Annotated in this window: 52 protein-coding genes (1 of these 52 running past the window's edge); 32 read left to right on the forward strand and 20 right to left on the reverse strand. The window is 61.3% G+C overall.

What is annotated here, in order from left to right:
* The 3 genes in view from ASD83_RS07070 to ASD83_RS07080 are tightly spaced (at most 21 nt apart) and all read left to right on the forward strand, a layout consistent with a single transcriptional unit that may run on beyond the window.
* Positions 1–704, forward strand: the 3' portion of a protein-coding gene (locus tag ASD83_RS07070; protein WP_056309178.1) for an FAD-dependent oxidoreductase. 544 nt of this gene lie to the left of the window's left edge; 704 of the gene's 1,248 nt are visible here — the last part of the coding sequence; the start codon falls outside the window, past its left edge; the stop codon is at positions 702–704.
* Between the two features lie 21 nt (positions 705–725).
* On the forward strand, positions 726–1,376 hold the full coding sequence (locus ASD83_RS07075; protein WP_056309180.1) for an NAD(P)-dependent oxidoreductase: 651 nt from the start codon (positions 726–728) through the stop codon (positions 1,374–1,376).
* Between the two features lie 21 nt (positions 1,377–1,397).
* The gene (locus ASD83_RS07080) at positions 1,398–2,705 is read left to right on the forward strand and encodes an NtaA/DmoA family FMN-dependent monooxygenase (RefSeq protein WP_056309181.1); all 1,308 of its coding nucleotides are present in this window, start codon (positions 1,398–1,400) and stop codon (positions 2,703–2,705) included.
* Here the strand turns inward: ASD83_RS07080 and ASD83_RS07085 are convergent.
* From ASD83_RS07085 to ASD83_RS07115, 7 genes are all read right to left on the reverse strand, one after another.
* Positions 2,702–3,148: an RrF2 family transcriptional regulator gene (locus ASD83_RS07085; protein WP_056309183.1), complete on the reverse strand. Its 447-nt coding sequence runs from the start codon at positions 3,146–3,148 to the stop codon at positions 2,702–2,704. The two genes, ASD83_RS07080 and ASD83_RS07085, sit on opposite strands and share 4 nt — an antisense overlap.
* 228 nt (positions 3,149–3,376) lie before the next feature.
* Positions 3,377–4,435: an ABC transporter ATP-binding protein gene (locus ASD83_RS07090; protein WP_056309185.1), complete on the reverse strand. Its 1,059-nt coding sequence runs from the start codon at positions 4,433–4,435 to the stop codon at positions 3,377–3,379.
* A 12-nt stretch (positions 4,436–4,447) separates the two neighbouring features.
* Positions 4,448–6,649, reverse strand: a complete 2,202-nt coding sequence (locus tag ASD83_RS07095) for a glycoside hydrolase family 2 protein (protein ID WP_056309187.1) — start codon at positions 6,647–6,649, stop codon at positions 4,448–4,450.
* Positions 6,650–6,657: 8 nt separating this feature from the next.
* Complete coding sequence (locus ASD83_RS07100) at positions 6,658–7,470, reverse strand: carbohydrate ABC transporter permease (RefSeq protein WP_056309189.1); 813 nt, start codon at positions 7,468–7,470, stop codon at positions 6,658–6,660.
* Positions 7,467–8,360, reverse strand: a complete 894-nt coding sequence (locus ASD83_RS07105; protein WP_056309191.1) for a carbohydrate ABC transporter permease — start codon at positions 8,358–8,360, stop codon at positions 7,467–7,469. Before ASD83_RS07105 ends, ASD83_RS07100 begins: the two co-directional genes overlap by 4 nt.
* A gap of 104 nt (positions 8,361–8,464) precedes the next feature.
* Positions 8,465–9,745 carry an ABC transporter substrate-binding protein gene (locus tag ASD83_RS07110; RefSeq protein ID WP_056309193.1) on the reverse strand — a complete coding sequence of 427 codons (1,281 nt, stop codon included), beginning with the start codon at positions 9,743–9,745 and terminating at the stop codon, positions 8,465–8,467.
* 98 nt (positions 9,746–9,843) lie between these two features.
* Positions 9,844–10,827, reverse strand: a complete 984-nt coding sequence (locus tag ASD83_RS07115) for a LacI family DNA-binding transcriptional regulator (protein WP_056309195.1) — start codon at positions 10,825–10,827, stop codon at positions 9,844–9,846.
* A 550-nt stretch (positions 10,828–11,377) separates the two neighbouring features.
* On the opposite strand from ASD83_RS07115, the gene ASD83_RS07120 reads away from it, so the two are divergent.
* From ASD83_RS07120 to ASD83_RS07185, 14 genes are all read left to right on the forward strand, one after another.
* Positions 11,378–13,048, forward strand: a complete 1,671-nt coding sequence (locus ASD83_RS07120; RefSeq protein ID WP_082560997.1) for an MGH1-like glycoside hydrolase domain-containing protein — start codon at positions 11,378–11,380, stop codon at positions 13,046–13,048.
* Between the two features lie 91 nt (positions 13,049–13,139).
* A complete protein-coding gene (locus ASD83_RS07125) occupies positions 13,140–14,441 on the forward strand; it encodes an ABC transporter substrate-binding protein (RefSeq protein ID WP_056309196.1) in 1,302 nt (433 codons plus the stop codon).
* A gap of 157 nt (positions 14,442–14,598) precedes the next feature.
* On the forward strand, positions 14,599–15,492 hold the full coding sequence (locus tag ASD83_RS07130; protein ID WP_056309198.1) for a carbohydrate ABC transporter permease: 894 nt from the start codon (positions 14,599–14,601) through the stop codon (positions 15,490–15,492).
* Between the two features lie 30 nt (positions 15,493–15,522).
* Complete coding sequence (locus ASD83_RS07135) at positions 15,523–16,401, forward strand: carbohydrate ABC transporter permease (RefSeq protein ID WP_056309969.1); 879 nt, start codon at positions 15,523–15,525, stop codon at positions 16,399–16,401.
* Between the two features lie 10 nt (positions 16,402–16,411).
* Complete coding sequence (locus ASD83_RS07140; protein ID WP_056309200.1) at positions 16,412–17,470, forward strand: ABC transporter ATP-binding protein; 1,059 nt, start codon at positions 16,412–16,414, stop codon at positions 17,468–17,470.
* A 230-nt stretch (positions 17,471–17,700) separates the two neighbouring features.
* A complete protein-coding gene (locus ASD83_RS07145) occupies positions 17,701–18,630 on the forward strand; it encodes an ArsR/SmtB family transcription factor (RefSeq protein WP_056309201.1) in 930 nt (309 codons plus the stop codon).
* Between the two features lie 321 nt (positions 18,631–18,951).
* The gene (locus ASD83_RS07150; RefSeq protein WP_056309204.1) at positions 18,952–20,463 is read left to right on the forward strand and encodes an alpha-N-arabinofuranosidase; all 1,512 of its coding nucleotides are present in this window, start codon (positions 18,952–18,954) and stop codon (positions 20,461–20,463) included.
* Between the two features lie 442 nt (positions 20,464–20,905).
* Positions 20,906–22,786, forward strand: a complete 1,881-nt coding sequence (locus ASD83_RS07155) for an ABC transporter substrate-binding protein (RefSeq protein ID WP_056309971.1) — start codon at positions 20,906–20,908, stop codon at positions 22,784–22,786.
* 377 nt (positions 22,787–23,163) lie between these two features.
* Positions 23,164–24,168, forward strand: coding sequence for an ABC transporter permease (locus ASD83_RS07160; RefSeq protein WP_056309206.1), 1,005 nt, complete (start codon positions 23,164–23,166; stop codon positions 24,166–24,168).
* A gap of 4 nt (positions 24,169–24,172) precedes the next feature.
* The gene (locus ASD83_RS07165) at positions 24,173–25,030 is read left to right on the forward strand and encodes an ABC transporter permease (RefSeq protein ID WP_056309209.1); all 858 of its coding nucleotides are present in this window, start codon (positions 24,173–24,175) and stop codon (positions 25,028–25,030) included.
* Positions 25,031–25,034: 4 nt separating this feature from the next.
* Positions 25,035–26,063, forward strand: a complete 1,029-nt coding sequence (locus ASD83_RS07170; RefSeq protein WP_056309210.1) for an ABC transporter ATP-binding protein — start codon at positions 25,035–25,037, stop codon at positions 26,061–26,063.
* Entirely contained in the window at positions 26,060–26,974 is a 915-nt protein-coding gene (locus tag ASD83_RS07175) for an ABC transporter ATP-binding protein (protein WP_056309212.1), read from the forward strand. Before ASD83_RS07170 ends, ASD83_RS07175 begins: the two co-directional genes overlap by 4 nt.
* A 144-nt stretch (positions 26,975–27,118) precedes the next feature.
* Complete coding sequence (locus ASD83_RS07180; protein WP_056309214.1) at positions 27,119–28,060, forward strand: family 43 glycosylhydrolase; 942 nt, start codon at positions 27,119–27,121, stop codon at positions 28,058–28,060.
* 69 nt (positions 28,061–28,129) lie between these two features.
* On the forward strand, positions 28,130–28,936 hold the full coding sequence (locus tag ASD83_RS07185; protein WP_056309216.1) for an alpha/beta fold hydrolase: 807 nt from the start codon (positions 28,130–28,132) through the stop codon (positions 28,934–28,936).
* Positions 28,937–29,129: 193 nt separating this feature from the next.
* Here ASD83_RS07185 and ASD83_RS07190 read toward each other — a convergent pair whose 3' ends face one another.
* The 3 genes from ASD83_RS07190 to ASD83_RS07200 form a co-directional block, all read right to left on the reverse strand.
* On the reverse strand, positions 29,130–29,351 hold the full coding sequence (locus tag ASD83_RS07190) for a hypothetical protein (protein WP_156385802.1): 222 nt from the start codon (positions 29,349–29,351) through the stop codon (positions 29,130–29,132).
* Positions 29,352–29,514: 163 nt separating this feature from the next.
* Positions 29,515–30,006 (reverse strand): group III truncated hemoglobin, encoded by a 492-nt coding sequence (locus ASD83_RS07195; RefSeq protein ID WP_056309220.1) that lies wholly within the window; start codon positions 30,004–30,006, stop codon positions 29,515–29,517.
* A complete protein-coding gene (locus ASD83_RS07200) occupies positions 30,003–30,671 on the reverse strand; it encodes a helix-turn-helix transcriptional regulator (RefSeq protein ID WP_056309222.1) in 669 nt (222 codons plus the stop codon). Before ASD83_RS07200 ends, ASD83_RS07195 begins: the two co-directional genes overlap by 4 nt.
* An 88-nt stretch (positions 30,672–30,759) precedes the next feature.
* Between ASD83_RS07200 and ASD83_RS07205 the strand changes: the two genes are divergently transcribed.
* From ASD83_RS07205 to ASD83_RS07275, 15 genes are all read left to right on the forward strand, one after another.
* Entirely contained in the window at positions 30,760–31,362 is a 603-nt protein-coding gene (locus ASD83_RS07205; RefSeq protein WP_056309224.1) for a superoxide dismutase, read from the forward strand.
* 236 nt (positions 31,363–31,598) lie between these two features.
* Positions 31,599–32,138: a flavin reductase family protein gene (locus tag ASD83_RS07210; RefSeq protein ID WP_162249130.1), complete on the forward strand. Its 540-nt coding sequence runs from the start codon at positions 31,599–31,601 to the stop codon at positions 32,136–32,138.
* A gap of 101 nt (positions 32,139–32,239) precedes the next feature.
* Positions 32,240–32,518: a DUF6894 family protein gene (locus tag ASD83_RS07215; RefSeq protein WP_056309226.1), complete on the forward strand. Its 279-nt coding sequence runs from the start codon at positions 32,240–32,242 to the stop codon at positions 32,516–32,518.
* Between the two features lie 467 nt (positions 32,519–32,985).
* The gene (locus tag ASD83_RS07220; protein ID WP_082560999.1) at positions 32,986–37,665 is read left to right on the forward strand and encodes an NAD-glutamate dehydrogenase; all 4,680 of its coding nucleotides are present in this window, start codon (positions 32,986–32,988) and stop codon (positions 37,663–37,665) included.
* 39 nt (positions 37,666–37,704) lie between these two features.
* Positions 37,705–37,941, forward strand: a complete 237-nt coding sequence (locus ASD83_RS07225) for a hypothetical protein (RefSeq protein WP_056309230.1) — start codon at positions 37,705–37,707, stop codon at positions 37,939–37,941.
* Entirely contained in the window at positions 37,941–38,228 is a 288-nt protein-coding gene (locus ASD83_RS07230; RefSeq protein WP_056309232.1) for a type II toxin-antitoxin system RelE/ParE family toxin, read from the forward strand. The genes ASD83_RS07225 and ASD83_RS07230 overlap by 1 nt, the downstream gene beginning before the upstream one ends.
* Before the next feature lie 76 nt (positions 38,229–38,304).
* The gene (locus ASD83_RS07235) at positions 38,305–39,252 is read left to right on the forward strand and encodes a class 1 fructose-bisphosphatase (RefSeq protein ID WP_056309975.1); all 948 of its coding nucleotides are present in this window, start codon (positions 38,305–38,307) and stop codon (positions 39,250–39,252) included.
* A 139-nt stretch (positions 39,253–39,391) separates the two neighbouring features.
* Positions 39,392–40,651 (forward strand): AGE family epimerase/isomerase, encoded by a 1,260-nt coding sequence (locus ASD83_RS07240; protein ID WP_056309978.1) that lies wholly within the window; start codon positions 39,392–39,394, stop codon positions 40,649–40,651.
* 145 nt (positions 40,652–40,796) lie between these two features.
* Positions 40,797–41,582, forward strand: coding sequence for an SDR family oxidoreductase (locus ASD83_RS07245; protein ID WP_056309234.1), 786 nt, complete (start codon positions 40,797–40,799; stop codon positions 41,580–41,582).
* A 150-nt stretch (positions 41,583–41,732) separates the two neighbouring features.
* Positions 41,733–42,563, forward strand: a complete 831-nt coding sequence (cysQ, locus tag ASD83_RS07250) for a 3'(2'),5'-bisphosphate nucleotidase CysQ (RefSeq protein ID WP_056309235.1) — start codon at positions 41,733–41,735, stop codon at positions 42,561–42,563.
* Positions 42,564–42,739: 176 nt separating this feature from the next.
* Positions 42,740–43,288, forward strand: coding sequence for a PadR family transcriptional regulator (locus ASD83_RS07255; RefSeq protein WP_056309237.1), 549 nt, complete (start codon positions 42,740–42,742; stop codon positions 43,286–43,288).
* Positions 43,289–43,304: 16 nt separating this feature from the next.
* On the forward strand, positions 43,305–44,570 hold the full coding sequence (locus ASD83_RS07260) for an efflux RND transporter periplasmic adaptor subunit (RefSeq protein ID WP_056309239.1): 1,266 nt from the start codon (positions 43,305–43,307) through the stop codon (positions 44,568–44,570).
* Positions 44,571–44,581: 11 nt separating this feature from the next.
* Complete coding sequence (locus ASD83_RS07265) at positions 44,582–47,896, forward strand: efflux RND transporter permease subunit (protein WP_056309241.1); 3,315 nt, start codon at positions 44,582–44,584, stop codon at positions 47,894–47,896.
* 125 nt (positions 47,897–48,021) lie between these two features.
* Positions 48,022–48,261, forward strand: a complete 240-nt coding sequence (locus ASD83_RS07270) for a type II toxin-antitoxin system Phd/YefM family antitoxin (protein WP_056309243.1) — start codon at positions 48,022–48,024, stop codon at positions 48,259–48,261.
* Between the two features lie 3 nt (positions 48,262–48,264).
* Positions 48,265–48,648: a type II toxin-antitoxin system death-on-curing family toxin gene (locus ASD83_RS07275; protein WP_056309245.1), complete on the forward strand. Its 384-nt coding sequence runs from the start codon at positions 48,265–48,267 to the stop codon at positions 48,646–48,648.
* Between the two features lie 27 nt (positions 48,649–48,675).
* Here the strand turns inward: ASD83_RS07275 and ASD83_RS07280 are convergent, their stop codons facing one another.
* The 10 genes from ASD83_RS07280 to ASD83_RS07325 all read right to left on the reverse strand — a co-directional run bounded on the left by ASD83_RS07280 (position 48,676) and on the right by ASD83_RS07325 (position 57,520).
* Positions 48,676–49,152, reverse strand: coding sequence for a GNAT family N-acetyltransferase (locus tag ASD83_RS07280; protein WP_056309247.1), 477 nt, complete (start codon positions 49,150–49,152; stop codon positions 48,676–48,678).
* Positions 49,153–49,287: 135 nt separating this feature from the next.
* Positions 49,288–51,183: an ABCB family ABC transporter ATP-binding protein/permease gene (locus ASD83_RS07285; RefSeq protein WP_056309249.1), complete on the reverse strand. Its 1,896-nt coding sequence runs from the start codon at positions 51,181–51,183 to the stop codon at positions 49,288–49,290.
* Positions 51,183–51,503 carry an ArsR/SmtB family transcription factor gene (locus ASD83_RS07290; protein WP_056309250.1) on the reverse strand — a complete coding sequence of 107 codons (321 nt, stop codon included), beginning with the start codon at positions 51,501–51,503 and terminating at the stop codon, positions 51,183–51,185. Before ASD83_RS07290 ends, ASD83_RS07285 begins: the two co-directional genes overlap by 1 nt.
* Before the next feature lie 218 nt (positions 51,504–51,721).
* Positions 51,722–53,500, reverse strand: coding sequence for a LysM peptidoglycan-binding domain-containing protein (locus tag ASD83_RS07295; RefSeq protein WP_056309252.1), 1,779 nt, complete (start codon positions 53,498–53,500; stop codon positions 51,722–51,724).
* Between the two features lie 80 nt (positions 53,501–53,580).
* Positions 53,581–55,224 carry a citramalate synthase gene (gene cimA, locus ASD83_RS07300; RefSeq protein ID WP_056309254.1) on the reverse strand — a complete coding sequence of 548 codons (1,644 nt, stop codon included), beginning with the start codon at positions 55,222–55,224 and terminating at the stop codon, positions 53,581–53,583.
* Between the two features lie 27 nt (positions 55,225–55,251).
* Positions 55,252–55,740: a GFA family protein gene (locus tag ASD83_RS07305; protein WP_056309256.1), complete on the reverse strand. Its 489-nt coding sequence runs from the start codon at positions 55,738–55,740 to the stop codon at positions 55,252–55,254.
* Positions 55,740–56,273 (reverse strand): GFA family protein, encoded by a 534-nt coding sequence (locus ASD83_RS07310; RefSeq protein ID WP_056309258.1) that lies wholly within the window; start codon positions 56,271–56,273, stop codon positions 55,740–55,742. Before ASD83_RS07310 ends, ASD83_RS07305 begins: the two co-directional genes overlap by 1 nt.
* A 1-nt stretch (position 56,274) precedes the next feature.
* Positions 56,275–56,745, reverse strand: a complete 471-nt coding sequence (locus ASD83_RS07315; protein ID WP_056309260.1) for a GFA family protein — start codon at positions 56,743–56,745, stop codon at positions 56,275–56,277.
* On the reverse strand, positions 56,732–57,115 hold the full coding sequence (locus tag ASD83_RS07320) for a VOC family protein (RefSeq protein ID WP_056309262.1): 384 nt from the start codon (positions 57,113–57,115) through the stop codon (positions 56,732–56,734). The genes ASD83_RS07315 and ASD83_RS07320 overlap by 14 nt, the downstream gene beginning before the upstream one ends.
* A gap of 72 nt (positions 57,116–57,187) precedes the next feature.
* A complete protein-coding gene (locus tag ASD83_RS07325) occupies positions 57,188–57,520 on the reverse strand; it encodes an endonuclease domain-containing protein (protein ID WP_056309264.1) in 333 nt (110 codons plus the stop codon).
* Between the last annotated feature and the right edge of the window lie 22 nt (positions 57,521–57,542).

Genomic DNA, 57,542 nt, shown 5'->3' on the forward strand with positions numbered 1-57,542 from the left:
CGGGCGTGCGCCGGCTTGCCGGCAAGATGACGCTTGATGCCGCCGCGACGCACAACATCGAATCCGTCCTCCTCGATACCAATGCCAATATTCGCCCCAGCGAGGGTCATAACCTGATGATCACCAGTCATCGGGTTGATCCTTCGGCCTTCGACCGCCACGGCGTCATCGGCGCCGATGACCCGACGCACAAGGATATTGCCGGTTTCCACTTCAACAACACCACCAGCTATGTGTGGTGGAACACGGCCTATGAGGTGGGCGAACTGGCACCGGACGATGTGCTCGACACCCTTAATGGTGCCGAGCTGCTGCAGGTGCTGCTGGCAAAGATCGGCCATTGGGACGAGCGCATTCTCAAGCTGATCCGGCATACCGATCCGTCGACTGTTGCCCTTTTGAAAGTGCGGTCGTCGCAGCCGGGCGCGGTCTGGGACACTGGGCCGGTGACGCTGTTGGGCGATGCCATCCATGCCATGACCTATTTTCGGGCGCTTGGCGGCAATACGGCCCTCTACGACACCGGTCTCCTGGTGCCTCAGCTCGTGGCCGCCCGCCAGCGCGGTAAACCGATCCTGGCCGCGGTCCGTGACTACGAAAATGCCATGCGCGAGCATGGCTACGAGGCGGTGCGCTCATCGCTCATCGCCATGCAGAACAATGTCGCTGCCGGACGCGCCCTCAAGGGCGTGGCTGCCGAATAGAACCATAGAAAGCCCCATTCCATGTCCATCGTCGTCTTTGGCGCCTCCGGCAATATCGGCAGCAATATCCGCAAGGAAGCGCTGGCTCGCGGCCTTCGCGTGACTGCCGTGACCAATTCCAGCCCGCTTGATGCGGAGCCTAATCTTACCACGCTGACGGCCGATCTGGCCGATACCGAGGCGGTCGCGAGGATCGTCTCCGGCCACGATGCGGTGATCTCTGCCTATAGCCCCGGCCTCCGGAAGTACTCGGCAGAGGAAGCGGCCGAGATCATCCGCCGCGCTCATGAATCGCTCTTTGAAGGCATCAAGCGCGGTGGGGTGAAGCGGCTGATCCTTGTCGGAGGCGTTGGCAGCCTTGAGGCTAGCCCTGGCGTCGATGTGGTCGACAGCGATTTTTATCCCGCCGGCCACAAGGCGCATACGCTGCGCAATCGCGAGATTCTGCGCTCCCTCAAGCGGGGCGAATATGACCTCGACTGGACCTATGTGTCGCCGCCGCTCGACATCAAGGCGGGCGAGCGCACCGGAAAATTCCGCCTCGGCGAGGACCAGCTGCTCCGCGATGCCGAAGGCAATAGCCGGATTTCGGAGGCGGATTTTGCGGTCGCCATTCTCGATGAACTCGAACAGGGCCGCTTCATCCGTCGCCGCTTCACAGCGGCCTATTGAGCCGGTTTCCAGGACTTTGACATGACCAATTACAAGCGCCGGCTCAATCTCAATGTCGGCATCAACACGACCGGATATCTCGGTACAGCCTGGAAATATCGCACGGGGACGCGCGAGGAAATTACTGATCCCGCCTACTATTTGCGCCTCACCCAGCTTGCTCATCGCGGGCGCTTCGACTCCGTCTTCTTTTCGGATCATCCCGCGCTGATGACGGACCCGAACGGCCGGCCGTTTCATACGATCGACCCGCTGATCCTCGTGACCGCGCTGGCCGCGCAGGTGCCCGATATCGGCTTCGTCGCGACCATGTCATCGACCTATAATTCGCCCTACAATCTGGCGCGGCGGACGCAATCGACCGATATCATTTCGGCTGGGCGACTGATCATCAATATCGTCTCCTCGTTCAATCCGGCCGTTGCCGCCAATTTTGGGAGCGAGCCGCTGCCGCCGCGCGACGTGCGCTATGCCAAGGCGACCGAGTTTCTCGATGTCGCCAAGAAACTTTGGGCGAGTTGGGATCCGCGGCGCGGGGGTGAGGTGCCGCCGGAGCGTTTCTGGGACGCAAGCGAGGCGCAAGCCATTGATCATGTTGGAGATTATTTCTCGGTCAAAGGCCCGCTCAATGTGCCGCGAGGGCCGCAGGGTCATCCGGTGATTGCCCAGGCCGGGGCCTCGGAGGGCGGGATAGACCTGGCGGCGCGACATGGCGAGATCATTTACTGCAACATTCTCTCGCGACCCGCCGGGCAGGCTTTTCGCAAGAAAGTCTTCGATCGCGCTAAGGAAGTCGGGCGCGACACTTCGGAAATCCGCATCGTTCCGGGTCTTGTCGCCATTGTCGGGGAGACGCGCGAGGAGGCTTTGCGCAAGCATGAACTGTTCAGTGGCGCGGGGTCGGAAGACGGTCTACTCAGGCGCTTCATTCGGGAAAACGGGTTCGATCCCGACACGTTCGATCCCGATGAAGTGCTTGATGCGGAAAGGTTTATTCCTGATCCGAACCGCGTGATGGCCGTGGGCATGGGGCTCGGACTTTCGGACCTTCTGGCCCACGAAAAGCTGACGGCTCGGGAAGCGGTGCGGCGCTCTGAAGGGCATCACCGGTTGGTGCTGGGTACGGCGGAAGAGGTGGCGGACCAGATCATCGACCTTTGGGCCGATGGGACGGTGGATGGCTATACGCTTCAACCGCCGCGGGCGCCGGATGATATCGAGGAATTCGTCGATCAGGTCGTGCCGATCCTGCAGGATCGCGGTGTCTATCCCACTGAATATGAAGGAAAAACCATCCGCGACCGTTATGGTCTGCCGTACCCCGACTAGGCGACGAGATCGTTGCTGATGGTCTCGATGCCGCCGGCGGCCTGCATGTCGGCGAGGCTGGTATTGTCCAAAACTTCGGCAATGGCATTGCGGACGTTGAACATCAGCTTGCGGACGCGGCAGGTTTCGATGTCGCAATCGGCGCAGGGCTGGTAGCGGGTTTTGCTGGCGCAGGGGATCGGTGCCAGCGGTCCGTCGAGCACGCGGACGACGTGGCCGATCATGATTTCTTCAGGCGGGCGAGCAAGATAGTAGCCGCCATACTTGCCTTTGCGCGAGTAGACGAAGCCGGCATTGCGCAGCTCGGAGAGGATGGCGTCGAGGAATTTTTTGGGGATGTTATTGGTCGCGGCGATGTCGCCGACCATGGCCAGATCGCCGGGCTTTACGCCGGACAGGTGACCCAGGGCTTTCAGACCATATTTGCCCTTGTTGGTGAGCATAGCGAACCGACCATTCTTCAAGCTGCGCGAAATTTTCGCGCAGTTGGTAGATAAAGTCGATCAATCTTCTTAACAAGAGGCACAATGGCCCGAAATTGGGTAGTTTCCGCCCCTAATCGGTTAGCAGACTGTTGCCGTTGAGCGTGGCGTTGACGGGGTTAATGCGAAAACGGTGCTGAAACCGTGCGCGCCCCATGAAACATCTCTCGACCCTGGCTTGCCGAGCGATCAGCGCAGGCGCTTGCCGTCCTGCCCGAAGACGAGGAGCGAGGCGGGGTTGAACCTTGCCTGGTAGCGTTCGCCGGTTTTGAGGGTGCGGTTGTTGTCGGTGGCGAGCGTGAGAAGGCTGGAGCCGGCGCCGCGGGCATAGGCGTAGGTTTCGCCGCCGAGGTGTTCGATGATTTCGACTGTGGTTTCGAGGGCGGCGGAGCCGGTGGGATCGAAATGCTCGGGGCGAATGCCGACGGTGACCGCAGTGCCGGCGGGCACGGCGACGGGCGAGGGAACGAGCTGCTCGGGGAAATCGGCAAGACGAATGCCGCCGGCTTCGGCGGTGCCGGCGAGGAGGTTCATTTTGGGCGAGCCGATGAAGCCGGCGACGAAGAGATTGTCCGGGTCATCATAGAGGTCCAACGGCGAGCCGGCCTGTTCGATGACGCCATCGCGCAGCACCACGATCTTGTCGGCGAGGGTCATGGCTTCGACCTGATCGTGGGTGACGTAGATGATGGTGGTGTTGAGCTCCTTATGGAGCCGCGCGATTTCGATGCGCATATGGACGCGGAGTTCCGCGTCGAGGTTGGACAGCGGTTCGTCAAAGAGGAACACATCGGGGTGGCGGACAATGGCCCGACCGATGGCGACACGCTGGCGCTGGCCGCCGGAGAGTTGGCCGGGCTTGCGGTCGAGCAAGGCGCCGAGTTCGAGAATGCGAGCGGCTTCGGCGACGCGCGTGGCGATTTCTTCCTTGGGCGCACCGGCAAAGCGCAGCGCAAAGCCCATGTTTTCGCGGACGGTCATATGCGGGTAGAGCGCGTAGGACTGGAAGACCATGGCGATGCCGCGCTGGGCGGGATCGACATCGTTCATGCGTTTGTCGCCGATGAAGAGATCACCCGAGGAAATCTGTTCGAGCCCGGCAATCATGCGCAGAAGAGTGGACTTGCCGCAGCCCGAGGGGCCGACAAAGACCACGAACTGCTTATCTTCGATGTCGAGATCGACACCCTTGATCACGTGCACCGAGCCGAAGGACTTCTTCACATTGCGTAGTTTCAAGCCGGACATGCTGACTGTTCCTCAGAGCGCGGTGAGAGTGGTGACGGTGCGGCCAAGCCGCTCATTGGTGACGGTGACAGTGATCGGGCCTTTGCCGGTGGTGCGCAGCCAGAAGCCGGTGGCGCCACCGCGCAGCGGCACGAGGCCGGGACCGAGGCGCTCGGCGGCGCCCGAGACTTCGATGGAGACCGGCTCGGGGAAGAAGGGCAGCTTCTTGCCCGACTGATCGAGCGCCCGGACCATGACGCGAACGGTATCGGCTTCGCCCGAGAGTTCGGTGTGATCGGGGGTGACCTGAAGTTCGGTGGCGATGGGGTCGGAGATGAACTTTACGGTTTTGACGACCGCGCCCTTCACATAGCCGGTAATCGTGGCGTCTTCCCAGGACATGCCCCAGAGGCCGAGTTCTTCATCGGTCAGGTCTTCGCGCTTGATGATGACCGGGGCGTGGGGGAGATGGGGATAGGCGTCGCGATCGGGGCGGAAACGCTTGGGGGCGTTCTGGCCATAGGCCAGTTCGACCTCGTCGCAATTGGTGAGGATAATGAGCGGCAGGACGCCGCCGATATTGCGCTCGCCGCGGGCCCAGAAGGTGACGGGTTTCAGGATGACTTCATCCTCGGGCTCGCACTGGCTGGCATAGGCGAAGGCGGCGAATTTGGGCTCGCGGAACATGTCCATGACGCCGTGGTGGCAGAGGCGGTCGCCAGAGCCAAAGTCCTTGTGGGTATTGTAGTCGAAGGCGCACCAGCCGATGCAGCCGGCGATCTGCGGATCGCCATAGGCGGCGTTCATCACGTCGAGATGGCGACGAACGTGCTCGGCCTGGCGCTGTTCCTGATCATAGATCTTGGTGGGGTACATGTGCCCACCATATTCGGTGATCATATAGGGCACGACGCGATCAAGGCCCGTCACTTCCTGCTGCGGGCGGAGCGGCGTGCGCGGGCGATTGCCGCCCCATTCCTCGTTGCCGAGGATGAAGTCGTTCATGGTGTAAACGTCTTCGAGCAGCTCGCTATCGGTGATGTAGCGGACGCCGCCGGTCTGGCGGGTGGGGTCGAGTTCGCGGGCGAGCTTGTTGGTGCGCAGGTAGAAATCGTGGTCGTCCTGGCTTTCGTTGATGCGGACGCCCCAGATGACGATGGAGGGGTGGTTCCAGTCGCGGGTGATCATGCGGCGGACGTTTTCGACGGATTCGTCCTTCCACGCGGCGGGACCGATATGCTGCCAGCCAGGGATTTCTTCGAACACGAGCAGGCCGAGTTCGTCGCAGCGGTCGAGGAAATAGTGGCTCTGGGGATAGTGCGAGGTGCGCACCATGTTGAGCTTGAGCTGGTGTTTCAGGATTTCGGCATCCTGCACCTGGGCGGATTTTCCGAGGGCGTAGCCGACATAGGGGAAGGACTGGTGGCGGTTAAGACCACGGAGTTTGAGCAATTTGCCGTTGAGCTTGAAGCCATCGGCGGTGAATTCGGCGCTGCGGAAGCCAAAGCGGAAGCTTGCAGTGTCCTGACCGGCTGATGTGTCGATGGTGACGTCGAGCGTATAGAGCGCGGGGGTTTTGAGGTCCCAGAGGGTGATGCCAGTGAGATTGTCGAAGGCAATGTCCACCGAGGCCCCTGATATGGCGGCGTCGGTGGTGGCGATCACCTTGCCCGAAGCGTCCTTAAGGGTCGCGATCAGCGTGCCGGAGAGCGGCTGGTTTTGCGGATTGCTGAGATCGATGCGGGCGCGGACGGACTTTTTGTCGGCGAGGACATTGGGCGTCTCGATCTTGCCGTTGCCGACGAAAATGCTGGAGGTGACGCGCAGCCAGGCTTCGCGATAGAGGCCGGCATAGGTGAGATAATCGATCTGGCCGCCGAAGGGCGGGATGGCGGGGTTTTCGCTGCCGTCGATGATGACTTTGAGGACGTTTTCGCCTTGCTTGAGGAGACCCGTCAGGCGGCCTTCGAAGGGAGTGTAGCCATCCTTATGGGCGGCGATTTCCTCGCCGTTGAGATAGACGCGGGAATTGGCCATGGCGCCGTCGAAGACAACGGAGACCTCCCTGCCCTGCCAGCTTGGATCGGCGTTAAAGCGCTTTTCGTAGGTGAATTCGCGCTGATAGGCCTTTTCGTCGAAATAGGAGAAGGGCAGCTCCACCGCATTGTGGGGCAGACGAACGCTGTCCTTGCCTTCGAAGAGCCAGTCGGAATTGAAATCGATCAGAGGGCGCATAATGGGTTCTACTTAACGGCGCCCAGCATGCCTTCGACGAAGCGGCGCTGGAGCAGGAAGAAAATGAGAATAGTGGGCAGCGTGGCGAGGACCGTGCCGAAGAGGATGAGACCGTAATCGGGGGTGTATGCTGCGGTCAGACCCGAAAGGATCAGCGTGATGGTCTTGTTCTCGGCGGTCTGTAGGACCACCAGCGGCCAGAGATAATTGTTCCAGTTAGCCATGAAGACGATGATCGTTGCCGCGGCATAGGTCGAGCGCATGACCGGCAGATAGACGAAGAGGAAGATCTGCCATTCCTTGAGGCCATCGATCTTGGCGGCGTCGCGCAGCTCGGTGGGGAAGGCCTTGGTGGTCTGGCGGAAATAGAAAATGATGAAGATCGAGGCGACCGTTGGCAGGATGACGGCCGCGAAGGTGTTGACGAGCTTGGCCTGGCTGAACATCACAAAGAGCGGCACCATCATGGCCGCGAAGGGCACGGACAGCAGCAGCAGCAGGAAGCCGAAAATGCGCTCGCGGACGCGCGAGCGGAACATTTCGAAGCCGTAGCCGGCCAGCGAGGAAATCGCCAGCGTCAGCACGGTGGCGACCACGGCGATGACGCCCGAATTCCAGAAAATGCGCACGGCATCGACTTGGGTGAAAAAGGCCGTGGCATTGGTGAGAAGCGCCGAGCCGAGCGAGGTCTTGCCGCGGATGATGTCCGCAGAGGTGTTACTGGCACCGACCACCATCCAGTAAAACGGAAAGATCGAGACGAAGGCGGCGATGGAGAGCAGCAGATAGACAATGCCGCGGCGAACCAGAGCGAGGGTCATGAGGGCTTCCGATCGCGGGCGACGAGGAACTGCAGGAAGCTCAGGATGCCGACCAGCACCACGATCACCCAGGACACGGTTGCCGAATAGCCGAAGCTGGGCATGAACTTGAAGGTGAGGTTGTAAATGTAGAGCGAGAGGGTCAGCGTCGAATCCGAGGGGCCACCGGTGCCGGCGGTCAGGTTGGCCACTTCATCGAAGAGTTGCAGCGTGCCGATGGTTGAAATCACGGTGGTGAAAAGGATCACCGGCTTGAGCATGGGGATGGTGATGTACCAGAACCGGGCCCAGGCGGGGACGCCATCGATACGCGCCGCCTCGTAGATCGAGCGGTCGATATTTTGCAGGGCCGCCAGATAGAAGATCATATTGTACCCGGTCCAGCGCCAGGTGATCGCCATGATGATCAGGACCTTGGCCCAGAAGGGGTCGCCAAGCCAGGAAATGGGGCCGCCGATGATGTGGAGCGCCATCAGGGTCTGATTGACCACGCCATCGATGGCGAACATCGACTTGAAGACGGTGGAATAGGCAATGAGCGAGGTGGCGCAGGGCAGGAAAATGGCGGTGCGGAAAAAGCCGCGGAATTTCAATGTGGCGTCGTTGAGGGCGACTGCGAAAAGCAGCGCCAGCACGATCATGATCGGCACCTGGAAGATGAAGAAGGTGAAGGTGTTGCCGAGCGCGCGGAGGAAGACCGGGTCCTTGGTGAGCCGCACGATATTGGCAAAGCCGCCAAAGCTGAGGTTCATGCCCTTGCCGACCTGAAAGCTCATCCAGAGCGACCAGACGATCGGGTAGATCATGAACAATCCCAGAAGGATCAGGGCGGGGGCGATGAAAGCCCAACCCGTAATATGCTCCCTGCGAGCCAGTCGCGCCTGTGCCATTCACCTCTCCCCGGTGCCGTCGCGTCAATAGTGCAGACATGCCCCGGTGCCAGAGACCGGCGCCGGAGCGGAAAGGCGGGCCGGAGCCCGCCTCTCCCTATGCATTACTGCATCTGCTGGGTGGCCTGATCGTTGATCGCCTGGAGGGCCGCGTCAATGTCGCCACCCTGGATGATCGTGGGGAGCTGGGCCTGCACGGCGGAATCGACTTCGGCGGTGAAGGTGCCGTAATCGACGCTTGGGATCTGGCCGAGCCAGGTGGAGAAATTCTGCCACACCGGAGCGCCGCCGAAGAACTCGTCGGAGGCCTTGTAGGCATCGCCTTCACGGGCAGAGAGGAGCGAGCCGACGGCACCGCGCTTGATCAGGATGTCCTGGTAGAAATCCTTGTCGCCAGCCCAAACGGTCTTGAAGAAGTCGATGGCTTCTTCCTTGTTGTCCGAGGAGGACAGGAGGAACCAGCTGGAACCGCCCTGGTTGGAGGCGTTGACCGAGCCTTCCATATCGAGGCGCGGAATGGGGGCGACGCCCCACTTGCCGGACTGATCGGCATTGGCCTTGATGGTGGCGGTGATCCAGACGCCGACAGGAACCACGGCAACTTCGCCGCCAGTGAACGCGCCGGTATATTCGGCCCAGCCGGACACCGGCTTGACGAGGTCAGCCTGGTAGAATTTGGCGTAGGTTTCGAGCGCCTTCTTGAGGGCGGCGTTGTCGGTGATATGGAGGCTGCCGTCGGCGTTGAAGTACCAGTCGCCGGCAGACTGCATCATCATGCGGATGACGCCGGTATCGTTGAGGTCGAGATCGAGCAACTGCTTGCCGGTCTTGGCCTTCACTTCGGTACCGATCTCGACGAGACGGTCCCAGGTGATGTTTTCGAGATCGGCGGCCTTGAAGCCGGCCTCTTCGAGGTAGTCCGAGCGATAGAAGAGACCGGTCACGCCGGAATCGAAGGGCACGGAGTAGGATTTGCCATCGTGCGTGGCGGCCGCGACCTTGTAGGGCGCGAAAACCGACATATCGATCGAGTCCGACAGCGGCTCGAAAGCGCCGGGGAAGGACTGGAGATATTTTTGGGCGATATCGTCCTGGATCAGCACGATATCGGGCAGACCTTCGGTGCTGCCGGCGAGAAGCTGGGTCTGTAGCTTGGCGCGGATATCGTCCTGGCTGGCGGTATCGTCGACGTTGAACGTCGTTTCAGGATGCGCGGCGGTGTAAATGGCACCAGCCTCGCGCATGGTGTCGCCGTTGAAGGCCTTATCCCACACCCAGACCGAGATTTCACCTGCAGATGCCGAAGCGGCGGCAACGCTGAACAGGCTGACGCTGGCGAGCGCCACAGCGGTCGCGCGCTTCCAGCCCATGGACAAACGGGTCATTGCAATTCCTCCCTAGCGGGTGTTTCCTCCACACCCATAGGCAAGACAGTAACCGCATAAATCGCGGTACGCAATAATTTCAGTAAATTTTTACTGCGTTATTTTTCAAGGGGTTGGCGCGTACTGCCACGCCAGACCAGCTTGGACGCCAGGGTAATCTGCTTGGCGATTTCCCGGCCACCGACGCGTTCAAGCAGCAATTCCACCGCCCCTTCGCCGATTTCTTCGGCCGGAAGACGCACCGTGGTGAGCGGCGGATTGAGGAATTGGGCGACCGAAATGTCGTTAAAACTGGCGACCCCGATATCGTTGGGAATGGAGAGGCCCATTTCGTGAATGGCGCGATAGGCGCCGATGGCCATGGAGTCGTTGAAGGTTATGATGGCGTCGGGCGGGCGTTTTTCGCTGAAAATTTCCTTGGTCAGGCGATAGCCGCCCTGCTCGGTATTGTCGCCCGAGCGGAACATGCGGTCGTCGAACCAGCCGTTTTTGGTCATCCACTGCACGAAAGCCTGGGCGCGACGATCGCCCCAGCCGATATAGGCGATGCGCCGATAGCCGAGATTGGCGAGGGATTGCAGCAGCTTTTCCATCGCGTAGCGGAGGTCGGCCTGCACCGAGTCGATCTGATCGTCGGGCGGGGCGTGATCGGCAAAGACCAGCTGGCGCGCATGGCGCTGGAGCCATTCGACCTCGTCTTCGTCGTGCCGGCCGATGGCGATGACGCCGGAGGCGCTTTGCAGGAGGCCGGCATCGGGCTTGGCGTCGGTGTGGTAAACTTTTACCGTTTCGATTTTCAGCGCGGCGCAGCGGCTTTCGATGCCGAGGCGCAGGGCGACGTAATAGGGATCGACCAGTTCCTGCTCGGGGCGCAGGAAATGCACGAGGGCGAGCTTGGTGAGGCCCTGGACATTGGCGCGGTTGCGATTGCGCGGCGTCGCATAGTTGAGCTTTTCGGCCGTTTCGATGATGGCCTGGCGCTTGCGGTTGGAGATCGACAGCGTGGTGTCGTAATTGAGCACGCGCGAAACCGTAGCGCTCGAAACGCCCACTGCCGCTGCGATTTCCTTGAGAGTGACCATGGGGGCGGAAGCTATATGGGCAAAAGCCCGGCGGTCAACGGGCTGCGTGCGGGGGAAGGCAAACTACGCCACCGTCATCGCCGGCCCTGCCCCGCCAATCCGCCTCGCCTTTGCATGGATTACGGGCAGGCCCGATCAAGGCCGCACGATTCTTGTATGGTAGACGAAAAGTCTTAAGTCGCTGATATAAAACATAGAAATCGACAATTCCTGGCGCTTCGCGAAATCGAGTTGACAGAATGTGTCGCTCGTCTGCACAGTGTCGGCATCTTTGTGGGACCAATCCCCCAGGATCGGCCGGAGACGCGTCATGGGCCCAAGGGCCCAGCCAGGGTATGTGGTGAAGCGCGCGCTACGCGGTACGTCGTCTGTCTGACCGAACCAAACACGGACAGATGCTCGTATCGGCCTTCTGGATGTCCCATCAGGATCTCAACCGTGCGGTCGCGGTTGGCGGGACGGTCATTTTCTCCCCCAACCTCCGATCTCATTGCGATCCCGGCATACCGGGACAGTTTGCTGCCTTTGCGCAGTGGGGAGGATTGTCGAAATGGCCGAAGCGCTTGGCGTAAGCGGGGGAGTGCCGGTGGCGGAAACGCTGCTGGCGCGGCTGCGCGCACCCAAGGTCGTGGCCCCGGCGACATCGGACCATGCGCAATCGGCGCTCGATGAATTTGCCGGCTCAGGCGTCGCGTTCGTTGCCAGTTCATCCGCCATGGAGCAGCGCTTTGGCGATGCGGTGCGGGAGTTGGTGTCGTGTATCAAGCCGACGGCTGGCGCGGCGCCGATCCTCAATGAGGGTGGCATTTATTATGGCTGCTGGCTCGAAAGCACGGGCACGATCAATGCCGAACTGTTGTCGCGGTTTATTCCCAAGGTGGCCGGCGACACCTTTGCAGGCTTTGCGCGGCACCAGCGCGAGGATGGGCTTTTTCCCTATAAGCTGACGCAGAACGGGCCGGTCTTTTCGCAGATCCAGACGGTGACGCCGCTGGCGCGGTCGGTCTGGAACCATTTTTTGCTCAATGGGCGGGATCGGGATTATCTCGCAAAGCTCTATGTGGCGATGGGGCGGAACGATGCTTGGCTGGCGCGTTGGCGCGACACGCGACGGACGGGTGCCGTCGAGGCGTTTTGTGCTTTCGACACGGGGCACGATCTTTCGGCGCGGTTCTGGCATGTACCGGATTCGCCGGAGGGGAATGACCCCAAGCGGTATCGGACTGACAATCCGGTGCTGCCGTTCATTGCGCCTGACCTGACGGCCAATGTCGCCTGCCAGCGGGACTATCTGGCGCTGATGGCCGAGGAGTTGGGCGAAGATGGCGGCGCCTGGCGCGCCAAGGCGGAAGCGAGCCGGACGGCGCTATTTGAGCAATGCTTTGATGCCGAAGATGGATTTTTCTACGATCGGGACCGCAACGACCAGTTCATTCGCGTGCAATCGGACGTGCTGCTGCGGGTATTGGCCTGCGAGGTTGGCGACGAGTCGTTTTTCGCCGAGGCCCTCAGCCGGTATCTGCTCAATACGCGGAAATTCTTTGCGAAATATCCGTTCACCTCGATTGCTCTCGACGATCCGCGGTTCGATCCGGCGTTTGACTACAATAGCTGGTGTGGGCCGACGAACTTTTTGACGCTGATCCGGGCGGCGCACGCTTTTGAGCATCATGGGCGGCATGTGGAGCTGACCTGGATGATGCAGCCGGTGCTCTCGGCGCTGTTCCGGGGCGAGCGGTTTGCGCAGACGATCAACCCGTTCAACGGCGCGATGGGTTTTACCGAGGTCTATTCGCCCAGCATCCTGTGTCTGCTTGATTTTATCGAGCGGCTGACGGGGATTTTGCCGCGGCCGGAGGGGGTGCTGTGGTTCACCGGGCTCACCCCCTATCAGATCGAGCATCGGGATATCAGCCACGCCACCGCCTATGCGCGGGTGGTGGATGGGCAGAGGTTTGAGATGGTCAATGACGGCGTGACCCTGCGCGTTTTCCGCGATGGGCAGCCGCTGTTTTCGGCGCCGAAGGGTGTGCGCGTGGTGACGGACCGGGCGGGCAAGGTCGAAGCGCTGATCGGGATGAGTGTGCCCACGATTACCGGGGCGCTGGAGATCGACGGGGCGCGGCTCGATTTTTCCATTGGACCTAATGAAGTGCTGGCGCTGGAGCACGGCGCCTTCACACGACAAAAACCTTCGCGGCTGACCCACCCCACCTATTGATTGGAGGCAATTGGCGGGGATTGGCTTCGAGGATGCAGAAACAAAAAATGCATTCAGTTCTGACGTACGTCGCTCATACCGGGAGGAAACCATGAGCAAATTCAACCGCAGGCAGTTCCTGCACACATCGGCCGGCTTTGCCGGCTCAGTCGCCGTCTTCAGCGCCTTTGGGCAGCCTGCCTTTGCGCAGGACACCGCCGTGCGCCACTTCTGGTGGGGCAATCCGGAGCGCGACAAGCGCACCTTTGCCGTGATCGACATCTATAACGGCAAGACGCCGGGCGTGAAGGTTTCGGGCGAAACGCTGGGCTTTGCCGACTATTTCACCAAGCTGACAACGCAGATTGCCGGCGGCAATATGCCCGACGTGATCCAGCAGGGTTATGGCGTGCTGTTTGAATATATCGCCAATGGCGCCGTGGTGCCGCTCGACGATTTTGTCGGGAAAAGCCTCGATATTTCGAAGATGGACCAGAGCGCCATCGATGCCGGTACGGTGGACGGCAAGTTCTATGCGCTCTCGATCGGCGCGAATTCGCATATGGCGGTTTTCAATACCCGGCTCTTTGAAGAAGCAGGAATCAAGGTCGGCGAGACGTTCGATCCCTATGCCTACACCTATGATGAGCTGAAAGAATTCGCGGCGGCAATCAAGGAAGCGACCGGGGTTGCCGGCACCGACGACAACACCGCCGACTATCAGAATTTTTCGGATTTCACCGTGCAGAAGGGTGCCAACCTCTACAATGAGGACGGCTCCTATGGTCCGACGCAGGACATCGTCGAGGAATATTGGAGCACCTGGGCCGCGATCCGCGATGCGGGTGGTACGCCTCCGGGGCCGGAATCGGCGGCGCTGGCGGGCGTTTCGGAACTGAGCCAGCTTGGCGTCGTCACCGGCAAATCGGCGATGTCTTATCTCTGGAGCAACCAACTCGTTGGCGTGCAGGGGCTGATGCAGGATGCGCTGGGGGCGGCGGTTTACCCCAATACGCCCGAGATGATCCCCGGCTCGGTGATCCAGCCCAGCCAGTTCGTGTGTTTGACGCGCGACAGCAAAAATCCTGAGGCGGCGACGGCCTATATGAGCGCGTTTGTGAACGACCTTGAGATGACGACGGTGCTGGGACTTGAGCGCGGCATTCCGTCGAATTCGGACGTGCGCGCGGCGCTGGAGCCGAACCTGTCGGCGGCCGAAAAGGTGTCGGTGGAGTTCTTCGATCGGATTCAGGGCAAGACGGCGCCGCTGACTGCGCCGCCGCCGAGCGGGTCAGCCGAAGTGGAGCAGACTTTTGAGCGTCTGGCTGTGTCGGTTCTCCTCGGGGAGCGGAGCATTCCGGAAGTGGCGACGGACTTCCTCAATCAGGCCAAGGCGATCCTGGCGCGCGCTTAGGCTGAACAGGCCCGCCGCTTCTTCCCCGGGGCGGCGGGTGTTCTTTTTGGCGCTGTGCCACGCCCTCGTGGTTCGAGGCCTTGCTCCGCAAAGCACCTCACCATGAGGTCTACTGGAGATGTGGTGTGCTGGACCTGGGGCTTACTGGGATACGCGAATGCATAAATTCCTGAGACGCAATTTCGCTGGCTATGCCTTTTTGTTGCCCTGGCTGATCGGGTTTTTCCTGCTCGCTATCGGGCCGATCCTGGCGTCGCTCTATCTCAGTTTTACCAAATATAATGTGGTCCGGCCGCCGCAGTGGATCGGCTTGGACAACTACGCCTACATGTTCCAGATGGACCAGCGCTTCTGGAAAGCGCTGCAGGTGACGTTTCAGTTCGTGGTCATTTCGGTGCCGCTGAAGCTGATCTTCGCGCTGGGTGTGGCCATGGCGCTCGATAAGGGTATTCGGGCCATCGGATGGTATCGGGCGCTGTTTTATCTGCCGTCGATCCTCGGCGGATCGATTGCGGTCGCGATCCTCTGGCGGCAGCTTTTCAACTATGACGGGGTGATCAATTCGGTGCTGCGGCTCTTTGGGGGCGATGGGCCCTATTGGCTGAGCGATCCGCGCTATTCGCTATGGACGCTGATCGTGCTGGCGATCTGGCAGTTTGGCTCGCCCATGCTGATTTTTCTGGCGGGGCTGCGGGCCATTCCGCAGGAGCTTTATGAGGCAGCGGAGATCGACGCGGCGGGGCCAGTGCGGAAGTTTTTCGCCATTACCGTTCCGCTCCTGGCGCCGGTGATTTTCTTCAATCTCGTCTTGCAGATGATCGAGGCATTCAAGAGCTTTTCGGGGGCCTTTATTATTTCCGGCGGGACCGGGGCGCCGCTCGATAGCCTCTTGTTTTTCACGGTCTATCTCTACAACGAGGCGTTTGCGTTCCTCCGTATGGGCTATGCCTCGGCGCTGGCCTGGGTGCTGCTGCTGATCATCGCTCTGTTCACCGCTATCGCCTTCTGGACCTCGAAATATTGGGTCCACTATGAAAACGAGAGGGGCTGAGCCATGAGTGAGGCGACCATTACCCCTGCCATGCTCAGTACCGCCGAGGTGGCCCGCGCCTATCGCGAGGCCAAGGCGAAGCGCGCCAAGCGGGCGGGGCTGCTGAAGCATGTGTTTTTGATCGTGACCTCGCTGATCATGATCTATCCGCTCCTGTGGATGCTCGCGAGTTCGCTCAAGCCCGATAACCAGATTTTTGGCGATCTGGGGCTGTGGCCGCGGGAGTTCCAATGGCAGAACTATTGGGCGGGGTGGAACGCCCTGCCCGTCAGTTTCACGCGGTTTTTCTGGAATTCGACTGTTGTCACCGTCTTGTCGGTGATCGGCAATGTCATCTCGTGCTCGTTTGCCGCCTATGCCTTTGCGCGGCTTGAGTTTTCAGGGAAAACCATCTGGTTTGCGTTGATGATGATGACGTTGATGATCCCCTATCACGTCGTGCTTATTCCCCAATATCTGCTGTTTTTGAACCTTGGCTGGGTGGACACCTATCTGCCGCTGATCGTGCCGCGATTTCTGGCGGGCGATGCCTTCTTCATCTTTCTGATGATCCAGTTTTTCCGGCAATTGCCGCGCGAACTGGATGAAGCGGCGATGATCGACGGGTGTTCGCCGTTCAAGATCTATTGGGCCATCATCATGCCGCTGAGCCTGCCGGCGATGGCGACGGCGGCGATCTTCTCGTTCATCTGGACCTGGGAGGATTTTCTCGGGCCGCTGGTCTATCTCAACAATATCGAGGACTACACAGTGCCGCTGGCGCTGCGGAGTTTCATCAGCTCGGACGGGGTCAGCCAATATGGTCCGATGTTCGCCATGTCGATCCTCTCGATCCTGCCGATCCTGCTGTTCTTCATTATTTTCCAGAGACTTATCATCCGCGGCATTGCCATGAGCGGGCTAAAGTAGGAGTTTTGCCATGGCTGCAGTTACCCTTTCGGAAGTGCGCAAAAGCTACGGGCAGGTGCCGATCATTCACGGCATCGACCTGGCGGTAAATTCGGGCGAATTTCTCGTGCTGGTCGGGCCTTCGGGCTGCGGAAAATCGACGCTATTGCGGATGATTGCGGGGCTCGAAGAGATCACCGACGGGACGATCGCCATTGGCGACCGGATCGTCAATGACCTGCCGGCGAGCCAGCGTAATCTGTCGATGGTGTTTCAGAGCTATGCGCTCTATCCGCATATGAGCGTGCGGAAGAACCTGGCTTTTGGGCTCCTCAATCTCAAGATGCCGCGCCAAGAGATCGAGCGGCGCGTGGCCGAGGCGGCGCGAATTCTGCGGATCGAGGAGTTGTTGGAGCGCAAGCCGCGGCAGCTTTCGGGTGGGCAGAAGCAGCGCGTGGCTATCGGGCGGGCGATTGTGCGGGAGCCGCAATTGTTCCTGTTCGACGAGCCGCTGTCAAACCTCGATGCCGAGCTGCGGGTGCAGATGCGGGTTGAATTGGCTGGTCTTTACAATCGTTTGGGCACGACGATGATCTATGTGACGCATGATCAGGTCGAGGCCATGACCATGGCGACGCGGATCGTGGTGCTCAACCGCGGAAGGATCGAGCAGGTCGGCACGCCCTATGAGCTTTATAATGCGCCGGCGAACCTGTTTGTCGCGACGTTTATTGGCTCGCCGAAGATGAATGTGCTGGCGGGCACGGCAGCGGGAGGCAAGGCGGAGATCAAGGGCCTGGGCACCCTGCCCTTGCCGGACGCCATTCGAAGTGATGGAGCGATCAGTATTGGGGTGCGGCCGGAGCAGGTTGTCATCGGCGGCGCGGGCGATTTGCGCATTGAGGGGACGATTTCGCTGGTCGAATATCTGGGAAGCGAGGTGTTTCTCTATGTGCGCGTCGCTTCGGGCGAGACGCTGCTGGTGCAGGCGCCGGGGCAGTCGCAGTACAAGATACACGACCCCATCACGCTGGGGGTAAGTTCGAAAGAAGCTCATTATTTCGATGGGGATGGGCTGCGGCTGGGGTGAACTTCCCGATCCCAGACGCCGCGTCATCCCCGCGAAAGCGGGAATCTCCGTTTCGGTTGTCAGACAGGGATTCCCGCTTTCGCGGGAATGACGCCGTTATAAATCAAGTATCACGATTGCTCCGGGAGCCCCGTTTCTCGGCCTTTGTGACGAAAATATTGCATCGCGCTTGATTGGTTCAGACTTTTTGATAGACAATTATAGTCCATCATCTGAAAGCCTAGTCGCTCATGAGCCGTAATTTTCTGGTCGTTGACCCCGAAGAGGATATTGAGGTTCTGAAGGGTTTGGCTTCGCCGATCCGGGTGCGTATTCTCAAATTATTGCATGTGGAGGGGCCGCTTAACGGCAATGATATTGCCGACAGGCTGGACCTGCCGCAGTCGACTGTATCGACCAATCTGCAAATTCTTGAGACAGCCGGGCTGATCCGCACCGAGACGCAGAAGGCGCGGAAGGGCAATCAGAAGATTTGCCACTCGACGTTTGACGAAGTGCTGGTGATGTTCAAGGAGGACATTCGCCCGCTTAAGTCCAATTCCATCGAAGTGGCGATGCCGCTGGGGCTTTATACCAGCTGCGAAGTTTCGGCGCCGTGCGGGCTGTGTTCGACCGAGGGGATCATCGGGCTGCTCGACGTGCCCGAGACGTATCTTGAGCCGGACCGGATGAAGGCAGGACTGATCTGGTTTACGCGCGGGTTCCTCGAATATCAGTTTCCCAACAATGCCAAGCTGGCGCAGAACACGATTGAAGTGCTTGAATTTGCGCTGGAATTAAGCTCGGAAGTGCCGGGCACTTCGGCGGATTGGCCGAGCGATATTACGCTTTCGGTCAATGGCACCGAGATCGGGACGTGGACCTCGCCGGGGGATTTTGGCGACAAGCGGGGCGTCTATACGCCGGACTGGTGGAAGCTCAAAGGCAGCCAATATGGCAAGCTCAAGAGCTGGCGCGTGACCGACGAAGGCACCTATGTCGATGGGATGAAGATTTCGCCGGTGTCGCTGGTGGACCTGGATTTGAGCAATCATCACTCGATCCGATTGCGGATTGCGGTGAAGCCGGATGCCCGGCACCCCGGCGGGATCAATATTTTTGGGCGTGGTTTTGGGAACTATGACCAGGATATAATCATGCGCTTACAAACGGCGCGGTAGTTCTGTGAAGACCTCATGGTGAGGTGGGAGGCGTAGCCGACCCTCGAACCACGGGGTCGGGCGAGTGGAGACTTGGGTGCCACGCCCTCGTGGTTCGAGGCTGCGCTTCGCTGCGCACCTCACCATGAGGACTACTGGGCGCCGGGATGGATTGCCGAGGCAAGCCCGGCAATGACGAAGGAGGGTTAGGGTGCGCCCCTCCAGCCCCTTGGCCAAAAATCATACAAAAGTGCGCTGGGCGGCTTGCATCGGCCCCTCTCCGTCCTGTACAACCGATTAACTGATACAAATCAGAAAAACAGATTGTATGGGAGGACGAGGGTGAAGGCGTCTGTTGTTGCGAATAAGGATTACACGATCTCCAAAATTGACGATCGTGTCTATGGGGCATTTCTGGAGCACCTCGGCCGCGCCATTTATGAGGGCATTTATGAGCCGGACCATCCGACGGCCGACAAGGACGGGATGCGGGGCGACGTTGCCAAGCTCGTAAAAGACCTCAATGTACCCGTGGTGCGCTACCCCGGGGGTAACTTTGTTTCGGCCTATAATTGGGAAGACGGTATCGGCCCGCGCGAGCAGCGCCCGACGCGGTTGGACCTCGCCTGGCACACCTCGGACAGCAATGCTGTCGGCGTGCATGAATTTGCCGATTGGTGCGCCACTGTTGGCACCGAAATGATGCTGGCGGTGAACCTTGGTTCGCGCGGCGTCGACGAGGCGCGTAATTTCCTTGAATATGTCAATCATCCCGGCGGTTCCTACTGGAGCGACCTGCGCATCAAGAACGGGCGCAAGGAGCCGTGGAACGTCAAAATGTGGTGTCTCGGCAACGAGATGGACGGCCCCTGGCAGGTCGGCCACAAAGACGCGGACGAATATGGCAAGCTTGCTGCCAACACGGCGCGGGCCATGCGCATGTTCGACAAGAGCCTTGAACTGATCGTTTGCGGGTCGTCGAATTCGGATATGGCGAGCTATCCCGACTGGGAGCGCATCGTGCTGGAGCACACTTATGATCATGTCGATCATATTTCGCTCCACATGTATTTCGCCAATCGCGACGACAATACACCGAACTATCTTGGCCTCAGCGAAAAGCTCGATACCTATATCGAGACCGTTGCTTCGACCATCAAGCAGGTCAAGGCCAAGAAGAAGAGCAAGCGCGACGTCTATATTTCCTTCGACGAATGGAACGTCTGGTACCATTCGAACAAGAAGGATCGCGAAATTCTTGACGGCAATAGCGGCTGGCCGCATGCGCCGGGTCTGCTTGAAGACATCTACAACTTTGAAGACGTGCTGATGGTGGGGTTGATCCTCAACACCTTCATCCGCCGCTCGGATGTGGTGAAGATCGCCTGTATCGCCCAGCTCGTAAATGTCATTGCCCCGATCATGACGGAAAAGGGCGGGCCCGCCTGGGCGCAGACGATTTACTATCCGTATTTCTTCGCTTCGGTTTTCGGTCGCGGCACGGCGCTGCAGCTGGTGACCAACTCGCCGGGCTATGAAACGACCCATGCCAAGGACACGGCCTATGTCGACGTTTCGGGCGTGCACAATGAAGAAGAGGGCACACTGAGCTTCTTCCTCGTCAATCGCCATACGAGCGAAAGCGTGGAGACGGAAGTGAGCCTGCAAGGCTTTGCGGGCGGCACGGTCATCGACCATCAGGTGATGACGCATCCGGATCTGAAGGCAGTCAATACCGCCAAGAAGCAGGATGAAGTGAAGCCGAAGAAGGGCGAAGGCGCTGTGGTTGCCAATGGCAAGCTGAGCGTGAAGCTGCCGCCGTATTCGTATCAGATGGTGCGGGTGAAGCTGTAAGATTTGGGGCCGGCGTTTGCGGCCCCACCCCCTCCCGGTCTCCCCCATCAAGGGGGAGGTGGCAGATCGAGTAGGTGGCACCATCCAGTCAAACCCACCAGCCCGACACCTCCCCCCTTGATGGGGGAGGATGGGAGGGGGTGACCGCGCTATCGAGCGGGCAACTGCGACCCGACTTGGTTAGCAGACTGTTAACATTCACCGACTCCCAACGGTGAAAGAAGAGGGCACATCGGCAACGGTGTGCCCTTTCATACTTTATATCATACTTTCCGATTTATATCACGCAAGTGATTGACAACCCCTACCCCCTAGTTAAGTATGACTTATAACGGCGCTGGAGGGTGCCGGGAAGCGGAGTGCGGGAGGCATTTCGCACTTGGGAGGATACAGAATGGATAGACGCAGTTTCCTGATTGGAACGACGGCGGTTGGCGCGCTGATGGTCGCGGGCAAGGGCCTCGCCTTTGCGCAGGACGCCGAAGGTTCGGCGCCGGACCTGGCGCAGTTTCCCCGCAACGAAACCGTCATCGTGCACAACCCCGAAGGGATCATCCGTAATCCGGCATGGTTCAACCTTTGGGCGGTTGGCGCGGGCAATGGCACCAGCAACGGCTTGCACAACCTGACCACCGATACGCTGTGGTTCATCGACCCCGATGCGGGTGTCGAAGGCGCGAGCGAGAACGCGGTGTACAATTCGCTGGCCGACGATCTCTGGCAATATAATGAAGACTTCTCGGAAATGACCGTGAAGCTCAAACAGGGCATCTACTGGAGCGACGACGTCGAATTTACCGCCGACGACGTGGTGTTCACGGTGCAAAAGCAGGCGGCAACGCCCGGCACGCCCTATAATGGCGCGTTCTCCGTGCAGGTGGCCGAAGTCACCGCACCCGACAAATACACGGTGCACTTCAAGCTCAACAAGCCGAACTCGCGCTTCCACACGCTGTTCTCGGTGCGCTGGACCGCCGCCTGGATCATGCCCAAGCACGTCTATGAAGGCGTGGAAGATATTCTGAGCTACGACGCCAATCCGCCGGTTTCCATCGGGCCGTACACGCTGCACTCGTTCGATCCGAACGGCACCTGGTATATCTGGCAGAAGCGCGAAGACTGGCAGCGTACGGCGATGGGCATGATTTCCGAGCCCAAGCCGAAATATGTCATCTACCGCAACAATATTTCGACCGATAACCGCCTGATCGAGATCCGCAACGGCAATCTCGACATGGTGCACGATCTGACGCCGGAAGGCACGTTCTCGGTGGTGCAGCAGGATCCGCAGATCCAGGGCTGGTTCCCGGGCTTCCCCTATGCGCATCCCGATCCGACGCTAGTGATGGCGATCTTCAACCATCAGAACCCGAAATTCCAGGACAAGCGCGTCCGCTGGGCTCTGGCGCTGATGCTCGATGCGCGCGCCATGTCGATGGCTTCGTATCGTGGCGCGGCAACGCTCTCGGCCATCTCGGTGCCGCCGACCGGCACGCATCCGCGCGACTATCATGCGCCGCTGCAGGAATTCCTCACCAATTACGAGATCGATACGGGCACCAGCAAGGTAAAGCCATACGATCCCAATATCGGCGTGCAGATTGCCGATATGGTGCGTCCGCAATTCGGCGACGCGGTGCCGACCGACGAAGCGGCGATCCGCAACGCCTTCGGCTATGGCTGGTGGAAGCAGAATATCGAGGCGGCAGGCGAACTTCTTACGGCCGCCGGCTATACCAAGAACGGCAACCAGTGGATGCAGCCTGACGGCACGCCCTTCACCTTCTCGGTGATGGTGCCGCAGGAAGGCGTGGTCAATCGTCTCGGCGTGATCATTGCCCAGACCTGGGCCCAGAACGGCATCGGCGCCCAGCCCGAAGTGGCTGCGGACACCTGGGACCGCCAGCGCGTCGGCAATTACGAGTGCAATATCGCCTGGGCCGTGGAAACCTGGGGCGGCCACCCCGACCTCTCGTTCTTCATGGACAGCTACCACTCGGCCTATGTCGCCGCGCCGGGCGCTTCGCAGCCGGATCGCAACTGGATGCGCTGGAAAGATCCGCGTCTCGACGAAATCATCGAGAAAATCCGCGGTATCGACTTCAACGATCCCAAGGGCATCGAATATGGCCATGACTTCGTGAAGCTGCATCTCGAAGAAATGCCGAACATTCCGATCATGGCCTACAACGTGTTCTCCATCCAGTCGAACAAGTTCTGGACCGGCTGGCCGAACGCGGAAAACAACTATGCCAATCCGGTGACCAACTGGTCGAACGGGCGGTATATTTTCACCCAGATCACGCCCGTCGCCGGGGCGTAAAGGCGTCCCTCCCTGGTGGCCCGGCGCAAGCCGGGCTGCTGTGGGGACGTGGGAAATTGCGCCGGCCACTAGATTTGTTGTTCGTAGCATTGGGCGGCACGACGCCCCCTTCTCCCCTTGAGGGAGAAGGTGCCCCGAAGGGGCGGATGAGGGGTCAGCGATCTACCCACAAACTCCTCTGCGGAGGAGAGAATACCCCTCACCCTGATTTTCTGCTGAACGCAGAAAATCTGTCCCTCTCCCGCAAGGGGCGAGGGGAGGCCCGGTGATGGGACGACGAGCACGGACTGCCATTCGAGCGTAGCTCTCATGGCCTTCTTACCTAAATTCGCTCCACTGGAGCGAATTTGCCTACGGCACGGCTCAAAGGGAGTCCCATGCAAGGTTATCTTTATTTCGTGGCGAAGCGTGCGCTGCTGATGTTGGCGGTGATATTCTTCGGCGTTTCGGCCATGTTTCTGGTGACGTATCTGTCGCCCATCGACCCGGTCGAGCAGGTGCTGGGGCGGCTTTCGGCCAGATCGAACCTATCGCCGGAAGCGATCGCTTCGACCCGCGAGGCGCTGACCGCGATGTTCGGCACGGGGCAGCCGATGCTGACCCAATATTACAATTTCTGGACGCGGCTGTTGCAGGGTGACCTCGGCGCTTCGCTGATGGCATTCCCCACGCCCGCCATGGAACTGGTGATGCGCGGCATGCCCTGGACGCTGGGACTGCTGCTGACCTCGACCGTTATCACCTTCATCGTCGGTAATCTGATGGGTGGGCTTGCCGGGTACTTTCAGAACAACCGGTTCTTCAAGGCTTTTGGCATCGTCACCATGGGCCTGCAGCCGATCCCCTATTATATCGTCGCCTTCATCATCCTGATCATATTCGGCTTCCTCTGGCCGGTGCTGCCGATTTCGGGTGGCTTTGGCATGGATGTCCGGCCGGCCTGGACCATGCCATTCGTGCTCTCGGTATTGCAGCACTCGCTGCTGCCGGCGTTCTCGCTGGTGCTGGTGGGGCTGGGCGGCTGGTTTATCGGCATGCGGGCGCTGGTCTCCAATATCGTGACCGAAGACTATGTGACCTATGCCGAACTCGCCGGGGTGAAGCGCGACACCATCGTCGGCTCCTATGTGATGCGCAATGCGCTGGTGCCGCAGGTAACGGCGCTGGCCATGGTCATTGGCGGGGTGTTTTCCGGCACGATCATCACCGAACAGGTGTTCAACTATCCCGGCATCGGCTCGCTGCTGATCGATGCGGTGAATGCCGGCGACTATTCGACCGTTCTTGCCGTCTGCACCGTGTCGATCACGGCCGTGGCCTTCGCAATCTTCATCGTGGACTTGCTGCATCCGCTGCTCGATCCGCGCGTTCGGGCGGAGTAAAGCCATGTTCGCCGTTTTTCGCGACCTTATCCGCTACAATACGGAATTCGCCATCGGGCTCGTGCTTGTCGGGATCGTGGTGATCTTTGCCGGGCTCTCGTTCTTTTCCCCGATCGATCCGACGCTGATCTATATGGCCATTCCCGACCAGCCGCCCTCGGCGCAATATTGGTTCGGCACCAATTCGCGCGGGCAGGAACTGTTCTGGCAGCTTTCGGCGGCGTTCAAGAACAGCCTGATCTTCGGCATCACTGTCGCTGTTTTGAGCCGTATCATTTCGATCACGGTGGGGCTGGCTGCCGGGTATCTCGGCGGCTGGGTCGACCGGGTGCTGATGTTCATCAACGACATTTTCGTGTCCGTGCCGATCTTCCCGATCCTGGTGCTGTTCTATTTCGTACTGCGCAACAACATGGACAGTTTCACCATGGCGCTGATCCTGGCGTGTTTCGGTTGGCCGTTCGACGCGCGGCTGATCCGCTCGGTGGCGCTGGGGTTGAAGCACCGCGAATTTACGCGGCATGCGGTTTTTGCCGGGATGTCGACGCGAAAAGTGCTGCTGGAGGAGCACCTGCCCTATGTGATGCCGATCGTGTTTTCGACGTTCATGAACAACATGCTCTGGTCGATCGGCATGGAGGTGACGCTGGCCGTGCTCGGGTTCACCAATATCAACAATCCCACCATCGGCACGGTGCTTTACTGGGCCAATTCGCACTCGGCGATGGTCGTGGGCGTGTGGTGGTGGATCGTCATACCGGTCATTTTGATCGTCATGACCTTCCTTGGACTGTTTTTGTTGGCTGTGAGCATGAACGAATATATCGACCCGCGCAGCCGCCTGCGCCGTATGGGGGCGTAAAACCATGGCTGAAGATATCGTCAGGGTCGAGAACCTGAAGGCCTATTACCAGATGAACTATTTTGGCGTGAGCCGGGAAGTTCGGGCGGTCGATGGGATCACCATGAGCGTGCGCAAGGGCGAGGTCTATGGCATTGCCGGGGAAAGCTCCTCGGGCAAGACAAGCTTCATCAAGGTGCTGGCCGCCGCGATCAGGCCACCGCTGAAGGTGGTGGAAGGGTCGGTAAAATTCGACTTCAAGAATGGGCCGATCGATGTGGCGACCGCAACGCCCAAAGAGATCGAGGCGGTGCGCTGGAAGCACCTCTCGTACATCATGCAGGGGTCGATGAGCGTGCTCAATCCGGTGCGGCGCATCGGGAAGACGTTCCATGATTTTGCCGCGCGGCCGATGGGGCTGACGGGCAAGGCGTTCGAGGATCGGGTGATTGCGCATCTGGCGCGGCTGAAGCTGCCGGCGGATGTGTTGAGGGCCTATCCGCATGAGCTTTCGGGCGGCATGCGGCAGCGCGTGACGATTGGGCTCGCGACCGTGTGCCATCCCGAATTCATCATTGCCGACGAGCCGACGACGGCGCTCGATGTGGTGGTGCAGAAGGAGGTTCTTAGTCTCATTCGCGACATTCAGAAGGAGATGAATGCCGCCGTCGTCTTCGTGACGCATGACATGAGCGTGCATGCGAATGTCGCGGATCGGGTGGGGATCATCTATGCCGGGCGGTTGGTCGAGGAGGGCCCGACGCGGGAGATGTTCTTTGCGCCGAAGCATCCCTATACGGCGCATCTGGTGGCGAGCCTGCCGCGCATTGGCGATGTGAAGCAGCGGCCGGCGCTCGAAGGGCGGCCACCGAACCTGGGGGACCCACCGCAGGGATGCCGATTTCATCCGCGCTGCCCGTTGGCCGTGGACAAATGCCGGCAGGAGGTGCCGCCGCTCGAAACGGTGGGGCCGGATCATCGGACGGCCTGCTGGCGCTGGCAGGATGTGAAACCGCTGGTTGGGGCCAGCGCACCATCGGGAGTGATGGCATGACGACGCTTCTCGATGTGCGCGACGTATCCAAGCGCTTTACCATGGGCGGGATTTTTGGGCGGAAAACCGTTGATGCGGTGATGGATGCCAATTTTTCGCTGAGCGCGGAAAATCCGGAGATTTTCACCATTATCGGGGAGAGCGGGTCGGGGAAGACGACGCTGGCGCGGATGATTTTGGGGCTCGAAGATCCGAGCGAGGGGGAAATCCTCTTTCGTGGGCAGAAGGTTTCGCGGCATGGCGGGCGGGCCGAGAAACTGGCGTTCATGAGCCAGGTGCAGCCGGTGTTTCAGAACCCGTTCGAGGCGTTCAATCCGCTGAAGAAAATCGAGCGGTATCTGGAAAGTACGGCGCGGCGGTTTTTGGCGACGAGCGACAAGGCGGCGATCGACCGGGCGATGGACGAGGCGCTGCAGAAGGTGGGGCTGAGCCTCAAGGAGGTTCACGGGCGGTTTCCGCATGAGATGAGCGGCGGGCAATTGCAGCGCTGCGCCATTGCGCGGGCGCTGATCCCTAATCCGCCGCTGCTGATTGCGGACGAGCCTGTGTCGATGGTCGATGCTTCGCTGCGGATGAGCATTGTCAATCTGCTGAAGAGTCTGCGGGACGATCTGAAGGTGTCGGTGATCTACATCACGCATGATCTCGCGACGGCGTACTATATTTCCAACCGGCTGATCATCATGCAGCGCGGGCGGATCGTCGAGATGGGCGATGCGCGGACGGTGCTGGATAATCCGCAGCATCCGTATTCGAAGCTGTTGAAGGCTTCGGTGCTGTCTACCGATGATGCGGGGGATGGGAAGCTGGCGACGGACCCGGGGATGGTGAGCGCGGCGAACGGGCTGGTTGGGCAGGCGGGGAAGCTTGTGGTGCGGCCGGATGGGCGGGAAGTGAGAGTTTACGGGTAGCGGGGTAAGGACCCCCACCTAGCCTCCCCCTGGTAGGGGGAGGGATCTGCCGGTGGCCCACGAGTATTGAGGAAAGAACCGAACTGTCCCTCCCCCTATCAGGGGGAGGCTAGGTGGGGGTTCTTTCGTGCGGAGAACAAAAGCATGAGCGCGCCGATATTTCGTGACCCTATCGAGGATGGGGCGGCTGATCCGACGGTGATCCGGCGGGTGGGCACCAATGAGTGGTGGATGTTTTACACCAATCGCCGGGCTGCGGCCGGGGGCGAGGGGTTTTCGTGGATTCATGGATCGCCGATCGGGATCGCGGTTTCGACGGACGATGGGGCGAGCTGGCACTATCGGGATACGGTGAAGGGGCTCGATGCGCCTGATGATGACGGGCTCAATACGCATTGGGCGCCGGAGGTGATTTTTGCCGAGGGGCGGTATCACATGTTCCTCAGCTATATTACCGGCATACCGACGCACTGGAAGGTGCCGCGGACGATCACGCATTTTGTCAGTGACGATCTCATCAATTGGACGCGGATTGGGCCGCTAAAGCTGTCGAGCACGAACTGCATCGATGCCTGTGTGTTCAAAAGCCCCGATGGGCTTTGGCGCATGTGGTACAAGGATGAGGGCCAGGGTTCGAGCACCTGGAGCGCGACCAGCACGGATATGTTCGAGTGGACGCTCGAGGGGCTGGTGCTGCCGGGATCGCCGGATGCGCCGCCGCATGAGGGGCCGAACGTGTTTCGGCTGGGCGGATTCTATTGGCTGATCGTCGATGAATGGCGGGGCCAGGCGGTCTATCGTTCGGACGACACGAAGAACTGGGTGCGCCAGGGGATTGTTGGCGGCGAACCGGGTGTGGATGCGCTGGACCGGAAATTCATGCGCCATGCCCAGGTGGTGGTCGTGGGCGATCATGGCGCGCTCTATTATTTCACGCATCCCGAATGGGATGAACTGAGCCAGAAGGACGGGCCGCCGGATGCGCGGTCGCGGGCGACTGTAATCCACCATGGGAGGCTGACGGTGGAAGACGGCGTGCTGGTGCTTGAGCGCGATATTCCTGCGGACCTGCCGCTTCTGCGATAAATCTTTTCTCCATCAGTCGAATGCCACCGAGGGCGCTCGTCGCCCCGGTGTCACAGATGGAGAAACATGATGGACAACACTTTCCAAGACGACGGGCTCGAGATTTTTGCCGCGGATGGTCCCCCTGCCCTGCCGGCGGGGGGCGAGACGCTGGAGCGGAACGGCGTTCGAGTGTGGTTTGCCAGTTTTGGCGAGGGGCCGGCGGTGCTGCTGCTGCATGGCGGCCTGGGGAATTCCAACAATTTTGGGCATCAGGTGCCGGCGCTGATGGATGCGGGCTATCGGGTCGTGGTGATCGACAGCCGGGGCCACGGGCGCAGTTCGTGGGACGGCGGGGCGTTTTCCTATAGGCAGTTTGCCGATGATGCCTTTGCGGTGCTGGACCGATTGGGGATCGAGACTGTGGCGATCGTCGGCTGGAGCGATGGCGCGTGTACCGGGCTGGCCATGGCCAAGGCGGCGCCGGAGCGGGTGGCGGGCGTTTTCTATTTTGCCTGCAATGTCGATGCCAGCGGATCGCTGCCCTTCGTGATGAGCGACACGATCGGAAACTGTTTGACGCGGCACCGGAAGGACTATGCGGCGCTATCGCCGCAGCCGGAGCGCTTCGACGAAATGAGCGGGAAACTGCAGGTGATGCAGGGGAGCCAGCCGGATTATTCGGCGGCGGACCTTCGCGAGATAAGCGTGCCGGTGACGGTGGCGCAATCGGAGCGGGATGAATTCATTCGGGCCGAGCATGCGCGGTATATCGCTGGGACGGTGCCGCTGGGGCGGTATGTGGCAATGGAGGGCGTGAGCCACTTTGCGCCGGTGCAGCGGCCGGGGATGTTTAATGAGGTGGTGTTGGCGTTTTTGGATGGGCTGGATGATTAGATCGTTTCTGTTTTGCTCTGAAACGCCAATCCAAGAGGCCTCATGGTGAGGTGCTTTGCAGGGCAAAGCCTCGAACCACGAGGTTGAGGGAGTGGAAACCTGCTGCCACGCCCTCGTGGTTCGAGGCTACGCTGCGCTGCGCACCTCACCATGAGGGCTACTGGGACGTGGGCCCAAACGTGAACCGCTCTGTCTAGCTCACCGGCGGTTCGGCGCCGAGTTCGCGTTGGCGGCGGAGGAAGCCGATCCAGCCGGTGAAGCGGTCGTGGAGTTTGCTGAAGCGGGTGGCGGTGTCGGTGGGGACGCCGAGGGTGATCAGCTCTTCGTGCATGTCCTTGAGGGACCGCTCCATTTCGTCCGCGTCGTGGAGCAATTGCTCGATCTGCTCCGGGGTCAGCCTGACCATTGTTGCCATGATGGATACTCCTTCCCGATGGAGGAAGGTGAGAGCGGGGGATTGGTTCCGGGGATAGGTGTTTTTGGGGGACAGCGGGGCACGCCCTCGTGGTTCGAGGCTGCGCTTACGCTGCGCACCTCACCATGAGGGCTACTGGGGCGCTGTCGGGATGATAGCGGTGTCAGGACTTATCCGGTGTCCAGACCGATGGGGGTTCGCGTTTTAGCGGGCCCATGGTGGTGATGTCGTTGCCGCGGCGCATGTTGATGTTCATGCGGAAGGAATTGCCGATGCGTTCGGAGCGCTCGATGAAGATTTGGGCGATTTCGGGGGCGCAGAGGCGGGTGACGGTTTCGCGGAAGAGGCGGAGCCAGCGCATGAAATGGGCGTCTTCGAGCTCGGGAATGGCCATGTGCTTGGGCATGGGGCGGCCGCCATATTTGCCGGTGCCGAGAAGCATGGAGCTCCAGAAATCGGCGATGGTGGCGAGGTGGGCGGGCCAGTCGGCTTCGGGGATGACGCGATTGAAGACCGGGCCGATGAGGGCGTCCTGGCGGGCGGCGGCGTAGAACTCGTTGACGACCTGTTGGATCAGGGTTTCATCGAGGCCCTCGGGGGTGTCCCAGCCGATGCGGGTGAGGCGCGTGCCGGGTTCGGGGCGGGGATCGGTCATGAGGCGGACTCGGAGGTGATGCGATAGGAGCAGCGGCGGCCGCCGCTGACGATGTGTTCTTCGCGCTCGACTGAGACTTCGGGGCCGAGGACGGCGCGGAAGACGTCCAGCTCGGCGCGGCAAAAGCCCTGGCAGGCCGTGGCGGCGGCGCAAATGGGACAGTGGTTTTCGACAAGGAGGAGCGAACCGTCAGGCTGTTCGGTCCAATCGGCCATATAGCCTTCGCCGGTGCGGAGAGCGACGAGGGCGGCGACGCGATCCCTAAGGTCCGGCTTGTCCGACATTGCGCCTTCATAGGCTTCGCGCGTCAGGGTTTCGCGGGCGGTGATGACGGTGTCGAGGGCGGTTTCGCCGAGGGTCGAGCCGATGAGATCGAGAAGCTGGACAGTGAGCGCGGCGTGGGTATCGGGGAAGCGCGACTGGGCGGCGGGGGTGAGGGACCAGGCCTGAGTGGGGCGGCCGACGCCGGAGGACATGTTGGCGGAGGCGACGAGGCCTTCTTGCGCGAGGCGCAGCAATTGCTGACGGGCGGCCTCGCCGGTGATGCCAAGCTCGGCGCCGATGGCGGCAGAAGAGAGGCCGCTGCGCATCTTTAACGCCATGAGGACGCGCTCGCCGGGGCTGCGCGGCGACCAGGCTGGATTTTCCAAGTCCGAACTTGACATATTCGTGGAATGGGTTTTCAAAGTCATTGCTTGGAAAATACATCGAACGGCCTGCCATGGCAAGCCGGAGCGAAACAGGAGCCCCGAAATGGCCTTTGAACTCCCCACCCTCCCCTATTCCGTCAATGCGCTTGCCAATGCCGGCATGAGCCAGGAAACGCTGGAGCTGCACCATGGCAAGCACCACCAGGCCTATGTGACGGCGCTCAACGGGTTCGTCGAAAAGAACGCTGATTTGCAGGGCAAGAGCCTTGAAGAGATCGTGCTGTTTGCCAAGGACAAGGCCGATCTCGCGCCAGTGTTCAACAATGCCGGGCAGCACTGGAACCACATCCATTTCTGGAATGCGCTAACGCCGACCGGCGGCAAGCTGCCGGGGAAACTGGAAGCCAAGATCGTTGCCGATTTTGGGTCGGTCGATGCCTTCAAGGACGCGTTCAAGACCGCGGCGACAACGCAGTTTGGGTCGGGTTGGGCCTGGCTGGTGCTTGGGACCGATGGCAAGCTCAAGGCGACGAAGACGGCGAATGGCTCGAACCCGCTAGCTACGGGCGAAGGCAAGGTGCTGCTCGGGCTCGATGTTTGGGAGCACAGCTACTATGTCGATTTCCGCAATCGCCGTCCGGACTATGTGACGAACTTCCTTGATAAGCTCGCAAACTACGAGTTTGCGGAAGCTAATTTGGGTTGAGGTTAGGGCCTCTTACCTGACCTCCCTTCATAACCGGGTCATCCCCGCGAAAGCGGGGATCTCTGTTGGCCTGAACAGGGATTCCCGCTTTCGCGGGAATGACGCCGGGATTGGATTTCTGAAATGCGATGCGGTGGATGGATTGCGCCTTGCGACAGGATTGCGCGATTATTGATTTTCAGCAGTTTGCCAAGGGCGCGGTTTGCGCCAAGGTGGATGCACTCTTGAGTAGCGTAATGCCCGATTTTGACTTGCCCGACAGCATGGCGCTGCGTCCGACACGGAAGCCGGTGGTGAACACGGCCGAGTTTCGTTCGGCCATGTCGTCCGTGGCCTCGAGCGTTTCGGTGGTGACGGCGCGGCGCGGCGACGAGGTGGTGGGGCGCACGGTGACGGCGATGTTGTCGTTATCGGCCAATCCGCCGACTGTGCTTATTTCCATCGACATCATGAGCCGGCTGGCCGATCTGATCGCCAAGACTGGCGGGTTTTCCATGGCGGTGCTGGCGGAGGATCAGGCCGAGATTGCCGATGCCTTTGCCGGCAAGGTAGCGGCGGAAGAGCGGTTTGATCGCGGCGACTGGTCGCGCTGGCCCTCGGGGCAGCCGATGCTGGCCGGGGCCGTGACGGTGGTGGACTGCGAAGTGATCGGCGCGATCGAAACGGGCACGCATGTGCTGTTTGCCGGGGCGATCGTTGAGGCGGAGGCTGATGATGCGCGCAGGCCGCTGCTGTGGCAGAGGCACGGCTACCATCGGCTTGAGAGTATCGACTGAAGCGGTGCAAGCTGCCACACTGCAATCGATTTCCTGATTCAAGCTGGACAGGGCAACCGCGTGTCTGAGCGCAGCGTTTGCCAAGCGTCCAGGAGGCAGACGTGCCGCGTTATTTCTTTCACTATCGTACCGATGAAGAACTGGTTCGCGACGAAGCGGGCAGCGAACTGGCGGATCTGGAAGCAGCCGAACATCAGGCCGCCGAGATCGGCAAGGCAATCATCGACAAGCTGGCCGGCCAGGGCGGCGAGACGCGGGCGCCGCGGACAATCGAAATTACCGACGCGCGCGGCGAAGAGCTGCTTTATGTGGTGTTCTGGGAAGGGCCGAAAATCGGCGAGGGGCCAGCGAGCCCGGTTACGCCGGTGAGCGTGCATTAGGGTCTTATCGGGCTGGGAGCGTATGGCTCCACCCCCACCCGGCCTCCCCCTCCAGGGGGAGGTGAAGGGACGGTGGGTACTCGAACTCTTCAGAAAAACAGTGGTCCGCCGTGGGCGGTGACGGCGAAGCCCAGGATGAGGGCGGCGGCGAGCGCGGCGTAGGATACCATCAGATAGACGTTGGGCATGAAGGCCTCATCGTAATGTCTATCGAAAGACTACCAGACTAATCGAGATTAACAAGAGGTAAACGCTTCGCCCGAGGGGTCGAGTCGGAAACGCTTTGCCTGAATGTGGCGGTTTTGTGAAATTATCCGGTCGTCACACCGCTGTTCATTCGCTGGCGCATGACACTTAGGAAGGGCAGACAGACGGGTTTGGCCTGATAGAGTGCAGGGCAAATCACTTCAGGAAGGCGCGGCGTTTTAAAGCTGCACCCTAGCCTGAATGTCCAAGAGGGGCAGTATATGACGGACGAACGGAGCTGGGCTTTTATCGAGGCAGCGAGGGCTTTGGCACAGGGTAATGCCAGCCTGGAGCGCTTTCTCATAGAAGCGATCAAGGCGACGGACCCGGACGATCTGGCGCGGCAAAAGCCCGAGGTTTTGCTCGGCGCGCTTGAGGCCAGCCACACGGCGCTCTTTGCCGGCTCCCTGAACGACACGCGCATTCTGCTGACCCCGCCGAGCCAGGCGGGCGGCGCGCTGGTGATCGATGTCATTTCGCCCGACATGCCGTTTATCGTCGATTCGACGCTGGCTGCGCTGCGGGCCATGGGCGGGGCTATCCGGCTGTTCAGTCACCCCGTGGTGCGGGTGAACCAGGGCCAGGTGGGGGATACGGGCGGTGCGGCGATCAGCGTGCTGCATATCCATAGCGAACCGGTGGCCGATCCCGAGGCGTTGCGCGCGGAAATTGCGGCGACGCTGACCGAGGTATCGCAGGCCGTCAATGACTGGCGGGCGATGCTCGACCGGGTGCGCCAGGCGATGAGCGGGCTTGACGGGTTGAAGCCGGCGCTGCGCGACGAACCGGTGCGGTTTCTCGAATGGCTGACCGAGCATAATTTTACTTTCCTCGGCATGCGCGAATATCGGCTGGATGACGAGACGCTGGTGCCCGAGGGCGAGACCGGGCTCGGCATTTTGCGTGATCCCTCGCTCAAGGTGTTGCGGACGGGCCAGGCCTATGTGGACAGCACGCCGGAACTGGTGGCTTTCCTCAAGACCTCTGAGCCGCTGCTGGTGACCAAGGCCAATGTGCGAGCGCGCGTGCACCGGCGGGTGCATCTCGATTATGTGGGGGTGAAGCTTTACGACGCAGCGGGCAATGTGCGCGGCGAATTGCGCGTGGTGGGGCTGTTTACGGCGCAGGCGCTGGCGACGCCGCATACGGATGTGCCGGTTATCCGGCGCAAGGTGGCCGAGGTGATGCGCAAGAGCGGGCTTGATCCGCTGGGCCATGCCGGGCGGGCACTGCTGAGTGCGCTCGATTCTTATCCGCGCGACGAGATGTTCCAGATCGATACGGAGCTGCTTGCGGAATTTTCCGAGGCGATTGCGGCGCTTTATGACCGGCCACGGGTGCGGGTTTTGCCACGTATCGACCGGTTCGACAATTTCGTCTCGATATTGGTTTTCGTGCCGCGCGACCGCTATGACGGGGACGTGCGGGCGCGGATCACACGCTATCTGGCTGAAATCTATGACGGGCGGGTTTCGGCCTATTATCCGAATTTCCCCGAAGGCGATCTGGTTCGGCTGCATGTGATCATCGGGCGGCTGGGTGGGGCAACGCCCAATCCGAGCCGGACAGAACTCGAAAGCCGCGTCGAGGCGCTGACGCAGGATTTTTCGGACTTGCTGCAGAAGGCGGCGCCCGATCCGGCGGAGATCAGCGACTATCGTTCTGCGTTTTCGCCGGCTTACCAATCGCGCAATACGGCCGAGGATGCGCTTGATGATATTGCGGTGCTGCGCGGCGTCACCGAGGGCGGGATTGCGCTGAAACTGCGGGCGCGGCAGGGCGCCGAGGGCGCGCTGGGGCTGAAATTTTACGCCAAGGGCGGGGCTATTCCGCTTTCCGATCGCGTGCCTATGCTCGAGCACTTTGGGTTCAAGGTGATCGACGAGCGCACCTATACGCTGGTGCCGCGCGATGGGGTGGAGCGGTTTATCCACGACATGGTGCTGGCGCCGAGCAATGGGGCGGAACTCGATGTGGCGGCGCGCGGCGCCGGGATCGAGGCGGGGCTGCTGGCCGTTTGGGCCGGGGCGGCGGAGAGCGACCAACTCAATAGTCTCGTAACGCAGGCCGGGCTCGACTGGACCGACGCGGCGCTGCTGCGCTCGTTTTCGCGCTATCTCCGGCAGATCGGGATTTCCTATTCGCAGCGCTATATTGCGCAGGTTCTGGTGACCCAGGCCGAGGCGGCCAAGGCGCTGGTAACGCTGTTTGCGGCGCTGCACGATCCGAAGCTTGAAAGCCGCGGCATGGCCGAGGCGGCGGCGCGGGACATCATCGCGGCGCAGCTTGAGGCGACGGCTTCGCTCGATGAAGACACGATCATCCGGCGGTTCCTGAACCTCGTCGATGCGTCGCTGAGGACCAATGCGTTCCAGCGGGACGAGAATGGGCAGCGGCGGCCGGCACTGGCGATCAAGTATGATAGCGCCAAAGTTGAGGGCATGGTGGCGCCGCGGCCCTATCGCGAAATTTCGGTCTATTCGCCGCGCGTGGAAGGCGTGCACCTGCGCTTTGGCGCCATTGCGCGCGGGGGGCTGCGCTGGTCGGACCGGCCGGAAGATTTCCGGACGGAAGTTCTGGGACTGGTGAAAGCCCAGCAGGTGAAAAATGCCGTGATCGTGCCGGTGGGGGCCAAGGGTGGCTTTGTGCCCAAGCGGCTGGTGGCCGGCATGGCGCGCGAGGCGTTCATGGCGGAAGGCACCGAGAGCTACAAGATTTTCATCGGCTCGCTGCTCGATGTGACGGATAATCTCGTTGACGGGGCCGTGGTGCCGCCGGCCGATACGATGCGGCGGGATGGGGACGATCCCTATCTCGTCGTGGCGGCGGACAAGGGCACGGCGAGTTTTTCGGACACGGCCAATGCCATTGCCATTTCGCGCGGGTTCTGGCTCGGCGATGCTTTCGCTTCGGGCGGTTCGGTGGGCTATGACCACAAGAAAATGGGCATTACCGCGCGCGGCGGCTGGGAAGCGGTAAAGCGGCATTTCCGCGAGATGAACCGCGATATCCAGAGCGAGCCATTCAGTGTCGCCGGCGTTGGCGACATGAGCGGCGACGTGTTCGGCAATGGCATGCTGTTGAGCCCGGAAATCCGGCTCGTGGCAGCGTTCGACCACCGCGATATTTTCATCGATCCGGCGCCGGATGCGGCGGTGAGCATTGCCGAGCGGCAGCGGCTGTTCGCCCTGCCCCGGTCAAGCTGGCAGGACTATGACAAGAGCCTGATTTCGGCGGGTGGCGGGGTGTTTTCGCGCAGCCTGAAGGTCATTCCGCTGAGCGAGGAAATGCAGGCGCTGCTGGGGCTGAAGAAAGCATCGGCGACGCCAAACGAGGTGATGCGCGCCATTCTCTCGGCGCAGGTGGACCTCCTCTGGTTTGGTGGTATCGGGACTTACATCAAGGCAGCCGAGGAAGACGACGCTTCGGTGGGCGACCGGGCCAATGATGCGATCCGCGTCGTGGCCGGCGATGTGCGCGCCAAGGTAGTGGGCGAGGGCGCCAATCTTGGTGTGACGCAGCGTGGGCGTATCGCCTATGCGCTCAAAGGCGGGCGGATCAATACGGACGCCATCGACAATTCGGCGGGCGTCAATTCCTCGGACCTCGAGGTCAATATCAAGATTGCGCTGGCGCCTGTGGTGGCGGCGGGAGCGCTCGGTGAAGAGGAGCGCATTGCGTTTCTGGCCAGTATGACGGACGAAGTGGCGGCGCTCTGTTTGCGGAACAATTATCTGCAGGGGCTGGCTTTGTCGCTGGCCGAACGGGCGGGGACTTCGGAACTGCCGGACCACCGCGTGCTGATCGAAGGGCTCGAAGAGCGGGGGCGGCTTGACCGCGCCGTCGAGTTTTTGCCCAGCGATGCGGTGCTCGATGCGCGGGCGGCGCAGGGCAAGGGGCTGACGCGGCCGGAACTGGCGGTGATCCTCGCCTATGCGAAACTGTCGCTGTTCGATGATCTCCTCGTGGGCCGGGCCATCGACACGCCGTATCTGGCGGGTGAACTGTTCCGCTATTTCCCGCAAAAGCTGCATGAGAGCTATCCCGCAGCAATTGAAGGGCACCGGCTGAAGCGCGAGGTGATCGCGACGGTGCTCGCCAATGCGATGATCAATCGCGGGGGCCCCGCTTTTGTTTCCGAACTGATGGCGGCGACAAGCGCCAGCGCTGGGGAAGTGGCGCTCGCCTATGCGGCGGTGCGCGATATCTATGGCTTGTCGGCGCTTTATGCCGATGTCGATGCGCTCGACGCCAAGGTGCCGGGGGCGGTGCAACTGGCGCTTTATGCGCAGGTGGAGGCCCTGCTCTATCGCGAGGCGCTGTGGTTCCTGCGCAATGGCAATGTCGGGGCGAGCGATGTGGCCGCTTTGGTGGAGCGGCACAAGGCCGGTGTCGAAACGCTGCGTGGCGCGGGGGTGAGCCTCTTGTCAGACAAGGAGCATGTCGCCCTTGCGGCGCGGGTTGGCGCGCTGGTGACGCATGGCGTGGACGAGGCGCTGGCGCGGCGTATCGGGGAATTGCCGGTGATCGGTAATGCCAGCGATATCGTGCTGGTGGCGGAGCGTGCCGGGGTTTCGATCGAGGCGGCGGCGCGAGCCTTCTTTGGCGCGGCGGGGCTGTTCGATCTCTTCCGCATTGTCGAGGAGGGGCGAAACATTGTGCTGGCTGACCGGTTCGATCGCATGGCGCTCGACCGGGCGCTGGCCAACCTGATGCGCGCGCTGCGCGACCTGACGGCGGACGTGCTGAAGGCCGGCGATATTGCCACCTGGCAGAGCCAGCATGAGGCCGGGATCGCGCGAACGGTGAAGGCGGTGACGGAACTGACGGGCGGGGCGGCGACGGTATCGCGGCTGAGCGTGGCGGCGGGGCTGTTGGCGGATTTGGCGCGGGAGGGGTGAGGCCTTTATTTTTGACGTCGGAAGGCGCATATTTTTGCCATGACCCTGACCATCGACATTCCGGAAGCATTGCGCGATCGCGTCCAGGCCATTGCGGCGCGATCAAACCTGACACCCTCGCAGGTTGTTGCGGATGCTCTGGAGCACGGGCTGTCACTTGAGTGGCAGGAGCATTTTATTGCTCAGGTCGAGGCAGGATTGAAGGATGCGGACAACGGTGACTTCGCTTCCGACGCCGAACTTTCGGCGCTCGTCAACAAATACCGCCCCATGTAATGCGCGTTGCCTGGACGCGTCGAGCCTTTCGACATCTGGATGAAATCCAGGAATACATCGCGGGGGACCGCCCCACTGCGGCATTCGAGGTTGTCAAAAACCTGACCGAAAGGACCACGGCGACACTTGGGACCTCCCCCATGGCCGGGCGGCCAGGACGCGTGAAACATACGCGGGAACTGGTCTTTGCAGACCTGCCGTATATCGTCGTCTATCGCGTTGCCGAGCATGTCGAAGTCGTTGGCGTGCTGCATGTGGCGCGAAAATGGCCGCGCCGGTTCGAATAGCTGCCACTCACCCAAAAGTCTGTCTTGTGCCACTGGGCTCGATCGCCATGGTGGCGGGGTTCAATTGGAGATGACCATGACCACGCTCGCCCAATGGCTTGTTGCCGAGACCGAGGATGCTGCGCTGCGGAGCGTGGTGGTGAGTATGGCGGATGCTTCGGCGGAGCTGGCAGCGGTGCTGCGGGTGGCGCCGATTGCCGGGCAAACGGGACTTGCGGGGCACACCAATGTGCAGGGCGAGGCGCAGAAGGCGCTTGATGTCATTTCCAATGATGTGGTGCTGAAGCATCTGCGCGAAAATCCGGCGGTGTCGGTGCTGATTTCGGAAGAGCTGGATGACGCGGTGCATTTTGAGAATCAGGGCGCATTCATTGTTGCGACCGATCCGCTCGATGGGTCTTCCAATCTCGATGTGAATGTAACCGTGGGCACGATTTTTTCGGTGCTGCCGAGCGCGGGTGGGCTCTTGCAGAAGGGGCGCGCGCAGGTGGCCGCCGGGTTTGTTGCCTATGGGCCGGCGACGAGCATGGTCCTGCGGATTGCGGGGGATGTTTCGGTGTTTACGCTCGATGGCGGGGGTGAATGGGTGCAGGTGGTTGCGGCGGCAACGGTGCCTGAAGCTTCGGGAGAATTTGCCATCAACACGGCGCGCGAGCGGTTTTGGGACGCGGCGACGCTGGGCTATGTGAAAGAGAATATTGCCGGGGAAGCGGGCCCGGCGGGCAAGCGCTACAATATGCGCTGGGTGGGCTCGATGGTGGCCGATATCCTGCGGATTTTGATGCGGGGCGGGATTTTTCTCTATCCGCTCGATAGCGAGACCACGAGCAAGGGCGGGCGGTTGCGGCTGCTCTATGAGGCGAACCCGATGGCCTGGCTCGTCGAGGGGGCCGGTGGGCGGTCGACGACGGGGCGGCAGGACATTCTGGATGTGGAGCCGACGGGGATTCATCAGCGGGTGCCTGTCATCCTTGGATCGGCGGAGGAAGTGCGGCGGGTGGAGGACTGGTACGCGAGGGGGTGAAGCGTTTTCGCACTAGCCCTCATGCTGAGGTGTCGGGCTTCCCCAGTAGTTGCGTGCGGTTCAAAATTGCAACGTTGCGATCTTGCGGCTAGAAGCTTCTGTGATGCCCGGCTTTTTCTGCTGCCGGACGGGAGCCAAGATGAGCGACAATTCTCTGCCCAAGACCAATGCCAGCCCCTGGCAGAAGCGCCCTTTTCACCGCCAGTATCTGATGCGGCAGGCCAATGACCTGTTCGATTTTTTCGAAGCGGCTTCGATCAATCCCAAGGGCGGTTTTTTTGAGCTCGATGACGAGGGCATGCCGCTCGACGAGGACAATGCGGTCCGGCAGATCCATGTGACGACGCGCATGATCCATTGCGCCGTGGTGGGGAGCCTGATCGGGCGGCCGGGATCGGACGAGATCATCGACCATGGCATGAACTATCTGTGGAACAAGCATCGCGACGAAAAGCGCGGCGGCTATTTCTGGTCGCTGGATGACAATGGCGTCAAGGATGGCGCCAAGCAGGCCTATGGGCATGCATTTGTGCTGCTGGCCGGGTCGAGCGCCAAGCTCGTCGGGCATCCGCTGGCTGACAAGGTGATTGCCGACGCGACCGAGGTGATCGAGAAGCGGTTCTGGGACGATAGCGTTGGCGCGGTGCGCGAGGAGTTCAGTGCTGATTGGACCGAGGTTCGCGGTTATCGCGGGCAGAATTCCAACATGCACCTGACTGAGGCGCTGATGGCGGCCTATGAGGCGACGGGGCAGCAGCTCTATCTCAAGAAGGCCGAGCACATCGCCGAGTTGATTATCCGCAAGAATGCGGTGCGGCTGGGGCATCGCGTGGCCGAGCACTTTGACGAGTATTGGGTGGTCGACAAGAATTATCGCCACCCCAATGAGATGTTCCGGCCCTCGGGGACGACGCCGGGGCATTGGCTCGAATGGTCGCGCCTCCTCTATCAACTCTGGGTTTTAGGGCTGAAGCAGCATTCGTGGATGACGGACGCCGCGAGGAACCTCTTTCAGCGCTCGATCGAGCTGGGCTGGGACAGGCAACATGGCGGGTTTTTCTATACGCTCGACTGGAACGACGAACCGGCGATCCGCGAGAAGCTCTGGTGGCCGGTGGCGGAGGCGATCGGCGCGGCGTCTTACATTTCGGCGCATGACAACGACGCCTATTTTCAGGTCTGGTATCGCAAGCTCTGGGACTATGCGGAAAACCATGTGATCGACCATGCGCGCGGCGGATGGCTGAGCGAATTGCAGGAAGACCTGACGCCGGCTTCGAACCTCTTTGTCGGCAAGCCGGACATTTATCATGCGCTGCAGGCCTGCCTCATTCCGCTTTATCCGGCGAGCGGCAGCCTGACGCACGGGATTATCGAGCAGGATCACAAGACCCGGTAAGTGCCACGCCCTCGTGGTTCGAGGCTTCGCTTTGCTGCGCACCTCACCATGAGGTCTACTTAAAGAGCGGACTGTGCGAGAAATCGGGCGGCGTGGGACAACCCTGCGCCGCCCGTTGCGTTGTGCCTTCAACCAAGGAGGCAATATGCAGACCCTTTTGAACAAGACCGCATTGGTGACCGGGGCCGGATCGGGCATCGGCGAGGCGACGGCGCTGCTGCTGGCGCGGCATGGCGCCAATGTCGCGGTGTTGAGCAGGACCCGGGAAGAGGTCGATGCCGTAGCGGCGGAGATCGAGAGCCAGGGCGGCAAGGCGATCAGCATTACGGCCGATATTTCGGATGACAAGGACATGGCGCGGGCCATTGCGCTGGTGGCCGAGCGGTTCGGAAAACTCGATATTGTCGTTGCCAATGCGGGGATCAACGGGGTCTGGGCGCCGATCGAGGAACTGACGCCCGAGGAGTGGGACAAGACCATCAGCGTCAACCTGCGCGGCACCTATCTGACGCTGCATCATGCGGTGCCCCGGCTTGAGGCGGCGGGCGGCGGGGCAATCGTGATCATATCCTCGATCAATGGCACGCGGACGTTTACGACGCCGGGAGCATCAGCCTATTCGGCGACCAAGGCGGCGCAGGTGGCCATGGCGCAGCAATTGGCGCTGGAACTGGGGCCGCGCGGGATCAGGATCAACGCGGTGTGTCCCGGGGCGATCGAGAGCGAGATCTCGGACAATACCGAGCAGCGGGGAACGGGGAAAACCGAAATTCCGGTGGAATTTCCGGAGGGGGATATTCCGATTACCGGCGGCAGGCCGGGGAAGGCGGAAGACGTGGCCGAGGCGGTGCTGTTTCTGGTTTCGGATGCCTCGCGGCATATTACGGGGACGCCGGTGTGGATCGATGGGGGACAGGGGTTGTTGCGCTGATTTGCGCCTGGGAGTCCACCCCCTCCCAACCTCCCCCATCAAGGGGGAGGTGCTGGGCCGGTGGCTTGACGTGAGATCGAGCCAATTGCGTTGTCAGCCGGCGGAGACAGGCGTAAAGACGCGCTGACTTTCTCCCAAAAAGCCGGCCAAATGACCGATAGTTCTGTTCTCGTTGCTCCGCTTGATATTACCGATCTTGCTGTCGAGGCTGCGATAAAAGCAGCGGCGGTGATCCTTGATGTCTATGCGCGGCCGATCCATGCGGTGGCGAAATCGGACGGGTCGCCGGTGACGGAGGCGGACGCGGCGGCTGAAGCGATCATTATTGCCCATCTCAAGGAAACCGGACTGCCGGTTCTGGGCGAAGAGAGCGTGGCGGCGGGGATTATTCCCAAGCTGGGCGAGCGGTATTTCGTGGTCGATCCGCTCGATGGGACCAAGGAATTCATCAAGCGCAATGGCGAATTCACCGTCAATATCGGGCTCGTCGAACATGGCAAGCCCAGCATGGGCGTGGTGCTGGCGCCGGTGACGGGCGAGATTTTCGTCGGCGATGCCGAGGGCGCCTGGACCGGGCGGGTGGTCGATGGCCTCGTGACCGGGAAGCGCGCGATCACGGTTGGCTGGTTGCCGCGTCTTCGGATCGTTGCCAGCCGGTCGCATGGGCATGAGGCGCTCGAAAAGCTCTGCCAGACGCTCGATGTCGAAAGCGATGTGTCGGTGGGATCGTCGCTAAAATTCTGTCTTTTGGCACGCGGCGATGCGCAGCTTTACCCGCGCTTTACCCCAACTTGCGAATGGGACACGGCGGCAGGTCAGGCGGTACTGGAAGCGGCGGGGGGAGCCGTGGTAACACTGGATGGTGCCCCGATGCGCTATGGCAAGCATGAACTGAACTTTCTCAACCCGTACTTTGTGGCTGCTGCGAGCCTTGACCTGGCGCAAAGAGCGGCAAGAGAAATGCGAGAACTGCTGGCGTAACGCTGCTGCAATGTGAGGTCTCTATAGACTTGGTGCATGGGCAAGTGGCGCGGCATGCAACAGACGCTTAACTGATCTGCGCGATCACACCCCTCGTAAATCTTGTGCAGCGGGGGTTGTATATATATAGCCCCAGCATATATCGAACCGGCATAGAGCTGGGAGGATTGTGCTTGATGAATGTGCGGACGCTCTGTCTATCGGTGCTCTACGAGGGTGAAGCCACGGGTTATGACATCCGTCGCATGTGCACCGAGGGCGACTTCTCCTATTTCGTCGAGGCCAGTTTTGGCTCGATCTATCCCGCGCTCGCCAAGCTTGAAGACGATGGTCTGGTGACCAGCCGCACGGTGCCGCAGGACGGCAAGCCGGCGCGCAAGGTCTATTCGATTACCAAAGAGGGACGTCAGGCTTTTACCAAGGAACTGTCCGCGCCACTGGGCGAAGACGTTTTTCGCAGTCCGTTTCTCCTGCTGGCACGGTTTGTCAGCATCTTGCCGCAAGATCTGGTGGCCAATCGGGTCAAGGAACACGTCGCCCGCATCACCACGGAACGGCAACAACTGGACCAGGTGCGGTCCGAACAGGAATGCAGCCCGGCTGATTGCTGGGTCATCAATTACGGTCGTGAAGTTTTGGGCGTTGCAGAGAAGTATCTGCGTACCAATATGCACGAACTGATCAACTTATCGCGAGCCGACGAGCGCAAGGACGCGGCGGAATAAAAGGGGCAGATATTCTATGCGTGCATTGTTTTCCTATGGCCTGGCGCTACTGATCCTTCTCGGAGCGGGCGCCTGGCTCACCACTGGTACCCTCGTGCAGGGCGGCAACGGCCCCGGCAACGGCGAAAAGCCCATCGTCTCCGTTATCGAAGGCGAAGAGCATGGCCCCATCCACAACGCGCTGGCAGGCGCCGGCGTGCTGGCGGAGCACCATGCACCCGAGATTGACCCTGCCCTGACCATTGCTCAACGCAATGAAACCACGACCGGTTCCAATGCCCCGCTGCCGGACGTGCGGACGCAGACCTTTACCGCCCAGCCCATGCCGGTCGAAGTGCCGCTGCGTGGCCGCACCCGGGCCAAGGCCACGGTGACCGCGGTCGCTGAAACCGCCGGCACGGTGGACATTGTGCATGTGACCAAGGGCCAGCGCGTCGAGGTGGGTGACCTCCTCTGCACGCTCGACCAGGGGACGCGCGTTGCTGCCGTCGCCCAGGCGCAGGCCGGCGTCGATCAGGCCAATGCGGCTCTTGCCCAGGCTCAGCTTAACTTCGACACCAATGCGGGCCTTCGCGAAAAAGGCCTTGCTGCTGCCAATACCGCCAACGCTGCCGACGTGGCCCTTGCCCAGGCCAAGGCCGGCGTGAGCCAGGCCGCTGCCGGTCTCGACAATGCCAAGGCCGAACTCGACCGCACCGAAATCACCGCCAAGGTTGGCGGGCTCGTGCAGGACCCCCTGGCTCTGGCCGGTTCGATGCTGAATGCCGGTAGCCCTTGCGCCACCATCGTCCAGCTCGATCCGATGGTTTTTGCCGGCATGGTGCCGGAAAAGCATATCGGCCTTGCCAAGCTCGGTCTCGTCGCGTCCATCAAGACCGTGACCGGTCAGGCTGTCGAGGGCAAGGTGACCTATATCGCCTCGCAGGCCGACAATGCCACCCGCGCCTTCCCTGTCGAAATCGAAATCCCGAATGCCGACTTTGCCATCAAGGATGGCGTGACCGCCGAAGCCGTCGTCAATCTTGGCGCTGCGCCGGGCCATCTGCTGCCGCAATCGGTGCTGACGCTTGACGACGAAGGTACGCTCGGCGTGCGGACCGTGGAAAACGGCGTCGTGGCGTTCCACGAAGTGACCATCGTCAGCGACACCCGCCAGGGCGTCTGGGTGACGGGCCTGCCCGTGGTGAGCGAAGTGATCACCGTCGGCCAGGAAGGCGTGACTGCGGGACAGGCCGTCAAGGCCAGCCCCGCTCCTAGTTCGACCGAAACCGCAGCCAGCTAAGGACGAGTTTCATGCTCGACTTCATTGAAAAAATTCTGAGGATGCCGAGGGTCGTCCTCACCGTCATGGCGATCGTCCTGGCGGCTGGTACGGCGGCGTATCTCTCCATGCCCAAGGAGAGTTTCCCGGCCATCGACATTCCCTATCTCTACGTCTCGATCAGCCAGACGGGGGTGTCGCCGCGCGACGCGGAAAATCTGCTGGCCAAGCCGGCGGAAGAAGAACTGGCCAATCTGCCAGGCCTGCAGAATATCACCTCGACTTCGACCACCGGCCACGCCTCGGTGATCCTTGAATTCGACGTCAATACCAACAAAGATCAGGCCCTCCAGGATACGCGCGCCAAGATGGACGCGATCAAGGCCAAGTTGCCTGCCGATGCCGATGACCCGACGGTCAGCGAAATCGACTTTATCGGCCCCGTCATGTCGGTGGCCATCTATGGCACGGCGCCTGAAAAGGAACTCAACCGTCGCGCCGAACAGCTCCAGGATGCGCTCGAAGCGCTGGGCGATGTGCGCGAAGTCAAGCTTTCGGGCGCCCGCAAGGAACAGCTCGAAGTTCGCATCGACCTCTTGCGGCTGGAAGCCTATGGCCTGACGGCCAGCCAATTGTTCGATGCACTGGCGCGCAACAACATGGTGGTGCCCGGCGGCACGCTCAACACCGGACAGGGCTCGTTCAATATCGAAGTGCCCGGCATGGTCAGCAATGCGCAGGACGTTTACGACCTGCCGATCAAGACCGATGGCAATACCGTCGTTACCTTCGGCGATGTGGCAACCATCACCCGCACGCTGGCCGACGCCACCGAATATACCCAGGTGAACGGCTCTCCGGCGCAGATTCTCGGCGTTTCCAAGAAGGCCGGCACCAATATCATCGACGTGTCGAACCAGATTCGTGCAACGACGGCGGAACTGGCGAAAAGCTGGGGCAACGGGGTCGGCTACAGCTTCTTCCTCGATCAGGCTGAAACCACGACCAATCTTTTCCGCTCGCTGGAAGCTGCCGTTCTCACCGCCGTGGCGCTGGTGCTGATCACCTGTATCGCAACGCTGGGCCTGCGCCCCGCGCTGATGATCGGTCTATCGATCCCGCTCTCGTTCATGATGGCGTTCCTCGTTGCGGAAATGCTGGGCATGACCATCAACATGATGGTGATGTTCGGGCTCGTGATCGCGGTGGGTGTGCTCGTCGACGACCCTGTGGTGGTCGTTGAATATGCCGAGCGAAAACTGATGGAAGGCGTTCCCAAGAAGGAAGCCTTCATCATGGCGATGCGAAAAATGTTCGTGCCGGTGGTGGGCGCTACGGCGACCACGCTCGGTGCCTTCATTCCGCTGCTGTTCTGGCCGGGCATTATCGGCAAGTTCATGAGCTATCTGCCGATGATCGTGATCATCGTCATGATCGCCTCGTTCATTTCCGCTTTGATCTTCATGCCGGTTATCGGCTCGGTGATCGCCTCGACCCATGTCGACCCGGTGGAAAAGGCCAAGGCCGATATCGTCATGTATCCCGACAAGTTCGACACCAAGAAGGTGACGGGCCTGACCGGGCTATATGTGCGCATGATGGAGAAGCTGATCTCCTGGCCGGTGCCGACGCTGGCTGTCGGGTTCGGCATCATCGTCGCGATTTTTGCCCTCTATATCGCCAATCCGACCGGCACGGAGGCCTTCCCTGCCTCCGAACCTGAATATGCGACCGTCGCCGTGGTGGGTCAGGGCAATTACTCGCCCGAGGAAATCCGCGACATGCTGATCGAGGTCGAGGACCAGCTGTTGCAGGTCAACGGCATCCAGGACGTGATCATGCAGTTTGGCACCACCGGCGCCGCCGGCACCATGCCACCCGACACGATCGGTAACTTCCAGCTGCAGCTCGTCAACTGGAACCACCGCGTCAAGGCCGAGCAGATCTTTGCCGACATTCGCGGCCGCGTCGCTGGGATCGCGGGGCTTGATGTCCAGGTTCTGGCGGTCGAGAACGGTCCGCCGGCAGGCAAGGACATCAACCTGCGCGTCGAAAGCAAAAACTATGACGAGCTGGTGCCCGTCGTGGCTGCTATTCGAGATCATCTGGCCACCTGGCCCGAAATTGTCGATGCCGAAGACGGCCGCCCCTCCCCCGGTATCGACTGGCAGATTACTGTCGATCGTGCGGAAGCGGGCAAATATGGCATCGGTGTGCGTGAACTCGTGCCCTATGTGCAGCTGATCACCAATGGCGTGAAGCTCGGCACCTATCGTGACGAGGAAGGCGACGAACTCGATATTCGCGTTCGCCTGCCCAAGGATGAGCGCACTTTCGACGCGCTCGACAGCATGCGCATCGCCACCCAGAACGGCATGGTCCCGGTTTCGAACTTCATCGACCGCAAGGCTGTGCCAAAGGTTGCCAATATCGAGCGCCGCAACCAGGTCTATGTGATGAACGTGGCTGCGGGCCTCGTGAACCTGCCTGAAGGCGTCTATGCCGCCGACAAGGTGGCCGAGCTGCAGAAGTGGATCGGCGAGCAGGGTTTCCCCGATAGCGTCAATGTCGCTTTCGGCGGTGCCGAAGAGCAGATGGGCGACGCGAATGCCTTTATCGTCACGGCGATGGGCATGGCCATGGCCCTGATCTTCTTCATCCTGCTGCTCGAATATAACAGCTTCTACCAGGTGATGGTGACGCTCTCGACGGTGGTGATGTCGGTGGCGGGCGTGCTTTTGGGCATGCTGGTCACGGGGATGAGCTTCTCGGCGATCATGACCGGTCTCGGCATCGTGGCACTGGCGGGTATTGTGGTGAAGAACGGCATCGTTCTTATCGACACCTACAATGACTATAACCGCCATCAGCACGTGGAACCGGTCAAGGCCATGCTGCTGACCGTCAGCCAGCGTGTCCGTCCGGTGCTGCTGACCGCGTTCCTGACGGCGCTGGGCGTTATCCCGATGTGGGCAAACGTCGAGTTCGACTTCATCCGCCGTGAAATCGTCATCGGCGGCCTTGCCGGCTCGTGGTTCATCCACCTTTCGGCAGCGCTGGTTTCGGGCCTGTTCTTCTCGACCCTGCTGACGCTGATCATGGTGCCGGTGATGATCACCGCGCCGAGCGTGATGTGGAAGCAGATCAAGTGGGCGGGCGCGAACTTTGCCAGTATCAGCCAGTGGGCAACGAGCCCGTTCCGCGGCAAGGCGGTGGCGACACCGGCCGGGTTTGACGGCGTGGCTGTGGAAGTGCCTGATGATGCCGATGGCAAGAAGTATGTCGTGAGCAAGGAAGCCGGGCTCGGCGACAAGGAAAAGGACGACCGTCGCGACGCGGCGGAGTGATCTGGAAGAAGCATGAATGGGAAAGGCCCGCAGTGATGCGGGCCTTTTTGTTTTGGCAGGGGCTGGAATTTCTCTCGCTAAAGCGCTAAATATCCATTTTAGCTAATTCAGCCAAGGAGGCTACTGTGGCCGAAATTTCTGCAACCGAAGCCAAGAACAAGTTCGGTCAGGTTCTGGAAATGGCGCAAGCCGGACCGGTGCGCATTCAGAAGAATGGACGCGATGTAGCCGTGGTTTTGTCGCCCGAGCAGTATGCGGCATTGCAGGAGCAAAGCGTCGCGCCTCGCGTCAATCCGCTGATCGTAAAGTTGCATGGCGAGAGCATCAAGCGTTGGGGCAAGGTCTACGAAGCGCTGGCAAAGTAGGCCATGGCAGCGCGAATTTACCTCACGCTGGATGACGTTCTCTGGATACATGACGAGCAGCTTCGCCGCTACGGTGGAGCGCAGGGTGTTCGCGATAGAGGGCTGCTCCTCTCGGCCCTCCTCCGCCCACAAACTGGATACTACTCGGACACGATAGAGGAAGCGGCAGCGCTATGGGAAAGCCTGACGATGAACCACGGCTTCATCGACGGGAACAAGCGGGTTGCTTTTGCCAGCGCAGTTATCTTCCTCCAAGCAAACGGCATAGAGCCGGTAGGCCGAGAGGAGCACTGGATAGAGTTCATTTATGCCAACCTTGACGCCGGCACCTTTCGCAAGGACGTGCTTGAGACATGGCTGCATGAGCATACCGCGCCATTGCCTTGAGGGCGTATAGCAAAGCCAGCGCCGGTCCTAGACAGCTTCGAACTGGTGCAGGCGCCAGTCGTCGCCGTCGAAATGGATGTCGCGGCTGGAGGGGCTTTGGAGCGCGAGGGCTTTTGGCCAGAAGGTTTGGGCGGCACGGTTGGCGTGAGGGACCGCGATGTGCCATTGGCCGGGGTGGGCTTGCAATGCTTGCTGGATGGCGGCGCGGCCGGTGCCGCTGCCGCGGTAGGCCTTGAGGACGAAAAATTCGGCCATGAACCAGCAGGGCGCCCTGCCGGTAAGCGGGCATTCGTCGATGACGAGGGCGAAGCCGGCGATCTCGTCGTCTGACATGATGAAATGGGGGAAGCGCCAGAAGCGGTCGAGGAAATCGTAGGCGTAGCGGCCATCGGCGCCCACCGGGAACGGCATGAACTCGGTCATGTCGTGGAGGTAGAGCTGGAGCAGGTTGGCGATGACGGGCTTTTGGCCGGGGCGTGCAGGGATGAGGCTGATGGCGGACATGGGGCGAGGTTAGGCAGAGCCATCGAGGTTAGGCAAGTCCGCCCAACGGCCGCACTAAACAGAGGTCCCCGCTTTCGCGGGGATGACACTGAGTGTGGGGGTGTTGAGGCGCCGCCTTGAGGGCGACGCCTTTTCTTACTCCGCTGCCGGCGCTCCGCGCTTAACAAAACCGTCGGGGTCTTCCTGGGCGAGGGCCAGGGCTTCTTCGGCTTCGGTGGCTTCGCGCTGGCGGCTCCACATCTGGGCGTAAAGGCCGTTTTGGGCGAGGAGCTGGGCGTGGCTGCCGCGCTCGGCAACGAGACCTTCGCGGAGGACCAGGATTTCGTCGGCATTGATCACCGTCGAGAGCCGGTGGGCGATGACGACGGTGGTGCGGTTGCGCGAGACGACGTCAAGGGCAGCCTGAATGTCGCGCTCGGTCTTGGTATCGAGGGCGGAGGTCGCCTCATCGAGGATGAGGATGGACGGGGCCTTCAAAATCGTGCGGGCGATGGCGACGCGCTGCTTTTCGCCGCCCGAGAGTTTCAGGCCGCGTTCGCCGACCGGGGTTTCATAGCCCTTGGGGAGACGCTCGATGAAGGAGCCGACCTGGGCCATCTGGGCGGCTTGGCGAACCTCTTCAGCGGATGCACCGGGGCGGCCATATTCGATATTGTAGCCGATGGAGTCGTTGAAGAGCACGGTATCCTGCGGGACCATGCCGATGGTGGAGCGCAGGCTTTCCTGCGTTACATCGCGCAGGTCCTGCCCATCGATGGTGATGCGGCCGCCGGTGACATCGTAGAAGCGATAGAGGAGGCGCGAGATGGTCGACTTGCCCGCGCCTGTGGGGCCGACGATGGCGACAGTCTTGCCGGCGGGCACGTCAAAACTGACGCCTTTGAGGATAGGGCGGTCGGCATCGTAGTGGAAGGTGACGTCCTCGAAGCGGATGACCGGACCAGAAACGGCGAGCGGCTTCGCATCGGGCTTGTCCTGGATTTCGGGGTCCTTATCGAGGAGCTTGAACATTTCCTCGATGTCGGTGAGGCCCTGGCGGAGTTCGCGATAGACGAAACCGATGAAATTAAGCGGGCGGTAGACCTGCATCAGGAAGGTGTTGAGCAAGACGAAATCGCCCAGCGTCAGACGGCCATCCATGACGCCGAGAATGGCCATGATGGAGATGACGAGGAAGCCGCCATAGAAGATGACGGCCTGGCCGAAATTGAGCCAGCCGAGCGAGGTCCAGATGCGGATGGCGGACTTTTCGTAAGTCGCCATGGAGCGATCATAGCGCTCGGCTTCCATCTTCTCGTTGGCGAAGTATTTGACCGTCTCGTAATTGAGGAGGCTGTCGATGGCCTTGCCGTTGGCGTCCGTGTCGGAATCGTTCATCTCCCGACGGATGGCGATGCGCCAGTTGGAGGCCTTGATGGTGAAATAGAGATAGGCCCAGATCATCACCACCAGGACGCCGACATAGCTGATGCCGAAGAGCCAGACGAAGATGACGGCGACAACGATGAATTCGATAATCGTCGGTACAATGTTGAGCATGGCGAAGCGGACGACCGTTTCGATGCCCTTGGTGCCGCGCTCGATGACGCGGGAGAGGCCGCCGGTGCGGCGCGCCAGGTGGAAGCGCAGCGACAGACGATGGACGTGATGGAAGGTTTCGAGCGCCAACTTGCGCACGGCATGCTGACCGACGCCGGCAAAGAGCACGTCGCGCAACTGCTGGAAGGCAGCATCGATGATGTTGCCGAGGACATAGGCGATGACCAGCACGACGGGAATGGCGAGGCCGAGGATCAGCTGGCTATCGGCGTCGGTTCCATCGAGGCTGTCGATGATGCCCTTATAAGCAAAGGGGACGAGCGTGGTCGCGACTTTGCTGACCACCAGCGCGCCGAGGGCGAGGACCACCTGCAGGCGCAGATCGGGCCGGCCATCGGGCCACATATAGGGCCAGAGATTGCGAACGGTAGAGAATACAGAGCCTTCATCCGCGCTAACGGATGGCTTCTTTTCAGTGCTGTTATTAGCCATTAGGCCGGTTCCGCTTCCTTGTGGGGCGCTTGGAAGTTGAGGCCTGTAAGGAGGCCTCCAAAGGCGGTGCCGATTTCGGACAGCCGGTCATGCCGGATCATGTAGCGATTACGCGTGCCATGAGGCTTGCGCTCGATCAGGCCAGCGTCGAGCAGCACCTTGATGTGCTGGGAAACGGTGGACTGGGCGAGGGGCAAGGATTCGGTGACATCACCACAGCAACATTCCCGCTGCTGCTGGCTCGCGATGAACCGCAGGATGTTGAGCCGGACGGGATGACCCAGGGCTCGCATGATGTTGGCGATGTCGTCGTCTTGCATGGGGCCGCCGAATTAATCGGTGAATTGCGATGAACATGGTGAGGATTGGGTGGAAGGTCAATCCCTGAGGGTTAGATCGTGGGCAGAAATACGGCATGAAGCTGGGGATTGGCGCTTGCCGATCACCCCCTCCCGGCCTCCCCCATTCAGGGGGAGGTGAAGAGACAGTGCTTCAAAGGCAGAAATGGCGCCCGGGGGCGCCATTCTGTGTCAGTAGCCTATTGCGGGAGGCTGAAGACCTGGCCGGGATAGATGCGATCGGGATCGCGGATCTGGCCGGTATTGGCATCGTAGATGGTCGTATATTTGATGCCTTCGCCATAGACGCGGCGGGCGATGGTCCAGAGATTGTCACCACGGCGGATGATGGCCTTGCCCGAGGCGAACCGCTGGGCATCGGGAGAACCGACGGAAACGGCCACCATGGTGGGCACGGCGGGTTCGGCGGCGGGCTGTGGAGCCGCGGGGGTTTCTGCCACTGCGGCTGGGATGGCAGGGGCTGCGGGTGCAGGTGTTGCCGGGGTGGGTGTTGCAGCAGGAGCCGGCGTCGCGGCGGGCGTCGCGGCCGGTGCCGGTTGGGCTGGCGTTGCGACGGTAGTCTCTGCGGGTGCTGCGGCAGGAGCCGCGGGCGCGGCAGACGTCGCCGGCTCGGCCGCTGGAGCAGAGGCGGGGGCCGTTGTGGCCGCGGGCGCTGCGGCCGGAGCTGCAGGCGTCGCATCGGCGCTGGCGACGGCAGTGGCCGGCTCGGTGGCGACCGGCGCTGTCGCGACCGCCGTAGCCGGCGCTGGCGCTGGCATATCGACGACGAAATCGACTTCGGCGCGAGCGATCACGTCGGGTGAACCGGCGGCAAGCAGGTCGGCGCGGACGCGTTGGCTGGGGGCATCGAGGACGTCGCCAGCCTCGATCAGCCAGCGGCCGCCTTCGATGGTGGCGTCGGCAATGAAGGTATCATCGACATAGAGGCGGACAATGCCGCCTTCAGGGCCGGCGCCGGCAAAGAAGGTACGGTCACCTTCGATTTCGATGGCGTCGATGGTGGGCGGTGCGTCGGCAAGCTGGGCTGCCGGGACGGCAGCGGGTGCGGCCGGCGCCACCGGAGTTGCGGCGGGAGCAGCGGGGGTTGCCGGTGTGGGTGCGCTTGCCACGGCAGGAGCGGCCGTTTCGGCGGGTGCTGCGGGCGCGGGTGCCGGGGCAGGCTCGGCCGGGACCGGCGGCGCTGCGGCCGGTGCGGGTGTTGCTGGAGCGGCGGGGGCCTCTGCCACTGCTGTCGGCGCGGGCGTTTCGGCCGGGGCCGCGGGCGTTGTCTCGGGGGCGGCAGGCGCTGGAACTGGTGCGGCGGCGACGGCCGCCGGTGGTGCTGAAGCGGGGGCTGCAGGGGCGGCGGGTTCTGCGGTAGCGACAGCCGTCGTCGCCGGGGTATCGGTATGGGTCAGGCCTTGCAGGACTTCGCTTGCCTGGCCTGGAGCGCTGGCGACGACCAGGGGCTGGGTTGATTTGTCGTCGTTGATGACGACGACGAAGGACTGGGCCGCCCTGCCCTCCTTGCCACGTTCGGCGAGGGTAATTTCAACGCCGCCGGCCGGCAGGGGCTGATCGGGCACAAAAACCCAATCGCCGGAGCTTTCGACGGTGGTGCTGCCGAGAAGAGCATCGTCGGAATAGACTTCCACTTCGCTGCCGGGCGTGCCGCTGCCGGCGATCACCACCGAGCCATCGGGCTCGGCGCGAAGAAGGCCGAAGGTTGCGGCAACGAGATTTTCCGGAACATCGGCGGGCGGCGCGACATCGAGGGCGGGCGCAGTGAGCTGCGTTTCGGGTTCGGCGGGAGCAGCCGGCACGGCGGCCGGCGTTTCGGCTTCTGCCACCGCATCGACCGGCTTGGGGAACAGGCCGGCATCGGCCAGCTTGCCCCTGATGCACTGGCCCATGCCGTCGGCGCTGTTGAAGCAGGTTACCGCGGTTGGGGCGACAAAGACGCCGGCGATGACGAGCAAAGTGACGGCAACTGCCCCGATGGTCAGGGCGAGAGGTCGTTTCGGAGCAGTTTCGGCCAGTTTGTCCTCCCGGACGGTTGTCAGCCAGTCGCCTTTTGGGCCGGCCGCGCAGTCGTCAATACTGAGGATGACTGCACCGCTTCAGTCTTCAACAGCTTGTATGTGATTGATTCATACAGAGCTTCAAAGGACGCATCAATGATATTGGACGAAACGCCAATGGTGCTCCACCGCTCGCCGCTGCTGTCCTTGCTTTCAACCAGTACACGGGTGACCGCGCCCGTGCCACCGTCGAGGATACGCACCTTGAAGTCGACCAGTTCGAGATCCTCGATGCGCGAGGAATAAATGCCGAGGTCTTTCCGGAGCGCCTGATCTAGGGCATTGACCGGGCCATTGCCTTCGGCGACGGACATGAGCAATTCGCCCTGGACGCGGACTTTTACGACGGCCTCGGTGACGGTGATTTCTTCGCCTTGAGCGTTATGGCGCCGTTCGACCATGGCGCGATAGTGTTCCACATCGAAGAAGCTGGGGAGCGTGCCGAGGACGGAGCGCGCGAGGACGGCGAAGGAGGCATCGGCGCCGTCATAGGAATAGCCCTGGGCTTCGCGCTCTTTGACGGTGGCGAGCAGCTTTTCGAGGCGCGGGTCGTCTTTTTCGAGCACGATATCGTGGCGCGCGAGGGCGGTGAGCAGGTTGGATTTACCGGCCTGCTGGGAGACCATGATGGCGCGTTCATTGCCGACGCTTTCGGGCTGCACGTGCTCGTAGGTCGAAAAATCCTTGAGGAGGGCAGAGGCGTGGATGCCGGCCTTGGTGGCAAAGGCCGCGGCGCCGACATAGGGCGCCTGGCGCGCGGGGGCGCGATTGAGGCGATCGTCGAAGGCGCGGGAGATGTGGGTCAGGCGCTCGAGTTTTTCGGGCGTGATGCCGGTTTCGAAGCGCTCGGCATAATAGGGTTTGAGGACCAGCGTCGGGATCAGGGTGACGAGATTGGCATTGCCGCAGCGCTCGCCGAGGCCATTGAGCGTGCCCTGGACCTGACGCACGCCGGTTTCGACGGCGGCGAGCGCATTGGCGACGGCCTGGCCGGTGTCGTCATGGGGGTGGATGCCGAGTTTTTCGCCGGGCGCGAACTTCAGCACTGTGCCGACGATGGTGCGGATTTCGGAGGGCATGGTGCCGCCATTGGTGTCGCAGAGGACGACCCAGCGGGCGCCGGCTTCGAGAGCCGTGGTGACGCAGGAGAGGGCGTATTCGGGATTGGCTTTGAAACCATCGAAAAAATGTTCGAGGTCGATCAGCACTTCCTTGCCGGCGGCAGCGGCCGTGCGCACCGTATCGGCGAGGCCTTCGAGGTGTTCCTCGGTGGTGGAGGCGAGGGCGAGTTCGACCTGATAGTCCCAGGCTTTGGCGACAAAGCAGGTGGCCGCGGCGGCCGAATTGACGAGGCCTTGCACGCCGGGATCATTGGCGGCGGAGCGCCCTGCCCTTTTGGTCATGCCGAAGGCGGTGAAGGTGGCTTTCTTGGTGCGCTGCTTTTCGAAAAAGGCAGTGTCGATCGGGTTGGCACCGGGATAGCCGCCTTCGATATAGTCGACGCCAAGCTCTTCGAGCAGTTCAATAATGGCGATCTTGTCCTCGAGCGAAAATTCTACGCCGGCCGTCTGCGCACCGTCGCGCAGGGTCGTGTCGAAAAGATAGAGGCGGTCTCGGGACATTTTTCGGGGGCCTGTTTTGGTCTTTAGTTATTTCGAGGGCCAGGTGGCCGTGTCGTGGTCGGGGTGCTGATTGTTGGTGGACTTGATGCCGGGCGCCTCTTCGAGCATCTCGACCTCGGTGGTATCGAGCCAAGGCGTCGCCGCCAGGGTTTGGAACCAGGGAACGCGCCCTTCGATGCCGCAATGGACATTGGCGGGGAAATCTTCGGGGTGATCGAGGGAGCCGGTGGTGAAATTGATGTGGCCGCCGTTGATGTTTTCGTAGAACAGCGGCGTGCCGCACTTAGCGCAGAAGCCACGATCGACATGTTCGGAACTGCGGAACCGGGCCGGCTGGCCGCGCGTCCAGGTGATTGCTTCTCTTGGCGCGGCGACGAGCGCGATGAAGATATTACCGGCAGCTTTTTGACACATACGGCAGTGGCAGATGTGCGAATTGTCCAGCATTTCCGTCGCGTGATAGCGCACGGCGCCGCATTGGCAGCCGCCGCTGACTTCCTTGGCGTAGCGATCCATCAGCTTTTCTCCTTTGGGGGCCAGGCTTCCGTATCGTGATCAGGATGCTGATGATTGCTGCGCTCGACAGCATTAACGAGCGCGTCATCGCCCTGGCCGGTGATGGTTGCGATATGGGCGACGGCTTCGGCGGCCCAGGAAATGCGGCCCTCTTCGCCATAGAAGTGGGTGGGACGCATGGCCTCGGGATCATCAAGCGAACCGAGCGTGATCGACACCCAGGTGTCATCGGGCGTGCGCCAGGCGAGCGGGGTGCCGCAGGCCGCGCAGAAACAGCGCTCGCCTGCGTCGGACGTGCGGAACACGGAGAAATGGCCGCGCGTCAATTCGAAGAAGCGCGCGGGCACGCCGGCAAAGCTGCCGAAGAGATTGCCCGAGGCCTTTTGGCACATGCGGCAATGACAGATGCAGGGGCGCGCGGGCCGACGGTGGAGCGCATAGCGCACCGCCCCACACTGGCAGCCGCCGGTGATCCGCACATCGTCTCCGCTCTCGTCCTTGCGCCAGGCTAGGCTCTCCTCCGTGCCGGACATGCTATTCGTGCCTCGGCGGCCAGGCTTCGGTGTCGTGGTCCGGATGCTGGTTGGAATGGATGCCGGCCATGAAGTCGCGCCATTCGTCGCTCACCTCGCTGCGCACCGGCAGACTGGTCAGCGTGTCGAAGAAGGGCAGTTTGTCGGCGAGATTGACCTGGATTTCGGGGGCAGCGACGCTGGGGTCATCGAAGGCGCCGATGGCGAGTTCCAGCCCGAAACGGGTTTCATAAGCGAGCGGGGTGCCGCACTCGCCGCAAAAGGCGCGGCGGGCGGCGTCCGAACTCTGGAACCATTTGGGTTCGCCACGGGTCCAGGTGGCATTGTGGGACGTTACCAGCGGACCGAAGAAGCCGCCGAATGCCTTCTGGCACATGCGGCAATGGCAGATGGAGGGCCGGCCGAGACGTGTGACGCGGAAACGAACCGCGCCACACTGACAGCCCCCGGTATGGGCTTCATTCTGGGGCATGACAGACTACTTCTATGTTGTTGCCGTCGGGATCGAGGACGAAGGCGGCGTAATAGTTTTCGCTGTAGTGCGGGCGGAGGCCCGGGCCGCCATTGTCACGGCCACCAGCGGCCATTGCAGCCGCATAGAAGGCGTCGATCGCAGCGCGATTGTCCGACGAGAAGGCATAGTGGCGGCCGGGGCCGGTATCCTTGGCTTCGGTGAGCCAGAAATCGGGATGGCCCTTGCCATAGCCGCCGACTTTTACGCCGCCGGTATATTCTTCCGGCACCTGCATAAGAAGGCTGATGCCCATGGGGGCGAAGGCAGCGTCGTAGAAGGCCTTGGCCTTGTTCCAGTCTGCAACGAGAATTCCGACGTGATCAAGCATGGTTCTTACTCCAGTGTTGGAACGGCCATGGAGACGGGGAAGTGGTGACAGGGCGTGTCAGGAAGCGTGCTGTCATTGGGGATTCTCGTGCAGAGTGGCCCAGATGGTTTCGCTGATGTCGTCGGGGCGGGCGAGGATGCCGTTGTTCCAGAGGCGGAGGAGGCGGAAATTTTGCGCGCGGAGATAGGCGTCGCGGACGAGGTCGCGAGGGGATTCGGCGTGCCGGGAGCCGTCGGCTTCGATGATGAGTCGGGCGTTGAGACAGGCGAAGTCCGCGATGTAGCGGCCGATGGTGTATTGGCGCCTGAATTTGAAGCCAGAGAAGCGACGATTTCGCAGCATGAAACACAACCGTTCTTCGGCCTCGGTTTGCTCATGGCGCATAGAACGAGCTCGTCCGCGCATCAGACCCGAGATGGTCCGATGT

The sequence above is a fragment of the Devosia sp. Root685 genome, from assembly GCF_001427875.1.
GTDB lineage: Bacteria > Pseudomonadota > Alphaproteobacteria > Rhizobiales > Devosiaceae > Devosia.

Excerpts from the sequence above, each read along its gene's own strand:
- ASD83_RS07130 (WP_056309198.1), top strand. The coding sequence starts at position 14,599 with ATGCATAAATTCCTGAGACGCAATTTCGCTGGCTATGCCTTTTTGTTG.
- ASD83_RS07110 (WP_056309193.1), bottom strand. The coding sequence starts at position 9,745 with ATGACCCGTTTGTCCATGGGCTGGAAGCGCGCGACCGCTGTGGCGCTC.
- ASD83_RS07135 (WP_056309969.1), top strand. The coding sequence starts at position 15,523 with ATGCTCAGTACCGCCGAGGTGGCCCGCGCCTATCGCGAGGCCAAGGCG.
- cimA (WP_056309254.1), bottom strand. The coding sequence starts at position 55,224 with ATGTCCCGAGACCGCCTCTATCTTTTCGACACGACCCTGCGCGACGGT.
- ASD83_RS07155 (WP_056309971.1), top strand. The coding sequence starts at position 20,906 with ATGGTCGCGGGCAAGGGCCTCGCCTTTGCGCAGGACGCCGAAGGTTCG.
- ASD83_RS07115 (WP_056309195.1), bottom strand. The coding sequence starts at position 10,827 with ATGGTCACTCTCAAGGAAATCGCAGCGGCAGTGGGCGTTTCGAGCGCT.
- ASD83_RS07210 (WP_162249130.1), top strand. The coding sequence starts at position 31,599 with ATGCCCGATTTTGACTTGCCCGACAGCATGGCGCTGCGTCCGACACGG.
- ASD83_RS07080 (WP_056309181.1), top strand. The coding sequence starts at position 1,398 with ATGACCAATTACAAGCGCCGGCTCAATCTCAATGTCGGCATCAACACG.
- ASD83_RS07145 (WP_056309201.1), top strand. The coding sequence starts at position 17,701 with ATGAGCCGTAATTTTCTGGTCGTTGACCCCGAAGAGGATATTGAGGTT.
- ASD83_RS07315 (WP_056309260.1), bottom strand. The coding sequence starts at position 56,745 with ATGCCCCAGAATGAAGCCCATACCGGGGGCTGTCAGTGTGGCGCGGTT.
- ASD83_RS07160 (WP_056309206.1), top strand. The coding sequence starts at position 23,164 with ATGCAAGGTTATCTTTATTTCGTGGCGAAGCGTGCGCTGCTGATGTTG.
- ASD83_RS07125 (WP_056309196.1), top strand. The coding sequence starts at position 13,140 with ATGAGCAAATTCAACCGCAGGCAGTTCCTGCACACATCGGCCGGCTTT.
- ASD83_RS07140 (WP_056309200.1), top strand. The coding sequence starts at position 16,412 with ATGGCTGCAGTTACCCTTTCGGAAGTGCGCAAAAGCTACGGGCAGGTG.
- ASD83_RS07185 (WP_056309216.1), top strand. The coding sequence starts at position 28,130 with ATGGACAACACTTTCCAAGACGACGGGCTCGAGATTTTTGCCGCGGAT.
- ASD83_RS07325 (WP_056309264.1), bottom strand. The coding sequence starts at position 57,520 with ATGCGCGGACGAGCTCGTTCTATGCGCCATGAGCAAACCGAGGCCGAA.
- ASD83_RS07085 (WP_056309183.1), bottom strand. The coding sequence starts at position 3,148 with ATGCTCACCAACAAGGGCAAATATGGTCTGAAAGCCCTGGGTCACCTG.
- ASD83_RS07090 (WP_056309185.1), bottom strand. The coding sequence starts at position 4,435 with ATGTCCGGCTTGAAACTACGCAATGTGAAGAAGTCCTTCGGCTCGGTG.
- ASD83_RS07220 (WP_082560999.1), top strand. The coding sequence starts at position 32,986 with ATGACGGACGAACGGAGCTGGGCTTTTATCGAGGCAGCGAGGGCTTTG.
- ASD83_RS07075 (WP_056309180.1), top strand. The coding sequence starts at position 726 with ATGTCCATCGTCGTCTTTGGCGCCTCCGGCAATATCGGCAGCAATATC.
- ASD83_RS07205 (WP_056309224.1), top strand. The coding sequence starts at position 30,760 with ATGGCCTTTGAACTCCCCACCCTCCCCTATTCCGTCAATGCGCTTGCC.
- ASD83_RS07320 (WP_056309262.1), bottom strand. The coding sequence starts at position 57,115 with ATGCTTGATCACGTCGGAATTCTCGTTGCAGACTGGAACAAGGCCAAG.
- cysQ (WP_056309235.1), top strand. The coding sequence starts at position 41,733 with ATGACCGATAGTTCTGTTCTCGTTGCTCCGCTTGATATTACCGATCTT.
- ASD83_RS07310 (WP_056309258.1), bottom strand. The coding sequence starts at position 56,273 with ATGTCCGGCACGGAGGAGAGCCTAGCCTGGCGCAAGGACGAGAGCGGA.
- ASD83_RS07100 (WP_056309189.1), bottom strand. The coding sequence starts at position 7,470 with ATGACCCTCGCTCTGGTTCGCCGCGGCATTGTCTATCTGCTGCTCTCC.
- ASD83_RS07225 (WP_056309230.1), top strand. The coding sequence starts at position 37,705 with ATGACCCTGACCATCGACATTCCGGAAGCATTGCGCGATCGCGTCCAG.
- ASD83_RS07200 (WP_056309222.1), bottom strand. The coding sequence starts at position 30,671 with ATGTCAAGTTCGGACTTGGAAAATCCAGCCTGGTCGCCGCGCAGCCCC.
- ASD83_RS07260 (WP_056309239.1), top strand. The coding sequence starts at position 43,305 with ATGCGTGCATTGTTTTCCTATGGCCTGGCGCTACTGATCCTTCTCGGA.
- ASD83_RS07265 (WP_056309241.1), top strand. The coding sequence starts at position 44,582 with ATGCTCGACTTCATTGAAAAAATTCTGAGGATGCCGAGGGTCGTCCTC.
- ASD83_RS07095 (WP_056309187.1), bottom strand. The coding sequence starts at position 6,649 with ATGCGCCCTCTGATCGATTTCAATTCCGACTGGCTCTTCGAAGGCAAG.
- ASD83_RS07240 (WP_056309978.1), top strand. The coding sequence starts at position 39,392 with ATGAGCGACAATTCTCTGCCCAAGACCAATGCCAGCCCCTGGCAGAAG.
- ASD83_RS07170 (WP_056309210.1), top strand. The coding sequence starts at position 25,035 with ATGGCTGAAGATATCGTCAGGGTCGAGAACCTGAAGGCCTATTACCAG.
- ASD83_RS07255 (WP_056309237.1), top strand. The coding sequence starts at position 42,740 with ATGAATGTGCGGACGCTCTGTCTATCGGTGCTCTACGAGGGTGAAGCC.
- ASD83_RS07165 (WP_056309209.1), top strand. The coding sequence starts at position 24,173 with ATGTTCGCCGTTTTTCGCGACCTTATCCGCTACAATACGGAATTCGCC.
- ASD83_RS07305 (WP_056309256.1), bottom strand. The coding sequence starts at position 55,740 with ATGGATCGCTACGCCAAGGAAGTCAGCGGCGGCTGCCAATGCGGCGCC.
- ASD83_RS07230 (WP_056309232.1), top strand. The coding sequence starts at position 37,941 with ATGCGCGTTGCCTGGACGCGTCGAGCCTTTCGACATCTGGATGAAATC.
- ASD83_RS07105 (WP_056309191.1), bottom strand. The coding sequence starts at position 8,360 with ATGGCACAGGCGCGACTGGCTCGCAGGGAGCATATTACGGGTTGGGCT.
- ASD83_RS07285 (WP_056309249.1), bottom strand. The coding sequence starts at position 51,183 with ATGGCTAATAACAGCACTGAAAAGAAGCCATCCGTTAGCGCGGATGAA.
- ASD83_RS07175 (WP_056309212.1), top strand. The coding sequence starts at position 26,060 with ATGACGACGCTTCTCGATGTGCGCGACGTATCCAAGCGCTTTACCATG.
- ASD83_RS07245 (WP_056309234.1), top strand. The coding sequence starts at position 40,797 with ATGCAGACCCTTTTGAACAAGACCGCATTGGTGACCGGGGCCGGATCG.
- ASD83_RS07120 (WP_082560997.1), top strand. The coding sequence starts at position 11,378 with ATGGCCGAAGCGCTTGGCGTAAGCGGGGGAGTGCCGGTGGCGGAAACG.
- ASD83_RS07280 (WP_056309247.1), bottom strand. The coding sequence starts at position 49,152 with ATGTCCGCCATCAGCCTCATCCCTGCACGCCCCGGCCAAAAGCCCGTC.
- ASD83_RS07290 (WP_056309250.1), bottom strand. The coding sequence starts at position 51,503 with ATGCAAGACGACGACATCGCCAACATCATGCGAGCCCTGGGTCATCCC.
- ASD83_RS07190 (WP_156385802.1), bottom strand. The coding sequence starts at position 29,351 with ATGGCAACAATGGTCAGGCTGACCCCGGAGCAGATCGAGCAATTGCTC.
- ASD83_RS07235 (WP_056309975.1), top strand. The coding sequence starts at position 38,305 with ATGACCACGCTCGCCCAATGGCTTGTTGCCGAGACCGAGGATGCTGCG.
- ASD83_RS07180 (WP_056309214.1), top strand. The coding sequence starts at position 27,119 with ATGAGCGCGCCGATATTTCGTGACCCTATCGAGGATGGGGCGGCTGAT.
- ASD83_RS07195 (WP_056309220.1), bottom strand. The coding sequence starts at position 30,006 with ATGACCGATCCCCGCCCCGAACCCGGCACGCGCCTCACCCGCATCGGC.
- ASD83_RS07275 (WP_056309245.1), top strand. The coding sequence starts at position 48,265 with ATGGCAGCGCGAATTTACCTCACGCTGGATGACGTTCTCTGGATACAT.